We start from the raw sequence: 55,320 nt of genomic DNA, 5'->3' as shown, positions 1-55,320 counted from the left end.
ACCGGAGCATCTCCTTCCTCCTCGGCGACGGGGCGGGCGCCGTCGTGATCGGCCCGAGCGACACCCCCGGCATCTCCGCGACGGTGTGGGGCTCGGACGGATCGAAGGCCGACGCCGTCGGCATGAACCACACCCTCACCGAGTTCCGCGACGGCAAGGCGCCGTGGCCGACGCTCCGCCAGGAGGGTCCGACCGTGTTCCGGTGGGCCGTCTGGGAGATGGCGAAGGTCGCCAAGCAGGCCCTCGAGCAGGCGGGAGTCGAGGCATCCGACCTCGCCGCCTTCATCCCGCACCAGGCGAACATGCGCATCGTCGACGAGTTCGCGAAGCAGCTGAAGCTGCCGGAGACGACCATCATCGCCCGCGACATCGAGACCACCGGCAACACGTCTGCCGCGTCCATCCCGCTCGCCACGCACCGTCTGCTGGCCGAGCACCCCGAGCTGAGCGGCGGCCTGGCCCTGCAGATCGGCTTCGGCGCCGGTCTCGTGTTCGGCGCGCAGGTGGTCGTGCTCCCCTGACCGGGGCCCGCCGACTCCTAGACTGTTCACCGGTTCCGAAACCACCCCATAGAAAGAGGAAATCATGGCTTTCAGCAACGACGAGGTCCTCGCCGGCCTGGCAGAGCTCATCACCGACGAGACCGGCATCGACGCCTCGGAGGTCGCCCTGGAGAAGTCCTTCACGGACGACCTGGACATCGACTCGATCTCGATGATGACGATCGTCGTCAACGCCGAGGAGAAGTTCGGCGTCACGATCCCCGACGACGAGGTGAAGAACCTCAAGACCGTCGGGGACGCCGTGAACTTCATCGTCGCCGGCCAGGAGTGACACCTGCGGATGCCACCCCCGCAGCCGCGGGGCGTGGCATCCTCCGCTTCCCCCTCCCCCGCTCCCCTGAGAAGGATCACGCATGACCAAGCGCATCGTCGTCACCGGCATCGGTGCTACGTCCGCCCTCGGCGGCACCGCCCCGGAGAACTGGGCGAACCTGCTCGCCGGCGTCTCCGGCACGCACACCCTGACCCACGACTGGGTCGCCGAGCACCAGCTCCCGGTGACGTTCGCCGCTGAGGCGTCCGTCCGTCCGGAGGAGGTGCTGCCGCGTCACGAGGCCAAGCGTCTCGACCCGTCGGTGCAGTTCGCCATGATCGCCGCGCGCGAGGCGTGGGAAGACGCGGGAGCACCCGAAGTCGCGCCCGAGCGACTGGGCGTCGACTGGGCCACCGGCATCGGCGGCCTGTGGACGCTGCTCGACGCGTGGGACACGCTGCGCGAGAAGGGCCCGCGCCGGGTGATGCCGCTGACGGTCCCGATGCTGATGCCGAACGCCGGCGCCGGCAACCTCTCGCTCCACTTCGGCGCGAAGGCCTACGCCCGCACCGTGGTGAGCGCGTGCGCCTCGAGCACCGAGTCCATCGCGAACGCCTACGAGCACCTGCAGGACGGGCTCGCCGACGTCGTCATCGCCGGAGGCGCGGAGTCCGCGATCCACCCGATCACGATGGCTGCCTTCGCCTCGGCGCAGGCGCTCTCGCGCCGCAACGACGACCCCGAGCACGCGTCACGGCCCGGGGCGATCGACCGCGACGGCTTCGTGATGGGCGAGGGCGGTGCCGCGCTCGTGCTCGAGACCCTCGAGCACGCCCTGGCTCGCGGTGCCAAGATCTACGCCGAGATCGTCGGCGGCGGTGTCTCCGCCGACGCCTACCACATCACGGCGAACGACCCCAGTGGTGCCGGCGCGACGCGTGCCGTCGAGGCGGCGCTCGCTCAGGCGGGCGCGACCCCCGACGAGGTCACGCACATCAACGCGCACGCGACGTCGACCCCGGTCGGCGACCCGAACGAGTACGAGGCGCTGAAGAGCGTGTTCGGCGACCGGATCGACGAGATCCCCGTGTCGGCCACCAAGGCGTCCACCGGGCACCTGCTCGGCGGCACCGGTGCACTCGAGGCGGTCTTCACGATCCTCGCTCTGCGCGATCGCGTCGCGCCGCCCACGATCAACATGACCGAGCCGGACCCCGCGGTCCCGTTCCGGCTGTCCGTGGAGCCGCAGCCGCTCGGCGACGGTCCGCAGCTCGCGATCAGCAACTCGTTCGGCTTCGGCGGGCACAACGCGGTCGTCGCGATCCGCTCCTACGACGACTGACCCCGCCTCCACGAGCATCGCCCCGGGCGCTTCCCCATCGAAGCGGTCGGGGCGATTCTCGTTCTCTTCGGTTGTGCTGTTCTGTTATCTCCGGTTGCGGATCGGGGATACGCTTTCTCGGTCTCCGGGACACTGCTCTCCGACTCCCGATAATCGCGCCTCCTCCGATCCTCGTCCCTTCGTGTCGCGCTCCGTTCTGTGATGGAGCGCGACACGAGTCCTTCTGCTGTCAGCCGGCCCGCCGGCTCAGCGGCCTATCCCACCTGCCAGCGCAGCGGCCTAACCCACCTTGTGCAGCCACACGACGCGCGCGTCGTCGCTCGCGTGGCGGAACGGCTCCAGCTCCTCGTCCCATGCGGTGCCGAGCGCCACGTCGAGCTCGCGCTGCAGCTCCACCGGGCTGCCCGCGGCGATCTCCATCGCGTAGCGGATCCGATCCTCGCCGACCACGATGTTGCCGGCCGCGTCGGTCTGCGCGTAATGCACACCCAGGTCGGGCGTGTGCAGCCAGCGCCCGCCGTCACTGCGCGGAGTGGGGTCCTCGGTCACCTCGAACCGGAGGTGCTCCCAGCCGCGGATCGCGGTCGCGAGCGCGGCACCGGTGCCGACGGGGCCGTCCCAGTAGAACTCGGCCCGGCGGGCGCCGTCGAGCACGGGCTGCTCCGACCACTCGAAGTTGACGGCGCGCCCTATAGCGCGCCCGACCGCCCATTCGAGGTGCGGACAGAGCGCGCGCGGTGCCGAGTGGATGTACACCACTCCGCGTGCTTGTGCTGTCGCCATGGGTTTCTCCGTTTCATCAGGTGCGTCTTCCCCTACGACCTGATCCGCGAAGCACGGCGGGTATGCGGTTATGCGCCCATTCTCACCGATGCCCGAAGAAATCACAAGCATGTCATTCCACGGAGGTGTCGGCGATCGGCGGACGTCACCAGTGGTAGGTCTGCTCCGGCCCGTCCTGTCCACGCAACCGCCAGTAGTCGCCGGTCACCTGGGCGCCCGGCAGCGACCGCAGTCCGTCCACGAACAGCGGGTCGTCGTTCGGGTCGGTCGTGGTGCGGGTGTTGACGAACAACTGCCGCCCGTAGTGCCGGCTCTCCAGATCGACGACCCCGCCCGGGACGGCCTTGCACGCAGCCCAGATGAACGAGGCGGTGTCGGCCAGAGCCGTGCGATCCGACTCTCCGTCGACCGCGAGGTGGCAGTCCTCACGCGCGACGGTCACCTTCAGTGCCGCCGCGGGTCGCATGGCGGACTCGACGGCCTCGTGCCAGGTGCGCACCATCGTGAGCAGCTGATCCGACGTGACGTCGTGCGTCGTCGTCACCATCGTCTCGACGGAGGGCTGCCGGTCGAAGGACGCGTCCTGGCTGCGCGTCTGCACGGAGGCCACGCCCGGCAGATCGAGCACCACCTCACGCAGCCGCTGCCCCTCGTCGCTCGTCGACGCCGCGCAGCCGGCGAGCAGGACGAGTGCAGTCCCCGCCAGCAGAGCCGTCGCCCGCGCACGCAGGTCTCTTCGCCGCACCATGAGCGCCCCCCGGTCGTCGAGAGCCGTCTCGCTTCGCGTACGGCACGTTCCCGAAGCTAGCACGAGGGCGGGACCGACCCTCAACGAGTCGGGGTGCCCCGACCACGCGAAGGGCCCTCGGCAGCGCCGCTCCCGTCTCCTGTGGAGGGTGCGCGAAGCACGCCGGGAACTGCATTGCCGAGGGCCCCTCGGTGCCCTGGGACGGGCTCAGGGACTGACGAGGCTCAGGCCTCGCTCATCGCGATCTTCTCCTGCTGACCCTTGGCGGCGTAGTACGCGGCGCGAGCGGCGTCACGACGCGCCTGCTCCTCGTAACCCGCGTCGAGGATCGCCTGGTCGACGGGGTAGTTCTCCACGTCCTGCGTGCCGTGGTACTTCTCGATGTAGGCGTCGAGCTCCGGGCCCGAGGTCCACGACGTGATGAGGCAGTAGCGCGGCTCGGTGCCGTTGTGGGTGGCGGCGTGCCAGAGGCGCTGGGTGTCGACGATCAGCTGCGCCCCCGCCGGGAGGGCGATGCGGTACTCGACGCTCGGGTCGGTGCGGTTCTCGCGCAGGACGAAGTAGCTGTCCTTGTCGTCGGTGAGGTTGAAGAAGCCGCGCACGACCCAACCGGTGCCGTCCGGGTTGAGGCGGTTGTTGTCGTCCTGGTGCAGGTTGTACAGGCACTCGCCGTAGGGCGTGGGCTGCAGCTCGATGACGCGGCAGCGGCCGACGTTCGCGCCCGGCTCCTGCGCGCGACGCGTGAGGTTCGGGGCCTTGGCGGTCTGCGACTCGATCCAGACGCCGTCCTTGTCCGTACGCGGGGGCACGTGGTTCCAGAAGCCGTTGCACTCGATCTCGCCCTTGGCGCTGGCGAGCGGCGCGAAGCGGGTGTCACCGGAGGACTTCCAGTCGTTGTACTCGATGTCGAGCCACTCCTTGGGGTCGAGCTCCTGGTTGTAGCTGTCGAGGACGACGAAACCCTTGTCCTCGAGGGCGGCGGACTTGATGTATGCCATGAGCGAGTCATGTCCTTTCATAAGGGGCCAGCACGTTTTAACAGGCCCTTCTTAGGACAGCCTAACAGCGGCCCTCCGACGCGCCCCAGGGCCCGGCCGTGAATATCCGAGCCCGGATCCGCGCCTGAATAGACTGGATGAGCAGTCCGGAACCGAGGAGAAGCGCAGCGAGCATGAGCACGGCCACCAACGTCGAAGCAACCGCAGTGTCAACGATCGAGTGGCTGTCCTCCCCCGAGACCACGATCGTGGTTCCCGTCTACCAGCGCCAGTACCGCTGGGACATCGGCGGCTGCGAGAAGCTTCTCACCGACATCCGCGCCGTCGCCGACGAGGACGATGCGCACCGCCACTTCATCGGCTCGATCCTGTCCGCCGCCGACGACGCGCATCCGCAGGCCGACCTCATCCTGATCGACGGTCAGCAGCGCATCACCACGCTGATGCTCCTCATCGCCGCCCTGCACCACTCCGTGCGCGAGACTGATCGCGCGCTCGCCGAGGAACTCGAGCGCGTCCTGGTGCGCCCCGGCGATCCGGACCGCACCAAGCTGCGTCCGCACGAGGCGTGGGCGGGGCTCTTCGAGTCGGTCGTGCTCGATCGTCGTGCACCGGACCAGCCCGAGTCCCGCTTCGACGACAACTACGCGTTCTTCCGCTCCCAGGTGCATGCCGACGAGGCGCCGCGGATCTGGCGCGGGCTGCAGAAGCTCGAGCACGTCGCGATCACGCTCGGCGCGGCAGCCAGCGCGCAGCAGATCTTCGAGAGCCTGAACTCCACCGGCGAGCCGCTCCGCGACCACGAGCTGATCCACAACTACGTGCTCATGGGCCTCTCCCACGCCGAGCAGCAGCAGGTGGAGGACGAGTTCTGGCTGCCGATCGAGCGCAGCACGGGTGAGGCGATCGGCGCCTTCTGGCGGCACTACCTGATCATGACCACCGGTCGTGAGGTCGCCGTCGCCGGAGAGCACGGCGTGTACAGCGCATTCCGCCACGAGTTCCCCCGGCCGGACCTCGAGACGCTGCGGGCGCAGGCGCTCGTCTGGCGCGAGTATGCCGAGATCTACGGCGTGCTGCTCGATCCCGCGCGGGAGCAGGATCCGGAGATCCGCCGGCAGCTGGCGTACGTGAACACCTTCGGGCGCTCGACCTACCCCCTCGTGATGAGCGCCTACCGCGACCACCGGCACGGGGCGATCACGAAGGACGAGCTCCTCCGCACCCTCGAGCGGGTGCAGTCCCTGCTGCTGCGCCGCGCGGTGGTCGGCGTGCCGACCGACCGCCTCATCGCGCGCCTGTGTCGGGCCAGGACCGAGGGCCCCGAGCAGCTGCTCAAGGCGTTCGCGCGCATCACCCCCTCGGACGAGCGCATCCGGGTGGCGCTGAAGTTCGCCGATCTGCCGCACGCGCTATACGTGCTCGGACGCCTCGAAGGGCTGCAGGATCCGGAGGGCTACGACGTCGAGTACGTGGTGCCTCCGGCCCCGCACAACAACTGGTCCGGCGACGGCGTGCGGCCGTGGAGCGAGTACACCGAGGACGAGCAGAACAGCCACCGCGCCCTCGCCACCACGCTCGGCAACCTGACGCTCATCGAGGAGTCGCTCGCGGAGCGCGTCTTCGGAGACTCCTTCCCCAGCAAGCGCGACGCGTACCGTCGCAGCCGGATCGCGGGGACCGCCGCCCTCGCCGAGCTCGACGCGTGGGGCACCGCTGCGATCTCGCGGCGCACGGCCGACCTCACCGACGCCTTCCTGCGGATCTGGCCGCGCCCCGCGGTCACCGACATCGACGACGACGGCCTGACCCCGATCCTCGACGCCGTGCGCCGCCGCGGCTGGCCCGCGGGCTGGGAGCGCGAGTTCGAGTACGTCGAGTACCGCGGCGAGCGGTGGGACGTCCCCGACGTGAAGTACCTGTTCAACCGCGTCTTCCGTCGCGGCTGGACCGATACCCGTGCGGCGCTCGACGCGTTCAACGCCCGCAACGGAGGACCGATCTACGACGAGAAGGCGTGGAACGGGCCCTGGGACCAGCTCGACGACGACCACTTCCTCTACATGGGCTGGGACTCGAAGTACATGATGAGTGCCGTGCAGGGGCTGCTGGAGGAATCGGGTCTCGCCGAAGAAGTGTTCGTGAAGTACTCCTACATCGGGAATGTGATGTGATGACGATCTCTGCCGCCCCTGTCCTGCGCCGCCGGATGATGGACCTGACGCTCGAGGAGCACACGCTCACCGTGCCCCTGGTGTGGTCCGATCCCGCAGACGCCCGCACGATCGACGTCTTCGCGTCGGTGGTGATCCGTCCGGGCGGAGAGGACCTGCCCTATCTGGTGTTCCTCCAGGGAGGTCCGGGACACGAGGCGCCGCGGGCCCTGCACACGCCCGCCGGCCCGTCCTGGCTCGACCAGGCGCTGGCCCACTATCGCGTGGTGATGATCGACCAGCGCGGCACGGGCCGGTCGACGCCGGTGTCGGACGACATCCTCGCCCTGGGCTCCGAGGCCGTCGCCGAGCACCTCACGCATCTGCGGGCGGACTCGATCGTGCGCGACTGCGAGGCGATGCGCGAGCACCTCGGCGCGGAGCGATGGAACGTGCTCGGGCAGTCCTTCGGCGGCTTCACGACGCTCGCCTACCTCTCCACGAACGCCGCCTCGGTCGACACCGCCTATCTCACCGGCGGTCTGAGCACGGTCACGCGCACCCCGGACGAGGTCTACGCCCTCTGCTACGACAAGATGCGCGACGCCTCCGAGCGGTACTACCGCCGGTTCCCCGAGCACCGCGACCGCATGCGCCGGCTCGTGGATCTTGCGGACGCCGGCGAGATCGTGCTGCCCGACGGAGAGGTTGTCTCGCCGTCCCGGCTGCGGTCGGTCGGCTCCGCGCTGGGCACCGACGACGGGTGGCAGACCGTGTGGAAGCTGCTCGAGCTCGAACCGGGCTCCAACGCGTTCCGGTACGACCTCGCCGCGGCCATGCCGTTCGACGGCCGCAACCCCCTCTACTTCGTGTTCCACGAGTCCAGCTACGCGAACGGGCATGTGACCGACTGGTCGGCGGAGCGCGTCGAACCCGCCGACTTCGCGGCCGACGTGACGCTGTTCACCGGAGAGCACATCCGCCGCGACTGGACGGAGACGGTGCCGGCGTTCCGCCCGTGGCGCGACGTGTCGCTCGCGCTCGCGCAGCACGCGTGGCCCACGATCTACGACGCCGAGGCCATCGCGGGCTCCGGTGCCCGGGGTGCGGCGGCCGTCTACGTCAACGACCCGTACGTGCCGCTGGAGTTCTCGATGGAGACGGCAGCCCTCCTGCCCGACCTGCGCCTGTGGGTGACGAGCGAGCATGAGCACAACGGCCTGCGCTCCGGCCCGGTGCTGGAGCGGCTCATCGCACTCGCGCAGGACCGCCGCGTGCGCTGACGACGTGCGTCAGCCGGCGCGGACCTGCTCGTAAGCGGGGATCAGCTCCTGCCAGCGTGACCGCCACGCTTCGGCGGGCTGCTGCGACGACCAGCCGCCGGGATGGGTAGGCGCGTCGTTCCGCAGCGAGAGCCCGAGGTCTTCGAGGTGCACCTGCCAGCCCGCGGCGTGGAAGTGCAGCACGCCGGATCCGAGCCCGCGCTCCTCGACGATCAATCGCGTGCGCGTGCCCTCCGCCTGGAGCCAGGCCTCGATCACCGTCTCCTCCTCGGTGCCCGGCTGCTGGGTGAGCACGAGGTGACGGGGCGCCTCGCAGACGTCGATCCGCATCCGCCCGGTCCAGGTGCTCGTGAACGTCGCGTCGAGCACACCGCCCGGGCGGAGGTCGCCGTGCACCTTCACGATCCAGCGCTCCAGACGCGCCGGATCCGTGCACGCCTGCCACAGGTCCGCGATGTCGGTGTCGTACACGTCCTCCACGCGGATGCCCCCGTGGGCGTCGTCGATCTCCCACATCGTGCCGGTCACGATCATGTCCCGTCCTTCTTCCCTCGCGCGATCTCGGTGTGCAGGGCGTCGAGTCGCTGGATCCACAGATCGCGATAGTCGTCCAGCCAGGCGTCGATGCCGATGAGCGCCTCCGGCCGCAGGCGATAGATCCGCCGCTGCGCCTCCTGCCGAACGTCGACGAGGCCCGCCTCGCGCAGCACGCGCAGGTGCCGGGAGACCCCGGGGCGGGCGATCGGCAGCGCGTCGGCGAGTTCTCCCGCCGTAGCCTCATGGTCGCGCAGGATCCCGAGCACGACCCGACGGCTCGGGTCGGCGAGGGCTTGCAGTACGGCGTCCATGGGTTGAAATGTACCTGAAGGGTTACGTACCCGCAAGGATAAATACTCGCGCTCTGTAGCGCCCGCCCCGCGGTCCGTCAACCCCGTCGACCGATCCGCACCCGACTGCGAGCCTGTCAGCATCGACCGACTGGAGAGGAGCAGACCCATGAGCGCTGCCGACCACGTGAAGAACACCGCAGAGAAGATGGCGGGGAAGGCGAAGGAGGCGACCGGGAAGGTCACCGACAACGAGAAGCTCGAGAACGAGGGCAAGCTCGACCAGGCCAAGGCCGACCTGAAGGAGGCCGGCGAGCATCTGAAGGACGACGCGAAGAAGGCCGGCGAGCACCTCAAGGACGCCACCGACCGCTGACGCAGAGCGTTCGCGCCGCCTCGTCGGGGTCCGGAGGGAGTACGACGGGGCGGCGCGACGTCATGTCAGGCGCGGATCACGTCGGACAGCACCTCGGCGAGAGCCGCGCCGTGAGTCAGCTGCGGATGGTGCCCGGCGCCGGCCACCGAGATCAGCTCGACGTTCGGACGGGACGCGAGACGCGCGAGCATGTCGGGATCGAGCGGATCCTCGCTCCCCGTGATGATGCGGACCGGTCCGCCGAATCGTCCGAGAGCCTCTCGCAGCTCGGCGCGCCACCGGGGCGAGCCGGCGAGAGCGAGCTGGGCGGCCACGCGTGCTGCACCCGTGCGCCTCAGGTCGCCGACCGTGGACTCGAGGGCCGCCGCGTTCGCCGCCGATCCGGTGAGCCGGATCGACAGGCGCGCCGCGTCGACGTGCCGCAGGTAGCTGCGCACGAACGGTCGCAGGGGCGCCGCGAATCCTGACCGCGGCTGAAGGAAGAACGGCGCGACCAGGGTGAGGGAGGTGACGCGCTCCGGACGGCGCACCGCCGCGAGGACGGCCGCCGCCGCGCCGAGCGAGTGTCCGATCAGCTCGACGGGCTCCTCCCCCTGCACGGCGGGCAGCCAGCGGTCCCAGTCCTGCACGCCGGTGCCGCCGCTCAGGCCCAGACCCGGGAGGTCGACGGCGCGCGCGTCCACGGCCGAGGCGACCTCGGCCCAGGTGTCGGCGTTGACCGGCAGCCCGGGCAGGATCACCCGGCTCGAATCCGATCGCCCGAGCTCGAACGTCCTCAGTCCCCCGCGCTCGACGATCCGCCGGTCCTCAGCGCTCGCACGACCGAAGCGGTGCGCCGCCAGATGGTCCGCCCACCGGTCGAGGGACACCAGGACGTCCGGCGTCCGGAGACCGTGCTTCGCCGCCAGCGCGTTCGCGGGCCCCGTCGGATAGCGGTCGTCCGAGAGGAAGCCGAGGGTCTCGGGATCCGCCTTGGTGATCTGCGGCGGAAGCCGCTTGATGATGCCGACGGGCACGCGCAGCCACGGCACCTTCGCCCCGAGATGCCGACCGACGTGCGACAGCATCTCCGCCAGAGGAGGGGTCGCGTCGTCGAGGATCCAGTACGCCTTGCCGACGGCGGCCGGATCACTCGCGGCCTTCGCCATGAACGCCGCCAGGTAGTCGACCGTGAGAACAGGCAGGAAGGTGCCCCTGCCCGCGGGCAGCGCGGTCGCGGTCCCGTCCCAGATCTGCTCGATCGTGGTGGCCAGCCCGATGTGCTGATCGGACTCCCCCGTCGCACTGTCGCCGATCACGCTCGCCGGATTGACGATCGTCCACGGGATCCCGCGCTCCAAGGCTCTGGCCTGGAAGATGGCATCGGATTCCACCTTCGACGCCTCATAGCCGCCGAGCTCCTTGTAGACCGCGGCACGGTGCTCCTCCGACCAAGGGACGGTCGCCGGATCCTGCCCGCCCACGCGGTAGCCCGAGATATGGACGATGCGCTGCAGCGCAGGGATCCCCTCGGCGAAGTCGAGCAGTTTCTCGACGATGCCGACGTTCGCGCGTCGCGCCTCGTCCGCGGGCATCCCGAACCGATAGGCGCCCGCGCAGTTGTGGATCTCGGTGACGGACGCGAACGCCTCCGCTCCGCCTGCCACGATCTCCGGGGCGTCGAAGTCGACGATCGTCGTCTCGATGGCCCGCGTCAGGCCGTGCTCCCTGAGCCAGCGCTCGACGCGAGCGCCGGAACCGGCGCTGCGGACGGCCGCGGTAACGCGCGCCCCGGCCCCGGCGAGGGCGAGGATGAGGTGACGGCCGACCAGGCCCGAGGCACCGAAGACGAGTGCGTGACGCGGTGCATCGAGCGCGCTCATCGGGCTCCTCCGTCCTGCGGAAGGCGCTGTTCGAGAAGACCGGCGATCACGTCGGCGGCCGCGGACAGCGGCTGCGTGGTCTTCATCGCGCGGGACACGATGACCGCTCCCTCGATCGTCGACACGACGACGGTCGCCAGGCTCCGCGCCTCTTCGGCGCCGATGCCGCCGGATTCGAGGAGCGCAGCCGTCGGGCCGATCCACGAGGAGAACGCCGCGGCGCACGCCTCACGGAGCCGCTCGCTCTCCGCGCCCATCTCGAGGGTGACCACCGAGACCGGGCATCCCAGCCGGAAGTCGCTCCCGCCGACGATCGTCGCGAGCGCATCGATCGCTCGGCGGACCGCGTCGGGGACGCTGTCCGCCGCATCGACGGCCTCGGCGATCAGCGCTCCGAACTGAGCTGCGGCGAGGTCGACGGCCGCGACGCCCAATCCCTCCTTGCCGTCGGGGTAATGGAAATAGATCGAGCCCTTCGGCGCGGCGGCGTGTTCGATCACCGCGTTCAGGCCCGTGCCGCTGTAGCCGCTGCTCTGGATCAGCTCGAGCATGGACTCTGCGAGCCGTGCCTTGGTCAGGTCTCCCTTGGTTGCCATGTCACCAGAATAGACCGGTCTACCTATTTTGCAAATCGACGAATACAGCGCCGCTCACAGCGGCCGCAGGTCTTTCAAGTGGGGCGGGCGGGACTTGAACCCGCGATCGTTGGGTTATGAGCCCACTGCCTTCACCAGCTTGGCCACCGCCCCGGATGCTTCGAGACTACCGGGCGCCGGTGACGCCGCGTGCGCGGCTCTCAGAGCGGGCGCGCCTGACGGTGCAGCGCCGAGTGCTCGCGGTAGACCCGCGCGTTCCGCCGCAGCCCCTCGCGCTCCTCCGCGGTGAGCTCCCGTCGGACCTTGCCCGGGACCCCCGCGACGAGCGCGCCGTCGGGCACCTCCATCCCGCTCAGCACCAGTGCACCGCCGGCGATCAGGCACTCGGAGCCGATCACGGCGCCGTTGAGCACGACGGCGCCCATGCCGATCAGCGACCCGTCGCCGATCGTGCAGCCGTGCACGACGGCGTTGTGACCGATCGAGACGTCGTCGCCGATCGTCACGCCGTGGCCGGGATCGACGTGCACCGAGACGCTGTCCTGCGCGTTGCTGCCCGCACCGATCCTGATCTCGGCGGAGTCCGCGCGCAGCACAGCGTTGTACCAGACGCTGGATCCCTCTCCGATGGTGACGGATCCGATGATCCTGGCACCGGTGGCGAGGAAGGCGGTCGGGTCGATCGCGGGCGTGCGGTCGGGCAAGGACAGGATCGTGGCGTCGTCGCTCATACGCCGACCCTATCCAGCCCGGGCGCGGAGATCAGCCCAACCCCATCGCGGTCTTGAGCGCGGCGGTGTACTGCGGGGCGAGGGAGTTCGCGAAGGTCACGGTGATGTGGTCCTGATCGCGGTAGATGTTCGCGCCGCCGACCACCGCTCGGCAGTCCTGCTCGCCGCAGAACACCTCGGTGAAGTCAAGCAGGGTCACGTCCTTCTGCCCCGCGGCCGCCTCGCGCAGCGGATCCTTCTCCGTGAGCAGGTCCGATCGCGGTCCGTCGCACGCCGCCTGCGCGCGGGTGCGGAGGCACTTGTTCGGGTCGGTCTCCCACACGGGGTTGTCGACCACGGTGATCACCGGCGTGCCCTTCGACGTCTGCGTGGCCCACGCCTCGCGGTAGCCGGCGACGGCCGCCTCATAGGAGGAGGCGTGATCCCCGGCGGCGTACGGCGTGGTCGACAGGGCGGCGGTGAAGACGGCATCGAAGTGCTTGCTCTCGAGCTGCTTCGCCACCGCCGCGCGATACTGCGTGCACGCGTCGCCGAACGCGCCGCCCGTCGACAGCGGCGTGGTGTTCCAGGGGCAGGCGCCCTTGAAGTAGGTGGTCAGGTGCCACCCCTCCTTCTCGGCGATGCCCTGGAAGGTCGTCAGCAGCTGGTAGGCGTGACTGTCGCCGATGAGCGCGATCCGCTTGGCCTTCGGATCCTTCGACCCGAACTCGCAGGCCACCGCCCGCGCATCGTTGAGCTGCACGAAGCACTGCGATTCCTCCGGCCGGTCGACCCCCGCGAAGCCGGGTGCGGGAAGGATCTTGTCGGTCGTCGTGCCCGCACAGGACTCGTCGAGGACCGCAGCGGCGCCGAAGCACGCCGGCGGGTTCGCGCGCAGCTGGGCGATCGCCTGCACGCCCTGCTGGTAGGTGCCCGCGTTCGCCGCCCAGCCCGCACCCGCGGTGCCCGCGACGATGACCATCGCCACCAGGGCCGCCCACAGCGAGAGCCGCGGCTTGCGCGAGGTGAGCGGCTTCCAGGTGCGGGTGGGGTCCTCGACGAACTTCTTGGTGAGCCACGCCAGCACGAAGCAGATCCCGACGAGGGCGACCCGATGGTAGATCGTGAGACCCCAGAACGGCACCGACGGGGCGATGATGATGAGCGGCCAATGCCAGAGGTACAGGCTGTACGAGATGTCGCCGGTGAAACGCATCGGGCGGATCGCCAGGATGCGCGTCGGGTACCACCAGCGCTCGGTGTTCGACGCCGCGATGATCGCGGCGGCCGCCAGGGTCGGGATCGCGGCCATGTATCCCGGGAACGGCGTCTGACCGTCGAAGCGGTAGATCACGACGAGCAGCACGATGATGCCGCCCCAGCCCAGGAGGAAGCTGCCGATCGCGTTGCTGACGCGCAGGCGCGGAACGAGGGCGAGCACGGCGCCTACGCCGAACTGCCACATGCGGCCGAACGTCACGAAGTAGGCGGGGGCGGGATTGGTCGCGGTGAACCAGACGCAGAACGCGAACGAGGCGACCGACACCACGCCGATCGCGATCGCGGCGGCGCGCAGCCGCGATCCGCGGAAGTACTTCACCGCGATCCATGCCGCCAGCAGCATGATCAGCGGCCAGAGCACGTAGAACTGCTCCTCGAGCGACAGCGACCAGTAGTGCTGCACCATCGTCGGGTCGCCGGAGTGCGCGAGATAGTCCGCGGAGTTCAGGGCGAGGAACCAGTTCTCCACGTAGAAGGTGGAGGCGACGATCTCCTGCAGCTCCGCCGGCAGCTGCGACAGCGGAGACAGCACGGGGATCGCGGCGACGATCGCGCAGAACAGCAGCACCAGGAGCGATGCGGGCAGCAGACGACGTGCGCGACGCGCCCAGAACTGCCCGAGGTTCACCCGGCCGGTGGCGTTCAGCTCGCGCGCCAGGTGCGCCGTGATCAGGAAGCCCGAGATCACGAAGAAGATGTCGACGCCGACGTAGCCGCCGCTCAGCCGCCCGGGCCAGAAGTGGTAGAGCACGACGGCGAGCACAGCGATCGCGCGCAGGCCCTGGACGTGCGGGATGAAGTTCGCACCGACCTTCTGCGCGGCGGATGTGCGGGAACGGCGCAGGGCCGCACGGGAGGAGGTACCAGCTGTTGCCACCTGACGAAGGTATCCCGGATCACTGTGCGCTCCCGTCTTCCACGCGGTGCTCGACGGGATCCGCAGGCAAGGCAAGCCTTGCCGAAATGTGCTGTGATCTGCGAGTTAGCGTTGCCTCAGCTTGGTTGCGGAACATTCTGAGCCGAGTAGCGTTGAGGTCACCACATCAGCACGCACGGATCCGAGCGATCACCGAGGAGACATCATGAGCAACGCAGAGACCATCACCGCCACCTCCGTCGACCCGACCGTCGCGGCCGGTGCCGCACAGTTCCTCACCCCTGTCGTGCTGGGTCTTCAGGCCCTGACGCTGAACGGCAAGCAGGCGCACTGGCACGTGCGCGGCGCGAACTTCGTCGGCGTGCACGAGCTGCTCGACGTGATCGTGGACCACGCCGGCGACTTCGCCGACACCGCCGCGGAGCGCATCGTCGCCCTGGGCCTGCCGATCGACGCGCGCGCCTCGGTCGTCGCCGAGAAGGCGGGCGCCACGCAGGTGCCGGCCGGCTTCACGAAGTCCGACGAGCTCGTCCGCGCCGTCATCGCCGACATCGACGCGGTCCTCGTGGACGTCAAGGCCGCCGTGGAGGGACTCGACGAGATCGACCTCACCAGCCAGGACGTGGCGATCGAGATCCAGCGCGGCCTCGAGAAGGACCGCTGGTTCCTCGTGTCGCACATCGCCGCCTGACGCCGCACATCACGCGCACGACCCCCGTTCCGCTCAGGGACGGGGGTCGTGCTGCAGGTAGGCGAGCACGGCGAGCACGCGCCGGTGATCGGTGCCGGAATCCTCGAGCCCGAGCTTGGCGAAGATCGCGGAGATGTTCTTCTCCACGGCTCCCACGCCGATGGTCATCCGGGCGGCGATCGACGCGTTGCTGCGTCCTTCCGCCATCGCCTCCAGCACCTCGCTCTCCCGCGGGGTGAGCGTCGCCAGCGGATCCGGGCCCGTGCGCACGAGCTGCTGCACGACCCGCGGATCCAGCACGGTCCCTCCGCCGCGCACCTGGCGCACGGCGGCGGAGAGCTCGTCGAGGGACGTGACCCGGTCCTTGAGCAGGTAGCCGACGCCGCCGTCGCCCGCGCCCAGCAGCTCCCGGGCGTACACGCCCTCCACGTACTGGCTCAGCACCAGGACGCCGACGCCCGGCAGCGCTGCCCGCACCGCGAGGGCCGCGCGGATCCCCTCATCGCGGAAGCTCGGCGGCATCCGCACGTCGAGCACCGCGACATCCGCACCGGACGTCCGCGTGCGGGTGACTACGTCCTCGACGTCGCCGTACGCTCGGACGGTCTCGAACCCCGCCTCGGCGAACAGGCGCACCAGGCCCTCGCGGAGGAGGATGGAGTCCTCGAAGAGGATCACGCGCAGCGGGGTCTCCGGATCTGTCACGTCCTCAGACTAGGGGCCGGCGACGATCGCGCCGGAACGTGCCGGTCTTATGCGGAGACCGGCACGACGGCCGTCACGACGGTGGGGCCTCCGTGCGGGCTGTCGATCTGCAGCGTGCCGCGAAGCCCCTGCACCCGACGCGCGAGTCCCTCGAGCCCACCGCCCGGACGCGGCTCCGCGCCGCCGCGGCCGTCGTCGGTCACCGTGACGCGCACCTCCGCGCCGCTGCGCACCACGTCGACCGACGCGCTGAGCGCGGCCGCGTGCTTGGCGGCGTTGGTCAGCAGCTCCGCGACCACGAAGTACAGGTTGCGCGCCGCCTCCGGGCTCAGCGACGCCGTCGCCTCGGGGGCGACGGACGCCTCCACGACCAGCGGACTCGCCGCGGCCAGTGCCATGATCGCCTCGGCGATCCCGCGATCCTGCAGCAGCGGCGGCGCGACACCGCCCGCGAGCGCCCGGAGTTCGTCGAGTGCGGCCTGCGCGTGTCCCCGGCTCTCCGCGGCGAGGGCGGCGACCGCTGCGGCGTCGCCCTCGGCCGCGCGACGCTCGAGGGCGGCGAGATCCATCTGCAGCCGCACCAGCCGCTGCTGGGGCCCGTCGTGCAGGTCGCGCTCCAGCCTGCGCAGGCCCTCGTCCTCGGCCTGGACGGCCGCACCGCGCGAGGCGTCGAGGCCGGCCACCTCGGCCGCGAGGTCGTCCGATTCCCAGCGCCCGACCAGCGCGGAGGCCACCGCCCCGTGCATGGCGACCAGGCCGCGGAGCACGAGCGGAAGAGTGCCGAGGAACACGACGCCCACGATCAGATACAGCATCGACGCCCACAGATGCGGATCCGGATCCGGATCGATGCCCCCGAAGAGATGCTGCACCGCCCAGGGCACCCAGATCTCCTCCGCGCTGCCGTTGCGGGTGAACGGCGACCAGTACCAGTAGGTGGGGCCGCCGAGCGCGAGGACGATCCAGATCGTGGCGAACGCGAAGGCGATGATCGCCACGATCGGGCGCACGAGCAGCGCCGACAACAGGGCCATCCAGTAGTGCCCGTTGCGCAGCGGCTGCGTCAGCCGCGCCCACCGGCCGTCGCCGCGTGCCCCGCGTCGCCAGTCCGGCGCGGCGATCGGCGGAAAGTCGGTCATCCGCAGGAGTGCGCGCTCGGCTTCGCCGAACCCGCGGGCTACCTGGAGCGCCCCGGCGAGCACGGGGAGGCCGATCACGAGCACGAGGATGCCGAGGCCGAGTCCGAACACCAGCCAGGTCACCGCCATCGCCACGATCGCGAGCGGCACGGCGAGCAGCACGAGGTAGAGTGCGTTGGCCGGCGCGGCGGCCCAGGCGCGTCCGTATCCGCGGCGGCGAGCGGCCGGTGGGGCGTCGGGGTGGGTGTCGAGCCGTCGGGCGACGGTGGTCATCGTGATCTCCTGGAAGTGTGCGAGGCGGGCGCGGATCTGCGCCCTCCTCTACGATGCCGTCGCCCCGCGCTCTCACCCAGGGTGCGGCCCGCCGGATCCGTCCGGGGGTTATCCCCCGTGCGTGACCCGTCCGCCGACGACGGTCGCGACCACCGGCATCGTGCGCAGCGTCTGCGCATCGGCCGTGTACGGATCTGCACCGAGGAGCACGAGGTCGGCCACCGCCCCCGGCGTCACCGCCGCTCCTCCCCCGGTCCCGTCGTGCGCGCTCGCGGCGAGAGCGGTCTCGACGTCGATGCGCTCCTCCGGATGCCAGGCCGGGCGCTCGTCGTCGGTGCGGAAGACGGCGGCCGAGATCGCATGCCACGGATCCAGGGGCGCGACGGGGGCATCGGATCCGAAGCGCAGGCTCGCCCCGGCACGGTGCAGCGACGCCAGCGGGTACGCGATCGCCGTCTGCGCCGCCCACAGCGCGTCGGCGGTGTCGCGGTCGTCCAGGGCGTGCTGCGGCTGCACGCTCGCGGCGATGCCGAGCCGCGCGAACCGTGCCAGGTCGCCGTGCCGCACGAGCTGCGCGTGCTCGACGGTGCCGTGGGCGCCGGTCGCAGCGAACGCGTCGAGCGCCGCGGTGACGGCGACGTCGCCGATCGCGTGCAGCGCGATGTCGAGACCGGCGCCGGTCGCGCGCAGGAGCAGGGCGTGGAGCTCGGCAGGCGGGACGGTGAGCACGCCGTGATTGTGCGGGTCGTCCGCGTAGCCGTGGCTGCAGGCAGCGGTCCGCGTGCCCAGCGATCCGTCCGAGATGATCTTCAGCGGGCCGACGCGCACCAGCCCGCGGCGGTCGTCCACGAGATGCTCGCCCGTGCGCAGGCCGGCCGCGATCGCGCGGTCGAGATCATGCGGATACACCGCGAACTCGACACGGTGCGTGTCGAAGCCCGCCGCGAGGCGTCGCGTCCACGCGTCGGCGTTCCACGCCATGTCGAAATCGACGAGGCCCACGACGCCGCGCGCGGCGGCCCGTCGTGCCGCCGCGGCGACCGCCTCGTCGGCGACGGCGGGATCCGTGGCGTTCAGGCGCCGCGAGATCTCGAACGCGTCCTCCTCGCGCAGGATCCCGTCCGGCGGCGCGTCGAAGGCCTCGCGCCGGAAGGCCGCGGAGTTCAGCCAGACGCTGTGCACGTCGGCGTTGATGAGGTACGTGGGGATCTCTCCGCTGCCCTCGTCGAGCAGGGCGAGAGTCGGGCGATCCGTCCAGCGCACGTCACGGAACCCGGCGCCCACGCGGCGTCCGTCGGGGAGCACCGGAGCACGGGACATCAGCGCGGCGGCCTCGACGGCGCTCCGCGTCGCGGACAGATCCTCGCGCTGCGCCGCGAGCGCCCACTGCACGGTGTGCACGTGATGATCCCAGAGTCCGGGTGCGATCCACGCGCCGTCCCCGTCCCGCACCTCCCCGTGCAGCCGAAGGGCCCCGGCGGGCGCGATATCGGCGATCCTGCCGTCCTCGAGGAGCACGTCGACGGGGCCGTCGAGGGCGAGCAGATGCCGCCCCGCCCCGGCGACGCGCACGTCGCGGATCGCCGCGATGGTGCCGCCGCTCATCGATCCGCCGCCGTGGCGGCGCGGGCCGCGAGACGCGCGTCGTGGGCGCGCTGCATCTCGGCGGCCAGAGCCGGGTTCGCATACACGCCGTCACCGGTGAGCTCCAGGATCACGTTCTCGATCACGTCGTCGGGCTTGTTCTGGCTGAGCTTGCGCTTGGCCGTCACCCGCGTCGGAGTGAGCCGGAACCCGACCGTGCCCGCCTCGAGCCGGCGCACGAAGGCCTCGTCGTTCGGCGGGGTCCACATCCCGCGCGGATCCGCGAGCCCGCCCTCGAAGTGATCCACGAGGTGACCGAGCACACGCAGGTTCTCCTCGGGGTCGAGCAGCTCCGGCACGCCGGACAGGTGCACGGCGACGTAGTTCCAGGTGGGGACCGCGGCGACGTCTCCGTACCAGCCCGGCGAGATGTATCCGTGCGGCCCCTGGAACACCACCAGCAGCTCCTGCGTGCCGAGGCCCAGCACCAGGTCGTCCGGCCGCCCCACGTGCGCCACGATCGTGAGGTCGTCACGGTCGGGATCCAGCAGCACGGCGTAGTGCGAGGCGGTCATGCCGCTCTCGTCGCGGCCCACGAGCGTCGCCCACGGGTGCGCGGCGATGATCCGCCGCAGCTCGGCGACGTCGGTCATGGCGAAGCTCGGGTTCTGGCGCATGAGTTCAGCCTAGGGTCGCGCCCGACACGCGGGACTCAGGTCGCGCGATCCGTCACGCCTGGCAGCGCGGGCACCAGTAGAGCTTTCGGGCGCCGATCTCCTCGAGCACGATCGCGGTGCCGCACACCCGGCAGGGCAGGCCCGTGCGGTGATAGACCCAGTGCCGGTCGTCCCGGTGGGCCATCGCCGCACGGTACTGCTCGGGCGACAGATCGTCCATGGTCATCATCTGCCCGGTCTCGACGCCGATCGCGAGCAGGCGCACCCAGTCGCGCCAGAGCGCGCGCACCGTCTCCTCGGGGACATCCCTTCCCGGCGTGTGCGGGTTCAGCTGCGCGCGGAACAGCAGCTCGGCGCGGTACACGTTGCCGATCCCGCTGACCACCGCCTGATCCATGAGCAGCAGCGCGATCGGCACCGCCCGGCGCCGCACAGCGGCCACGAACCGCTCCTCGCCCTCGTCCACGTCGCCCACGAGCGGATCCGGCCCGAGCTTGGCGACCGTGGCGAGCATCTCGTCCGGGGTCTGCAGCACGCAGGCGGTCGGGCCGCGCAGGTCGGCGCAGGTCGCCTCCGTCATCAGGCGCAGACGCACCTGCCCGACCACGGGCGGCGGCCACTCGACGCCCTCATCGGCGAGGCCCTTCGTGGCCTCCGACATGCGCACGTGCACGCGCGTCTTGCGGGGCGCACCGATCGAGGCGAGGGAGTTCTCCCCCGCGTCGTCGAGGATCGGAGCCTCCAGATCGGTGCCGCGCTGGTTCGTCTGGCCCATCCGCCCGTTCGCCGAGGCGATCGTCGGATCCACGAGGATCTCGCCCGAGAAGTCCCAGGCGCCGTAGAGCCCGAGATGCACGCGCAGCCACAGGTCCCCCTCGGTCTCGAGGAACATCTGCTTGCCGACGGCCTGCACGCTCTCGACGACCCGGCCGTCGAGCAGCGCCGCTCCCTCCGCGAAGCGCCCCTGGGGGCTCGACGCGGCGACGGGCCTGCCGACGAAGTTGCGGGCGAACTGCCGCGCGATCCGGTGGACGGAATGGCCCTCGGGCATCAGACGCGCGGGTCCGGCAGCAGGGATCCGTCGCGCTCGAAGTCGGCGATCTGCGCGATCCGGCGCACGTGCCGCTCCTCGTTCGAGAACGGCGTGGCGATGAAGCGGTCGATGAAGCCCGCAACCTCGTCGAAGGTGTGCTGGCGCGCACCGATGGCGATCACGTTCGCGTCGTTGTGCTCCCGGGCGAGCTCGGCGGTCGCGATGCTCCACACGAGCGCGGCGCGGATTCCCTCGACCTTGTTCGCCGCGATCTGCTCGCCGTTGCCGGAGCCGCCGAAGACGACGCCCAGCGCGTCCACGCCGGCGCGCTGATCGGCGACGGTCGCCTGCGCCGCGCGGATGCAGAACGCCGGGTAGTCGTCCAGGGCGTCGTACTCGACCGGCCCGTGGTCGACGACCTCATGCCCCGCCTCGGCGAGGTGATGCTGCAGCTGCGTGGAGAACTCGAGACCGGCGTGGTCCGTGGCGATGTGGATGCGCATGCTCCAATCCTACGGAGCGCCGGGCGCGCCTCGGACGGGGTGACGAGCACCCCGTCGGGCGTCAGGGGGCGATGCCGGCCGCGGCGGGCTTGAATCCCGCGCGGATGTTCTCGCAGCAGCCCGGGCGGCACACGTCGAAGGCCGGCCCGAGCGAGGTCACGTGCCGGCGGTCGGCCGCGGGGCGTCCTTCCAGCCGCTCCTCGATGAGGTCGACGATCCCGGCGACGAACGACGCGGACACGCCCGGCGTCGGCGTGCGCACGAAGGCGAGCCCCGCGTCGGCCGCGGCCTCCTTGGCCTCCGTGTCCAGGTCCCAGAGCACCTCCATGTGGTCGCTCACGAAGCCCAGCGGGACGACGGCCACCGCGGTGCGGCCGCGACCGGGCAGCTCCTCGATCACGTCGCAGATGTCGGGCTCGAGCCACGGCTGCGACGCGGGTCCGGACCGCGACTGGTAGACGAGCTCCCACGGCACCTCGGCGGCGACGGGCAGCAGCTCGGCCACCCGGCTCATCACCCACGCGGCGACCGCCTCGTGCTGCGCCGCGTACGCGCCGCCCGTGCCCCAGTCGACGTCGCGCGGCCCCGAGCGCAGCGCATCGTCGGTCGGCACGCTGTGCGTCGTGAACAGCACCTGGATCGCCGACGGGGCCGCACCGTCCGCCGTGAACGTCTCGACCGCGGCGCGCACGCCCTCGACGAAGGACTCCACGAAGCCCGGGTGGTCGTAGAACGGACGGATCTTGTCGATCGTCACCGACCGGTCCAGCCCCGTCTCCTCGAGCACGCGCGCGAAGTCCTCCCGGTACTGCCGGCAGCTGGAGAAGGAGCTGTAGGCGCTGGTCGCGAAGGCGAGGAGCGTCGTGTCGCCCTCATCGGCGGCCTCGGTGACCGCGTCGGCGAGATACGGCGTCCAGTTGCGGTTGCCCCAGTAGACGGGCAGCGCGATGCCGCGGCGGGCCAGCTCGGCCTCGAGGGCGGCCTTGAGCGCACGGTTCTGCGCGTTGATGGGGCTCACGCCGCCGAAGTGCCGGTAGTGGTGGGCGACCTCCTCCAGACGCTCGTCGGGGATGCCACGGCCGCGCGTGACGTTGCGCAGGAAGGGGATCACATCGTCCTGCCCCTCGGGGCCGCCGAACCCGGCGAGCAGGATCCCGTCGTAGGCGACGGGCGTCTCGACGTACTCGGGGCCGCTCGCCGCAGCCGCGGAAGCGAAGGGGACGGTAGCTTCGGTCACATCTCGCGCACTCACCCTTCCATCTTCCCCTGAGTTTCCTTTGCCGTCGCCGAGCGCCGCTGCGACGCGGCCCGCCGAGCGGCTGCAGTCCTCCGAATCGCGCGACACGCGCACTGGCGTAGGCTGGGACGGTTGCCGCCGGCGCCAGCAGCGCGGATCTTGCGGTCGAAACCCCTCACCCCTGGGAGTCTGAGCAGTGCCTGGAGAGAACCTCACCCGCATCGAGGCGCAGGAGCGCCGCGCGATCGTCGACACCGAGTCGTACGAGATCGCGCTCGACCTGACCAAGGGCGCGGAGGTGTTCGGATCCCGCAGCGTGGTGCGCTTCACCGCGACCGAGGGATCGTCGACGTTCATCGACCTGATCGCCCGCGAGGTGCGCGAGATCACCCTGAACGGCGAGCAGATCGACCCGATCAGCGCCTACGCCGACTCGCGCATCGCCCTCGACGGGCTCGCCGCCGACAATGTGCTCGTCGTCGACGCGGATTGCGAGTACACCAACACGGGTGAGGGCCTGCACCGCTTCGTCGACCCCGTCGACGGCGAGGTCTACCTCTACTCCCAGTTCGAGGTCCCGGACTCCCGTCGTGTGTTCGCGGTCTTCGAACAGCCCGATCTCAAGGCCACGTTCCAGTTCACGATCACGGCCCCGGCGGCGTGGAAGGTCGTCTCCAACTCCCCCACCCCCGAGCCGATCGTGCACGACCCGTCCACCGAGTCGGGCACCGGATCCTCGGCCACGTGGGGCTTCGAGCCCACCCCGCGCATCTCGTCGTACATCACCGCGATCATCGCCGGCCCCTACGAGGAGACGTTCTCCGAGCTCACCAGCGCATCCGGCCGGGTGATCCCCCTCGGCGTCTACGGCCGCAAGAGCCTGTGGGAGCACCTCGACGCCGACTACATCTTCGACAAGACGCGCGAGGGCTTCGCGTACTACGAGGAGAAGTTCGGGGTCCCCTACCCGTTCGCCAAGTACGACCAGCTCTTCGTGCCGGAGTTCAACGCCGGCGCGATGGAGAACGCGGGCGCGGTGACGTTCACCGAGACCTACGTCTTCCGCAGCAAGGTGACGGACGCCGTCAAGGAGCGCCGCGTCGTCACGATCCTGCACGAGCTCGCGCACATGTGGTTCGGCGACCTGGTGACCATGAAGTGGTGGAACGACCTCTGGCTGAACGAGTCGTTCGCCGAGTGGGCGTCGACCATCGCGACCGCCGAGGCCACCGAGTGGACCGAGGCGTGGACGACCTTCAACGCGATGGAGAAGACCTGGGCGTACCGCCAGGACCAGCTCCCCTCCACCCACCCCGTCGTCGCCGAGATCAACGACCTCGACGACGTCCAGGTCAACTTCGACGGCATCACCTACGCCAAGGGCGGATCCGTCCTCAAGCAGCTCGCCGCCTGGGTCGGCATCGAGGCGTTCTTCGCCGGCGTCTCGGAGTACTTCCGCAAGCACTCCTGGCAGAACACCGAGCTCAGCGACCTGCTCGTCGAACTCGAGCGCACGAGCGGCCGCGACCTGAGCTCGTGGTCGAAGAAGTGGCTCGAGACGGCCGGTGTCAACACGCTCGCCCCCGTCATCGCCGAGGCCGCCGACGGTACGATCTCGCGTTTCGCGGTCACCCAGACCGCCCCCGCGGACTACCCGACCATCCGCCCGCACCGCCTGGGCATCGGCTTCTACAACCTCGACGCCGCGGGCGCCCTCGTGCGCACGCACCACGTCGAGGTCGACGTGGACGGCGACCGCACCGAGATCCCCGAGCTGCAGGGCCTGAAGCGCCCGGATCTGGTGCTGCTGAACGACGAGGACCTCGCCTACGCGAAGATCCGCCTCGACGAGCGTTCGCTCGCGACGGCCGTGGCGCACCTCGCCGACATCAGCGACCCGCTCGCCCGCTCGCTCGTCTGGGGCGCGGCCTGGGACCAGACCCGCGACGCCGAGAGCGCCGCGAGCGACTACATCGACCTGGTGCTCGGCAACATCGGCCGTGAGACCGAATCGACCACCGTGCGCACGACGCTGAGCCAGCTGCAGACCGCGGCCGCGCTCTACGTCACCCCGGAGCACCGCTCCGAGGCGCGCACCCGGGTGGCCGACGGCCTGTGGGCCCTCGCTCAGGGCGCCGCGGCCGGATCCGACAGCCAGCTGCAGTTCGTGACCGCGTTCGCGAACTCGCTCACCACGCCGGAGCACGCCGACGTGGTCCGCCGCCTGCGCGACGGCGAGCTCGTGCTGGACGGTCTCGAGATCGACACCGATCTCGGCTGGCAGCTGCTGGTGGGTCTCGCGACGGTCGGCGCCGTGGACGGCGCGGCCATCGACGCCGCGCTGGCGAGCGACAACACCGCGAAGGGCGGCGAGTTCGCCGCCCAGGCGCGTGCGGCCCTGCCGACCGCCGAGGACAAGGAGGCCGCCTGGGCCTCCCTCGTCGAGCGGGACGACCTGTCCAACACGATCGTGCGCTCGGCCGCGCTCGGCTTCACGCACCCGGCCGGCGCCGCGCTGCTCGAGCCGTTCGTGCCGAAGTACTTCGACAGCCTCCTGTCGATCTGGGAGGGCCGCACGTTCCAGGTGGCCAATTACCTGATCGTCGGGCTCTACCCGAAGACGCTCGCGAACACCGCGCTCCGCGATGCGACGCGCGCCTGGCTCTCCGCCCACCAGGATGCGGCCCCCGCGCTGCGTCGCCTGGTGTTCGAGAACCTCGCCGACGTCGAGCGCGCACTGGCCGCCCAGGCGCGTGACGAGGAGAGCGTCGAGGAGACCGCCCAGGCCTGATCGACTGCGCTCGAGGGGCCGGAGGGAGTTCGCTCTCCCCGGCCCTTCGTCGCGTCAGGATCGTGCGCAGCCCGGCTTGCCCGGGGAAGCGCCGTCGCCGTTCAGAACCCGCCAAGGGCCCCGGACATAGGATCGGGAGCGATGAACATCGTCCCCATGGATCTGGCCACCGACATCACGAAATGGTGGGAGGGGCTGCCCAGCGCGCTCCTCGCCATCGGCGGCAAGGCGCTGCAGGCGGCCCTGGTCATCGTGATCTGCGCAGCCCTCGCCTACGGTCTGCGGTTCGCGATCCGTCGCGTCGTGCGACGCATCGTCGCGGGCGCCAAGTCCAAGGCCGAGGTCACGGACACGAGGGCGCTGGAGCGCTCCCCGCTCGCGGACATGCGGCTCGTGCAGCGCACTCGGACGCTCGGCACGATCCTGCAGAACATCGTCAACGTCATCCTCGTGGTGGTGGCGATCGTGCTGATCGTGAACATCATCGACAACTCCCTGCTGGGATCCCTCACCCTGCTCACGGCCGCGGTCGGCGCGGGGCTCGGCTTCGGCGCCCAGAACATCGTCAAGGACGTGCTGAACGGCATGTTCCTCGTCGCCGAGGACCAGGTCGGCATCGGAGACGTCGTGGATCTGGGCCTCGCCTCGGGCGTCGTCGAGTACGTGAGCGTGCGCATCACCCAGGTGCGCGACGCGAACGGCACGCTCTGGTACGTGCGCAACGGCGAGATCACCCGGATCGGCAACATGTCCCAGGGCTGGGCACGCGCGATCATCGACCTCGGGGTACCGGCCGATGCGGACGTCGCGGCCGTCGAGGAGGCGCTCCTCACCACCGCGCAGGGACTCGCGAAGGATCCGAAGTGGCGCACCCGTATCATCGAGAAGCCCGAGATCTGGGGGCTCGAGTCGATCGACGGCGACGCTCTCGTCATCAGGATCGTCATGAAGACGCGAACGAACGCGATGGACGACGTCGCCCAGGAGCTGCGGATGCGGCTGCGAGACACCGTGCTCGGAATGGACCTGACCGTGCCGAGCATGGCCACGGTCCAGCTCGCCGGTCCCGAGGGCGCGCGCCGCGTCCACGGTGCGAATCCGCCGCGCACCCGCCCGAACCCGGTGGCCGCGCCGTCGGTGCCCGAGCGCGGCTTCTGGCGTAAGAAGAAGACCGGCGGCGAGAAGCCGGCCACCGTCACCCCGCCGCCGCGCACCAAGCCCGCGCCGGCCGACTCATCCGGGCCGAAGAGGACCGAGAAGCCGAAGACCCCGCCTTCCGCGCCGCAGAGCCTTCCTCTGCCTCCCCTCGCCGATCCGCAGAGTCCGCAGGATCCGCAGAACCCGGGAGACGAGCGATGAGCGAGCCGATGTCCTTCTACGACGAGGTCGGCGGCCACGCGACCTTCCAGCGCCTCGTTGACGTGTTCTACCGCGAGGTCGCGCTCGACCCCGTCCTGAAGCCCATGTATCCCGAGGAGGACCTCGGTCCCGCTGCGGACCGGCTCCGCATGTTCCTGGAGCAGTACTGGGGCGGTCCCACCGCCTACGGCGAGCAGCGCGGCCACCCCCGCCTGCGCATGCGGCACATGCCGTTCCACGTCGATCCCGACGCCCGCGACCGCTGGCTGCGCTGCATGCGGACGGCCGTCGACGACGCCGCCCTCTCCCCCATCCATGAGGCGACGCTGTGGGACTATCTCGAGCGCGCCGCGCACGCGATGGTCAACACGTTCGAGCCGAGCCGCGCCGGTGCCGACGGCGCTCCACCCCTGGGCGGGCGCCCGCTCCTGTAGGCGTTCCTCCTGCCCGCACATCGAGAGTTCGACGGAGATCTCATGACGACGAAGACCAGCACCCATTCCACCGACGTCCTGGTGATCGGCTGGGGCCTGTCCGGCCTGGTCGCCGCCGCCGAGGCCGCCGCGGCGGGACGACGCGTGATCGTCGTCGACCAGGAACCTCGCACGAACCTCGGCGGTCAGGCCTGGTGGTCGTTCGGCGGCCTCTTCCTCGTCGACTCTCCGGAGCAGCGGCGCATGGGCGTATCCGACTCCTACGAGCTCGCGCGGCAGGACTGGTTCGGCAACGCCGGCTTCGACCGCGACGAGGACGCCTGGCCTCGGCGCTGGGCGGAGGCGTACCTCCAGTTCGCCTCCGGCGAGAAGCGCGCCTGGCTGCGGGAACGCGGCGTCGGCTTCTTCCCCGTCGTGGGCTGGGCCGAGCGCGGAGGATACGGCGCCCTCGGGCCCGGTAACTCGGTTCCGCGCTTCCACATCACCTGGGGCACCGGACCAGGGATCGTCGCGCCGTTCCAGGCGGCCCTCGAAGAGGCCGAACGCAGCGGGCGTCTCGTGGTGCTCCCCCGCCACCGCGTGACGGGGCTCGCCGCGCAGGATGGCGTCGTGACCGGCGCGCACGGCGAGATCCTGGCGTCCTCGCCGGCAGCCCGCGGAGTGCAGAGCAGCCGGGAGACGATCGGCGCGTTCGAGATCACGGCAGGCGCGACCGTCGTGACCTCGGGCGGCATCGGCGGCAACCACGACCTCGTGCGCGCGGCCTGGCCCAGCCGGCTCGGAACCCCGCCCGCGGACATGCTGACGGGCGTGCCGGCCTACGTCGACGGCTCGATGCAGGCCGTGTCCGCGGCGGCGGGAGCGCACCTCATCAACGGCGACCGCATGTGGCACTACGTCGAGGGCATCCGCAACTGGGATCCGGTGTGGCCGGGTCACGGCATCCGCATCCTGCCCGGTCCCTCGTCGCTCTGGCTGGATGCGACAGGCCGGCGTCTCCCCGTCCCGCTGTATCCCGGGTTCGACACGCTCGGCACACTGGCGCACCTGCGCACGACGGGGCACGACCACTCGTGGTTCGTCACCACGCGCCAGATCGTCGAGAAGGAGTTCGCCCTCTCGGGGAGCGAGCAGAACCCCGACCTCACCGGCAAGGACGTGCCGCTGCTGCTGCGCTCGCGTCTCGCCAAGGGGCCCACGGATCCCGTCCAGGCCTTCCTCGACCGCGGCGAGGACTTCGTCGTGGAGTCCGACCTCGGCCGGCTCATCGCGCGGATGCAGGAGCTGCCCGGCGGCGACGTGCTGGATCCGGATCGGGTGCGGGACGAGGTCGTCGCGCGAGACCGGGAGATCGACAACGACTTCACCAAGGACGCACAGATCGCGATGCTGCGCTCGGCCCGCGCGTATCGCGGCGATCGCCTGATCCGCACCGCGACCCCGCACCGCCTGCAAGACGCCTCCGCGGGCCCAATGGTCGCCGTCCGCCTGCGCGTGATCACGCGCAAGTCGCTCGGCGGCATCGAGACGGATCTCGACGGCCGGGCGCTCGGCGCGGACGGCGGGGCCATCCCCGGACTGTTTGCCGCGGGCGAGGCGAGCGGCTTCGGCGGCGGCGGTGTGCACGGGTATCGAGCCCTGGAGGGGACCTTCCTGGGCGGCTGCCTCTTCTCCGGGCGCCAGGCGGGACGTGCCGCCGCACAGGCGACCTGACCCGCTTCCCGATACAGAGAGTTGTACTGAAAGTACAAGTTCCTTTGCTGACTGATCAGCGTGGTCCCGGTCGACTGGAAGCGTGCCCCCTACGCCGCCCGAGCCTGATCTGGATCAGCTCCGCGTGGCGTTCAACCGGGCGCGGCACGCGTCCACCCTCACGTTCGACCAGCTCGCCGAACGCTCGGGGGTGAGCCGGCAGACGCTGATCAACCTCTCGCAGGGCCGGCACTACGGCGACCTGAAGACGTGGCTGAAGCTCTCCGCCGCCTTCGGCGTGAGTCTCGACGATCTCGTCCGCCCGGTCTGGGACGACGGCTCCTCGCCGGAGCACGAGTACACGGCCGAGCTCCGCCGGGCCCGCGGTTGAGGACTCCCCGGGCGACCGGATTCAGCCTGCCGTGCCCGTCGACCTCACCGCGGTCAGGCCGACCGCGGCGGGGCCGCGGCTGAGCACGTGCCCGCGCGCGAAGGCGAGGCGGGTCCAGCGTCCCGAGGTCGTGACCGGCACCAGCTCCGCCCCGGAGATGAAGCCGAACGCGTGTGCGGCGAAGGCGATGCCGCGGGGCAGGCCCAGAAGGTCCTCGTCCGGCTCGCCCCAGATCGCTGCCCGGAGGGAGCGCACCGCATCCTCCCCCGCCCCCGCCGGCGATCCGTGGGCGACTGCCGAGATCCCCCACTGCGCGCGCTGCGCGATCACGTCGGCGCCGAGAGTGCCGGACGGCGCCCATCCGCCGCGCGGCGGCGCGACGCCGGCCCACGCCGGGCTGCGTCCCGTATCGGGCAGCGCGAGGGCCCGGGCGTCGTCGGTGGCCGTGAGCTCGTCGATCACGATGTCGCAGCGCAGCTCGGGATCAGCCCGCACGATCCGCATCGCGAGGATCGTCGGAGTCGCATCGAACAGGCTCTGCGGCGCAAGGGCCGCCGCCGTCATCGCCAGGATGCCGCCGTCGGCCTGCAGGCGCACCCCCTCGTCACCGGCTCGCGCTGCGCGGGCGACGAAGGTGAGCGCGTCGCGCGCGGTCTCGGGGTCGGCGAGGATCAGGGGCGTGGTCACGCCCTCTAAACTATCAATCGGCCCGCGGCAGCCCCGCCCCGTGACCGCGGCGGAGAGGACCCCATGGCTTCGGATGAGGACGCCCGGCGCTCGGTCGACATGCTGCTCGGGATCCTCGATCTCGGCTCCACCGACGCCCGCACCACCGAGGACATCTTCACCGGCGCCTCGCATCCGATGCCCACCGGGCGGATCTACGGCGGCCAGGTGCTCGGCCAGTCGATCATCGCCGCCGAGCGGACCATGCCCGAGGGGCGAGTCCCGCACTCGATGCACGGCTACTTCCTGCGCGCGGGCGACGCCTCGCAGGGCCTGACCTTCGCGGTGGACCGGATCCACGACGGTCGCTCCTTCTCCACGCGGCGCTCGCAGGCGTACCAGAACGGCGTGCCCATCTTCTCGATGATCGCCTCCTTCCAGGACGAGAACCCGGGGATCGAGCACGCCGAGCCGATGCCCGCCGACATCCCGGACCCCGAGACCCTGCGCACGGACGAAGAGCTCTCCGCCGGCATCCACCCGCTGTCCAGGCGCATGCTGACCGAGCGTCCCGTGGACATGCGCCATGTCGAGGGGCCGCTCTTCCTCGACGCCGGCCCGGAGCGGATCGCGCAGCAGGCGGTGTGGATGCGCCTGCGTGCACCTTTCCCGGACGATCCTGCGCTGCACCGCGCGGCACTGGCGTACCTCAGCGACATGTCGATCCAGGAGTCCATCCTCCGTGCGCACGGGCTGAGCTGGTCCACCCCCGGGCTGAAGGTCGCGAGCCTGGACCATGCCATGTGGTGGCACCGCCCCGGCCGTGTCGACGAGTGGCTGCTGTACGTGCAGGACTCGCCGAACGCGCGCGGAGGACGCGGGCTCGCTCGCGGACGGATCTATACCCGCGAGGGCGCGCTGGTGGCCAGCGTCGCGCAGGAGATCACCATCCGCGTGCCGGAGGCGTGAGGCTCCCGCGGACCGCTCAGCGGTGCGTGTAGGTGAGAGGCGCGCCGACGTACGGTGCCCACGCGTCCCGCATCTCCTGGCTGATCCTCGTCGGCCGCCCGCTCGCGGCGTCGACGAGCACGATCACCGCGGTCGAGCGCGCGTAGAGCACCCGCTCCTCGAAAGACGGGTCGTTGAAGACCTCGTAGCAGACCTCGACGCTGGATCCGCCGATCTTGCCGAACCACATCTGCACCTCGAGCGGGTGCCTCTGATAGGGCACGGGGGCGAAGTACTCGATCTCCTGCCGTGCGACGAGCGTCAGCGCGCCGGCGTCGATGCCGGAGTCCAGCACCGCGGTGCTGGGTCCGTGCTCGCCCTCGCCGGGACGCCAGAACGCGCGCACGCGCGCCTCCTCGAGCAGCTTGAGCATCGAGGTGTTGTTGACGTGGTTGAACGCGTCGAGGTCGCCCCAGCGCAGCTGGATCGGGATGTGCAGGCGCTCCCCCGCGGCGGCCCCCTCCGGAGCCGCCGCGTCGGCAGAGCGGGCGGACGCCGCGGCGCCCGTGGCGTCGTCAGTCACGCGTGAGCCTGCGGTGCGTGGAGCGATGCGGGTTGGCCGCATCCGGTCCGAGACGCTCGATCTTGTTCTTCTCGTAGGCCTCGAAGTTGCCCTCGAACCAGTACCACTGGTCGGGGTTCTCGTCGGTGCCCTCGTAGGCCAGGATGTGGGTCGCGATCCGGTCCAGGAACCACCGGTCGTGCGTGATGACCACGGCGCACCCGGGGAACTCGAGCAGCGCGTTCTCCAGCGAGCTCAGGGTCTCGACGTCGAGGTCGTTGGTGGGCTCGTCGAGGAGCAGCAGGTTGCCGCCCTCCTTGAGGGTCAGTGCGAGGTTCAGGCGGTTGCGCTCACCACCGGACAGCACGCCGGCCTTCTTCTGCTGGTCCGGGCCCTTGAACCCGAACTTCGAGACGTAGGCGCGGGACGGGATCTCGGTCTTGCCGACCATCATGATGTCCAGGCCGTCGGAGACGACCTCCCACAGGGTCTTGTCCGGGTCGATGTTGGCGCGGGACTGGTCGACGTAGCTGATCTTGACCGTCTCGCCGACCTTCAGGTCGCCACCGTCGAGCGGCTCGAGCCCCACGATCGTCTTGAACAGCGTGGTCTTTCCGACGCCGTTCGGGCCGATCACGCCGACGATGCCGTTCGGCGGCAGGCTGAAGCTGAGGCCGTCGATGAGCGAACGCCCCTCGAAGCCCTTCTTCAGGTTCTTCGCCTCGATCACGACGCTGCCCAAGCGCGGACCCGCGGGGATCGTGATCTCCTCGAAGTCGAGCTTCCGCGTCCGCTCCGCCTCCGCCGCCATCTCCTCGTAGCGGGCGAGGCGCGCCTTCGACTTGGTCTGACGGCCCTTGGCGCTCGAACGCACCCACTCGAGCTCGTCCTTGAGACGCTTGGCGAGCTTCGCGTCCTTCTTCCCCTGGATGTCGAGACGCTCGGCCTTCTTCTCCAGATAGGTGGAGTAGTTGCCCTCGTAGCCGATGAGGCGGCCGCGGTCGACCTCGGCGATCCACTCGGCCATGTTGTCGAGGAAGTACCGGTCGTGGGTGATCGCGATCACCGCGCCCTTGTAGGCCTGCAGGTGCTTCTCGAGCCACAGCACGCTCTCGGCATCGAGGTGGTTGGTGGGCTCGTCGAGCAGGAGCAGATCGGGCTTCTGCAGCAGCAGCTTCGCGAGCGCGACGCGGCGCTTCTCACCACCGGAGAGGTTCGTCACCGAGGCGTCGGCGGGCGGCGTGCGCAGCGCGTCCATGGCCTGCTCGAGCTGGGAGTCGAGGTCCCAGCCGTCGGCGGCGTCGATCTCCTCCTGCAGCACGCCCATCTCGGCGAGCAGCGCGTCGAAGTCCGCGTCCGGGTCGGCCATCTGCGCCGAGATCTCGTTGAAGCGGTCGACCTTGGCCTTGATCGCCACGCCCTCCTGGATGTTCTCCAGAACGGTCTTGGTCTCGTCGAGCTCGGGCTCCTGCATGAGGATTCCCACGGAGAAGCCCGGCGTCAGCTTGGCCTCTCCGTTCGAAGGCGTGTCGAGGCCGGCCATGATCTTGAGGATCGTGGACTTGCCCGCGCCGTTCGGACCGACCATGCCGATCTTGGCACCGGGGAGGAACGCCATCGTGACGTCGTCGAGGATGAGCTTGTCGCCCACCGCCTTCCGGGCGCGGACCATGGAGTAGATGTATTCGGCCACGAGGGCGCTCCTTCTGTCGTGATGACGACGATCGTGGTGACCAGGCGGACGACTGCGGGCCAGGAGGCTCGCAGCCTCGGGATCGACACTCCAGCCTACCCGGGGCGACTAGGGTCCGACGGGCGCGGTCTTTCCGATGAGGCATGCGCCCGCGTCGAGCTGCGGGAGCACGGCCGTGACCGGATCCCCCGTGGAGGGCCCGACCTGGCCGACGAGGCATTCCGCATCGCCCCAGCGCACGGAGAACTGGAAGCTCTCCGCCGGGTTGCCGACCGTCGAGTGATCCTCCGTCAACTGCATGGCGCTGCGATCGAAGCCCGCCGCGACCAGCGCGTCGATGTACGCCCGGCCCGAGGCGCGCTGATCCGAGCTCCAGACCTGCGCGGTCACCGCCCGGAACAGCGGGAGGTTGTCGTCCGCGGTTCCGCCGGGCAGCAGCGTCGGCGCCGGCGAGGCCGTCGCCGGGCCCTGCGTCGAGCCGGTCGTCGCGGGGGGACCCGTCGTGCTCGTCGGCGCCTGCCCGATCGGGGCGCACCCCGCGAGCGGGATCGCCAGGGTCAGGGCGAGGACGACGACGGTCGTCCTCAGCGCGGCGATCGACGGACGTCTGGGCACGCCCCGAGTCTATGGTGGCGACCTGTGACTTGCGGATCACAGAATTCTGGCGAATCTTCACCTCTGGAATGTTCGAAGGACCCACGACTCCTTAGGCATGGTGGAACCAACCACCGCACAGCCGCTCCCGTCGGCCCACCATCACACGGAGGAATCACCATGACCGCGTTCCAGAACGACGTCGAGGCCGTCGAGGCCCTCAAGAAGCAGCACGGCTCCAGCTGGGATGCGATCAACCCCGAGTACGTCGCCCGGATGCGTGCGCAGAACCGCTTCACGACCGGTCTCGAGATCGCCCGCTACACCGCCGACATCATGCGTCGCGACATGGACGAGTACGACGCGGACTCATCCGTCTACACGCAGTCCCTCGGCGTCTGGCACGGCTTCATCGGTCAGCAGAAGCTCATCTCGATCAAGAAGCACCTCAAGAGCACCAACAAGCGGTACCTGTACCTCTCGGGCTGGATGGTCGCGGCGCTCCGCTCGGAGTTCGGACCTCTCCCGGACCAGTCGATGCACGAGAAGACCTCGGTCCCCGCGCTCATCGAGGAGCTCTACACGTTCCTGCGCCAGGCCGACGCCCGTGAGCTCGATCTGCTGTTCACGAAGCTCGACGCCGCACGCGCCGCCGGCGACGAGACCGCGGTCGAGTTCATCCAGACCCAGATCGACGACTACGAGACCCATGTCGTGCCGATCATCGCCGACATCGACGCCGGCTTCGGCAACCCCGAGGCTACGTACCTGCTCGCGAAGAAGATGATCGAGGCGGGCGCGTGCGCGATCCAGATCGAGAATCAGGTCTCGGATGAGAAGCAGTGCGGCCACCAGGACGGCAAGGTCACGGTGCCGCATGACGACTTCCTCGCGAAGATCAACGCCGTCCGCTACGCCTTCCTCGAGCTCGGTGTCGACAACGGCGTCATCGTCGCGCGCACCGACTCTCTCGGCGCGGGGCTGACGCAGAAGCTCGCCGTCTCGTCGGAGCCGGGTGACCTGGGCGACCAGTACAACGCGTTCCTCGATGTCGAGGAGATCGGTGAGGCGGACCTGAGCGACGGCGACGTGGTCATCCGCCGCGAGGGCCGCCTGCTGCGCCCGAAGCGCCTCGCCAGCAACCTCTACCAGTTCCGTCCCGGCACCGGTGAGGACCGCTGCGTGCTGGACTGCATCACGTCGCTGCGGCACGGCGCCGACCTGCTCTGGATCGAGACCGAGAAGCCGCACGTCGAGCAGATCGCCGGCATGGTCGACCGCATCCGCGAGGTGGTGCCGAACGCCAAGCTCGTCTACAACAACAGCCCGTCGTTCAACTGGACGCTCAACTTCCGCCAGCAGGTCTTCGACCAGCTCGCCGAGCAGGGCGCCGACGTGACGGCGTACGACCGCGGTAACCTGATGAGCGTCGAATACGACGGCACGGAGCTCGCGCGCCTCGCCGACGAGAAGATCCGAACCTTCCAGCGCGACGGCTCAGCACGCGCCGGGATCTTCCATCACCTCATCACCCTGCCGACGTACCACACCGCGGCGCTGTCCACCGACAGCCTGGCGAGGGGCTACTTCGGCGACGAGGGGATGCTCACCTACGTCCGCGAAGTGCAGCGCCGGGAGATCCGCGAGGGCATCGCGACGGTCAAGCACCAGAACATGGCGGGCAGCGACATCGGCGACAACCACAAGGAGTACTTCGCCGGCGCAGCCGCCCTGAAGGCGGGCGGCAAGGACAACACCATGAACCAGTTCAGCTGATCCGGCTCGGCTGATCCGTCGTCACCACGGAATCGGGTCCCGGCCTCGCCGGGGCCCGGTTCTGCGCGCAGACACCATGACCGACGACGTCGACCGGGAATGTCAGAACGGAGTCGGGTCCTCGCCGGGCGTCGCCCATCCGTCGCCGGGCGTCTCCGCGTCCGGCGCCGCCGCAGGCTGGGGCGGACCCGCATCCGCCGGGGCGCCGGGCGCCGCCGCGATCGTGCGATGGAAGACCCCGCGCCCTCGGCGCAGATCCGGGCCGATGCTGTCCGCCTCGATCTCCACGCTCATGCCGCGTCTGCCCTCCTTGCCCTCCCATTCGCGCAGCCGCAGCCGGCCGACGACGATGACGGCGTCGCCCTTGGTCAGCGACACGGCCGCGTTCTCGGCGAGAGCCCGGTAGGCCCTGATCTCGAACCAGTTCGTACTGGCGTCCACCCATCCCCCGTTGCCGTCAGGACGCCGGTGGTTGGTCGCCATCCGAAAGCTCAGCGCGGGGATGCCGGTCGCCGTGCTGCGACGCTCCGGCACCGTGGCGATGTTCCCCACGACAGTGATGGTGTCGGCCATGATCGTTCTCCTCTGCTCGCGCGGAGCCCGCGCCGGCTCCGGTCCTGCAGAGATCGTGACGCGGGCGGGGAGCCCACGATGACGTCATCGCGCAATCGGTGCGCGACGGGCGGCATCGCCCGGTTGTGGAGGGCGAGGGCGACGCCGCCGCGGAACGCCGCTTCAGTGCACGAACAGCAGCAGTGCCGCGACCGCGATGAACAGAGCGCCGAAGACGGTGTTGAGCGTGCGCTGACCGGTGCGGCTCGATGTGAGCCGCCGGAAGGTCTGAGCGGTCGCGGCGAAGACGAACCACATCACGACGACGTCGATCACCACAGTCGTGCCGATGAGGATCAGGTACTGGGGCCAGGGGTCGCGATCGAGGCGGATGAACTGCGGCACGAACGCGAGGAAGAACACGATCGCCTTCGGGTTGAGCAGGTTCACCCAGAAGCCGCGCCGAAGCATCGGCCAGCGGCCTTCGGGAGACCGCTCCAGACCGGGTTCCTCGACCGTGTCCGGGACGCGGGCCACGATCAGCCGGATCCCCAGATAGACCAGGTATGCGGCACCGAGATAGCGGATCGTCTCGAACAGCCAGGGGACGCGCGCGACCAGCAGGCCGACTCCCGCGGCCACGATCGCGACATGCACGACGAGGGCCAGCTGCTGCCCCACGATGCCCCAGATGGAACGACGCCATCCCTCGTTCAGGGAGTTGGTCATCGTGTTGATGGCGCCCGCACCCGGAGTGAGGCTGATCACCAGGCACGCGACGACCAGCGAAAGCCACACGGTCACAGTCACCAGCACAGTGTAGGGACTCCTGGGCGCACGCATTCGCACGCCGAGCGCCTTCCGCGGCCGAATGTCGGTGGCCGTCCGTATGTTCGAAGGTGAAGGAGGCACCATGACCACGAACACGACCCCTGCACCCACCATCCGCTGGGCGACGCCCGTCCTCGCACGCGCCGTCGAGACCCTGCAGCCCGCCGGCGAGCGGCTCTGGCGAGTGGTCGACTCCCGCGGCACGATCCGGGGCCATCTGCGGATCGTCCCGCACGACCTGGGTGTGCGCTATCGCGCCGAGCGGCTCCACCTGCCCTCGGGGCTGTTCCGCATCGTCGGCGATTTCTGGAGCGCCGACGACGCCGTGGCGGCCCTGCGGTTCTAGCCGGCGGCCGGTTCTTGGCCAATCCTTAGACAACGCATCGGAACATAGGTCCGGGCGCACGCGCACAGGCGCGACGCCCGCCTCCGATGCCGCCATCGCGAGGACCGCGATGAGGGAGTACCAATGACCGAGCTTCGACGCACGCGCACCCGCCCGCTCACCGGGATCGAGCGCCCGACCTCACGCCCGATCCCGCTCGTGGTGACCGCGATCGTCGGCGCCATCGCTGTCATCGCCCTCGGGTTCGTCATGAAGGCGACCCAGGCGGACCAGGGCGTGGTCGTCGCTCTGAACCAGACGCACACCGGCTGGTGGGGCGCCGTGAGCAATGCGGTCTACCGCGGGATCGAACCGGTTCCCGCCGTAGCGATCACCCTCGTCATCGCCGCTCTCGTCTGGGCGGTATCCCGCTCGCTGCGCACAGCGATCCTCTTCGGACTCACCGTCGCGTTCGCCTGGCTGCCGGTCGCCGCGATCAAGATCCTCGTCGACCGGCCTCGGCCGGACGCCGCCCTGCTGGCCCACCCGTTCTCCCCGCTGCAGACCGACGGGTCCTTCCCCAGCGGGCACACCGCCTACGTCGTCGCCCTCGCGATCGCCTTCTGGTTCCTGCTGCGCGGAACCCGCTTCGCGTGGCTGCCCGTGGCGCTCGGCGTGGTCGCCGGCGTGATCGTCGGGCTCGCCGTCGTCAGCGACGGCCTGCACTTCCCGACGGACGTGCTCGGCTCCGCGATCTGGGCCCTCGCGACGGCGGGCGCCGTCCGCTGGCTGATCGTCGACGTGATCGCCGCGCGCATCGGACGTCGCTCCGCGCGGGGCTGACCTCTCCCCCGGCGAACGTCGGACCTCCTCGCTAGCGTGGCGGTCGATGACGGAGGGGGCCGCTCATGCCCAGCAAGGGTGCGAAACAGTACGAGATGCAGGCGCAGCACCGTGCCCGCAACTTCGAGCTCATGATCCAGTATCTTCTCGCTCACCCCTGCGTCGACTGCGGCATCAATGATCCCGTCGTGCTCGAGTTCGACCATCTGCCGGAGTTCGCAAAGCGGTTCGAGATCGCCCGGGCGATCACTGCATCCACGCGTTCCTGGGCGACGATCGCCGCGGAGATGGCCAAGTGCGAGGTCGTCTGCGCGAACTGCCATCGGCGGCGCACGGCGAAGCGCGCCAGGACCCGGAAGTACCTGATCTCGGAGACCCTGAGAGAGCCCCGATCCATGGGTCCGGATATGCTGAACGACGACCCCCAGTAGCTCAGCGGAAGAGCATCGACCTTCTAAGTCGCCGGTCGCACGTTCGAATCGTGCCTGGGGGACCACGCCGAGGGAGCCATTGCCGACGTCAGTAGGATGGCGGCATGGTTTCTTCGTCCGAGAACGATCGGCTGGTCTGGATCGACTGCGAGATGACGGGGCTCGATCTCGCGATCGACGAGCTCGTCGAGATCGCCGTCGTGATCACCGACTTCGAGCTTCGCCTGGTCGATCCGGGGTTCCAGGTGGTCATCCGCGCCAGTGACGCGGCTCTGGACCAGATGGGCGAGTTCGTCACGAACATGCATCGCACCTCGGGGCTCTACGAGGAGATCCCCCAGGGGGTCACCCTCGCCGAGGCGCAGGCCCAGACTCTGGCGTACATCCAGCGGTTCGTGCCGCAGGAGCGCAAGGCGCCGCTCGCGGGCAACACGATCGGCACCGATCGGATGTTCCTCGCGAAGTACATGCCCGACGTGGACCAGTACCTGCACTACCGGAACGTCGACGTCTCCAGCATCAAGGAGCTCTCCCGCCGGTGGTACCCGCGGGTGTTCTTCCACGCCCCGACGAAGGACGGCGGACACCGCGCTCTCGCCGACATCCTCGAGTCGATCCGCGAGCTCGAGTACTACCGTCGCGCGGTGTTCGTGGACCAGCCCGGCCCGTCCAGCGAGGAGGCGCAGAGCGCCTCGGACGCCGTCGTGTCAGAGTTCGCTCCGAACCTGTAATACACTGGTCAGGTTGCCCGCTCCGGCAGGCACATGGTGGCTATAGCTCAGTTGGTAGAGCACCGCGTTGTGGTCGCGGGGGTCGCGGGTTCAAGCCCCGTTAGCCACCCAGAGGAAGAGGCCCGGATCCCCATGGATCCGGGCCTCTTCGTCGTCTGCGGATAGGATCCGTGGCAGATGACCGGCTCCGATTTCCTCCGCCTCCAGCCCTCGACCGCGCCGGCGCGCGGCCGGACGGCCTGGCTCACCGCGCAGCTGCGCACGGCGATCTCCGACGGCACGCTCGGCGCAGGGACGCGTGTGCCTCCGAGCCGCGAACTCGCCGAAGAGCTGGCCTTCTCCCGCGGCGTGGTGGTCGAGGCGTACCGCCGGCTCACCGAGGAGGGCCTGCTCGTCACGAACCGGGGCGCCGGCACGAGGATCGCCGAGGTCGTGACGCGGCCGGTCCCCTCTCCAAGGGCGAGCGACACGCCCGACCCCACCCTGGTGCTGCATCTCTCCGAAGGCGTTCCCGACCTGAGCGCCTTCCCCCGCTCGGCTTGGCTGCAGGCCGAGCGGCGCGTGCTCGCGACCGCGACCTCCCGCGAACTCGGATACGCCGACCCGCAGGGGGCGCCGGAACTGCGGAAGCAGCTGTCCGGATGGCTCGCCCGCAGCCGAGGAGTCTCCGTCGCCCCCGAGCGCATCATCGTCACCGCAGGCGTCACCGGCGCGCTCAGCCTCATCGCCCAGGTGATGCGCGCACACGGCGTCTCGACGTGCGCGATCGAGGATCCGGGCGCCGACGGGAACCGGCGGATCCTCGACTACTGGCTGGACCGCCTGGAGCCGGTGCCGGTCGACGGCGAGGGCATCGACGTCGCCGCGCTCGCCGCGACGGACGCCCGCGCCGTGCTCACGACGCCGGCGCATCAGTTCCCGACCGGCGCGGTGCTCGCGGCGGCGCGCCGCCGCGACCTCGTCGCCTGGGCGGAGCAGAGAGACGGCATCATCGTCGAGGACGACTACGACTCCGAGTACCGCTACGACCGGACGCCGGTCGCCGCTCTGCACTCGGCGGCCCCGGATCGGATCCTGCACGTGTCGAGCCTCTCCAAAGTGCTCGCGCCGGCACTGCGGATCGGATGGCTGGTCGCCCCGGAAGCGTGGCACGCGGACCTCGTGCGCAGACGCTGGGCCACGGATCTCGGATCACCAGCGCTGCCCCAGCTGGCCCTCGCCGACCTCATCCGCTCGGGTGCCCTGGAACGCCAGATCCGGCGCCTCCGACGGCGGCACAGGGAGCGTCGCGACGCGGCGGTCGCCGCCGTCAGGGAGCACCTGCCCCGTGCACGGATCGAAGGGATCGCCGCCGGCCTGCATCTGCTGGTCCTGCTGCCCGATCGCGTCGACGACGCGGCTCTCGCGGAACGGGCCGCCGCCGCGGGGATCCACATCACGCCGCTGTCGGCCTACCGGTCGACCCCCGGCGCCCCGGGGCTCGTGATCGGCTACGGTCCGCATTCGGAGGCGCGTCTCGCTTCCGCCATCGCCACGATCGGACGCCTGCTCTGATGGGAGGCGCGCCTCCTTGCCGCAGTGCGGGCGATTCCCGTCAATGCGGGGCGATCGCGAGGAGTGCCGCGAGCACGACGAACGTCACAGCGAACCCGCGACCGAGAAGACGATTGATCCTCGGACGCGCCGTGACGAAACGCCCGAGCCGCGCCGCAGCGACCCCGTACACGCCGAAGATGACGAGCGTGATCATCATGAACGCCGCCCCCAGGCCGGCCAGCTGCAGCGTGGCCGCAGGCGCGGAGCCCCCGACGAACATCGGCAGGAAGACGAAGAAGAAGATCGTGAGCTTGGGATTGAGCAGGTTGAGGAGCACTGCCTCGCGGATCACCCGCGTCGCGCGGGGCGGGTCGGATCCCTCCCCGGCGGCGAAGCCCCGCTCGTCCCGCCACATCGCCCAGGCCAGATAGAGCATGTAGCCGACGCCCAGCCACCGAAGTGCCTCGAACAGCGCCCGATTGGTCGAGACGACCACCGCGACGCCGGTCAGCGCCAGGACGAGGTGCGGCACGATGCCGAGCGTGCAGCCGATCGCCGCGAGCATTCCGGCGCGGGCACCGCGCGAGATCCCCGCGGCGATCGTGAACAGGGCCCCCGCCCCGGGTGTCGCGGTGATCGCGATCGACGTCATCAGGAAGCTCAGGTCCATCCCCTCAGCGTGGGGCGCGTGCGGACCTGCGAGAAGATCCAAGACCGATGCCCTTCTCAGGACCAAGTGCGCACGCGCGCGGCGCCCGGGCGCTCTCCTGATCGCGCCGGCGACCGGGCTCCGGCGGCTAGCATCGAGACATGGCCTCCTTCGTGCGCACCGCGACCGACGCCGACCTCGCTGAGCTCGCCCGGATCGAGGACGAGGCCGACGTCGTGTTCGCCGAGCGCTTCGGCTCCGCCCTCGGCCAGGACGCCCCCTCCGGACACGACCGGGCCGCCGAGCCCGGCTTCGTCCTCGTGGTCGCCGAGCACGAGGGCGGCCCCGCGATCGGCTTCGTGCACGTGCTCGAGCACGACGGCATCGCGCACCTGGAGCAGCTCTCCGTGCTGCCCGCCCACGGACGTCGCGGACACGGACGAGAGCTCGTCGAAGCGGCCCTGGACGAGGCCTCCGAGCGCGGCCACGACACCGTGACGCTGCGCACCTTCGCCGACATCCCCTGGAACGCGCCGTTCTACGCCTCCCTGGGCTTCATCGAGAGCGACTCCCCCGACCTCGCTTTCTACCGCGGGCTGATCGACACCGAGCGCCGTCTCGGTCTCGACGAACTGGGCCGACGCGTGCACATGACGATCGATGTGCGCGGCGGCATGACGATGGATCCGGAGCAGTTCGAGGGACTCGTGGCGGATGAGCTCGACCGTCTTCCCGACGACATGGTCGACGGCCTGGAGAACCTCGTGTTCGTGGTCGAGGATCGCCCCGACGACGGATCGCTCGATCTGCTCGGACTGTACGACGGCCTCGCGGTCACCGAGCGCGGCAACTACGGGATGGGCGAGCTGCCGGATCGGATCATCGTGTACCGCGAGCCGCATCTCGCGCAGTGCGCCGACGAGGACGAGCTCCGCACCGAGGTGCACACCACCCTCGTGCACGAGATCGCGCACTACTACGGCATCGACGACGAGCAGCTGCACGAGCTGGGGTGGGCATGAGCTCGCCGCTGAGCACGCCCGCGGTCGGCGAGCGGCTCGATCTGCAGGCCGCTCCCGCCGTGCCCTGGGAGCTGGTGGTGTGGGACGATCCGGTCAACCTGATGAGCTACGTGGTGCGGGTGTTCCGCACCTACTTCGGATACCCCAGGGACCGCGCCACGCGCCTCATGCTGGCGGTGCACAACGAGGGGCACGCCGTCGTCGCCACCGGCCCGCGCGAGACCATGGAGGTGCATGCCCAGGCGATGCACGACTACGGACTGTGGGCGACCGTGCGCAGGGCCGGGGAGTGAGCGACATGGCGGGATCCGGGATCCGCGTGCCGATGCAGGCGATCGAGGCGCAGCAGCTCGCCGAGCTCGTGGACCAGTTCCTCGAGCTGCTCCGCGACACCGAGATCGGCCAGGACTCCGCGCTGGATCGCCTGACGCCGTCCGTCTACCCGCAGGACCCCGAAGCGTCCGCGGAGTTCGCCGAGGCGACCAGCGCCGACCTGCTGGACCGCCGTGCCGCGGATGCGCGCGTCGTGCGCGACGGTCTCGAGGCGGCCTCGGACGATCACGCGCCGATGCCGGAGGAGCTCGTCATCCGCGACGCCGATGTCGATGCCTGGTTGCGGACGCTCGCCGCGCTGCGGCTCGTCATCGCGTCCCGGCTCGGCATCGAGAACCAGCTCGCACCGGATCCCGAGGACCCGCGTCTCGGCGTCTACGAGTGGCTGGGCTATCGCCTGGACGTGCTCGTCGAGGCTGCGGACGCGCTCGACGACGCGTCCGACGGCTGAGCAGCCCGGCTACGGGATCGAGACCACCAGCGTCGCGTGGCCGATCGGATCGTCCCGGCGCTGGTGCACGGTCTCCTGCAGCGCCCAGCGGTCCCAGTGCGGACGGAAGACGTCGCCGTCCCGGTCCAGCGCACGGCGCTTACGACTGCCCTCGGGTGACTCCACCCACACGCGGACGTCGGCGACCCGTGCGGTCCGCGGGGTCAGCGCGCCGCAGCCCTCGAGGATCACGCCGCGCGCGGGGTCGACGGCATGGCTCTCCGCGTACTCCCCCGCCTCCCAGTCGTAACGCTGCCACGTGCCGACGATCCCACGACCGTGCGGGTGCAGGATCTGGTCGTAGGCGCGCTCGACGCCGGCGTCCAGTCCGTCCCATCCGGGGTAGATCGAGTCCAGCGCGATCAGCTGCGGCTCGGTGCGCAGCGGCCACTGCACGGCCACGAGTCGCGCCAGCGTCGACTTGCCGGCACCGCTGCGTCCGTCGATGAGCACGACCGGGTTCGACGCCTGCACGGCGCGCACGGCATCGGCGATCCGGGCGACCGCCTGCGTCAGCGCCCGCGCGACCGGGTCGTCACTTCTTGAGGGCACGGATGATGCGGGAGATCGCTCGACCGGCGACCCAGACGAAAGGCACGGCCACCGCGATCAGCGAGACGAGGTTCGGCTCGAACCGCAGGCCCTCTTCGCGCCGCACGTACACGCCGAGCGGGATCGCGAGCCCGCCCCCGCCGCCGCCTTCACCCTCGCCGGCGCCCTCGGCACCGCCTTCGCCCCCTCCGAAGCCGGAGACGGTGAGCGCCACCGGGGTGAACTGCGCGCCGTCCACCTCCTGGGTCTCGCCATAGGCGCTCTTGACGCCGAAGGACGCGGAGTTCTTGCCAAGCTCGAGTGCGATGTGCGGCATGGGTCCACGCTAGCCCACCCTGACGACGGCGACCACCGGGCCTCCGGCCGAGCGGATCGTCAGTCCAGGCCGTGCGCACGCGGATGCGGGGCGGATCCGCGTCCGGGGCGGGCACCGAGGTGCCTGGCGCGCGTGACGGTGCCGGTGCCGAACCGCGCCTGGGCGCTGTCGAGCGCATCCTCGACCCGTCGCCACTCCGCATCGTCGTCCCACAGCCCGAGCGCGCCTCCGGCGTCCGAGAGGCGCTCGGCCCGCACGCCGACGAGCCGCACCGGGTCACGACGATCGATCGCGTCGAAGAGCGTGCGCGCGACCTCGCCGATCCGCTGCCCCACAGACGTCGCCTCGGGCAGCGTCTGGGAACGGCTGATCGTGGTGAAGTCGGAGAACCGGACCTTGATCGCCACCGTGCCCGCCTCCCAGCCGGCGCGCCGCAGGCGAGCGGCGACGCGGTCAGCGAGCCGCAGCAGCTCCGAGCGCAGGGCTTCGCGGTCGACGACGTCGACGTCGAAGGTCTCCTCGTGGCCGACGCTCTTCTCCACCCGGCTGGTCTCGACACCGCGCGGGTCGCGTCCGGCGGCGAGCTCGCGCAGACGCTGGGCGAGGGCGGGACCGACGGCGCGCTCGAGCGCGGAGGGCGGGGTCGCGAGGATGTCGCGGATCAGCCGGATGCCGCGCGACTCGAGGGTCTCGGCCGTCTTCGGACCGACGCCCCACATGGCGCGCACCGGTTTGGCGGCCAGGAAGTCGAGGGTGTCGGCCTCCGCGACCACCAGCAGGCCGTCGGGCTTGGCCATGGTCGACGCCATCTTCGCCACGTGCTTCGTCGCCGCGACGCCCACGCTGCATGTGATGCCGACCTCCTCGTGCACCCGGCGGCGGATCATCGCGCCGATGGTCCCCGGACTGCCCCAGAGACGGCGCACGCCGCGCACGTCGAGGAACGCCTCGTCGATGGAGAGCGGCTCGACCAGCGGGGTGACCTCTTCGAAGATGGTCATCACCTTCTGCGAGGCGTCGCGGTACTTCGTGAAGTCGGGCGGGACGATCCTCGCGGTCGGGCACAGGCGGATCGCCTGCGACACGGGCATCGCCGAGCGCACGCCGTAGCGTCGCGCCTCGTACGAGGCGCTGGAGACCACCGAACGCCCGTCCGGAGCCCCGATGATCAGGGGAAGCCCACGCAGCGACGGATCGTGCAGGACCTCGACCGCGGCATAGAACGCGTCCATGTCGACGTGCAGGATCCCGGTGCCGCTGTCGTCGGCGTCCGGAGCGGAGACGATCCGCCCGGATCCGTCGCCTCTTCCCATGTCACCATTCTCGCCGAGGCCGCCGACATCGCGTCGGCGGCCTCGGCTCTCAGAGAATCTCGGGGACCTACTGCGCAGCGCGCTCGAGGATGAGCTCGCGCACGCGGGCGGCGTCCGCCTGACCCTTCATCGCCTTCATCACCGCGCCGATCACGGCACCGGCCGCCTGCACCTTGCCGTCCTGGATCTTGGCGAGCACATCGGGCTGCGCGGCGAGAGCCTCGTCGATCGCGGCGATGAGCGCGCCGTCGTCGGAGACCACGGCGAGTCCGCGCGCGTCCACGACCTCCTGCGGAGCGCCCTCGCCCGCGATGACGCCCTCCAGCACCTGGCGGGCCAGCTTGTCGGTCAGCGTTCCGGCATCGACGAGCTTCTGCAGCGCGGCCACGTTCTCCGGGCTGATCAGCGATGCCGCGTCCCGCTCCGCCGCGTTCGCGATGCGGCTGATCTCGCCGGTCCACCACTTGCGCGCCGCATCCGGCGAGGTTCCCGCGGCGATGGTCGCCTCGACCTCATCGAGCAGCCCGGCGTTCACGACGCCCTGGAACTCGATGTCGCCGAAGCCCCAGTCCGCCTTCAGGCGGCGCCGCCGCGCGACCGGCTGCTCCGGCAGCTCCGCGCGCAGCGCCTCGACCAGCTCGCGGGCCGGCTGGACCGGAAGCAGGTCGGGCTCCGGGAAGTACCGGTAGTCGTCCGCATCCGACTTCGGACGTCCCGGTGACGTGGTGCCGGTGTCCTCGTGCCAGTGCCGCGTCTCCTGCGTGATGCTGCCGCCGTCGGCGAGGATCGCCGCCTGCCGCTGGATCTCGTAGCGCACCGCGCGCTCCACGGAGCGCATCGAGTTCACGTTCTTGGTCTCGGTGCGGGTGCCGAGCTTCTCCTGGCCGCGGGGGCGGAGCGAGACGTTCGCGTCGCAGCGCAGGTTTCCGCGCTCGAGCCGCGCCTCGGAGATCCCCAGTCCGCGCACGATGTCGCGGATCGTCGCGACGTACGCCTTCGCGATCTCGGGGGCGCGGTGCTCGGCCCCGAAGATCGGCTTGGTGACGATCTCGACGAGCGGCACCCCGGCGCGGTTGTAGTCGACGAGCGAGTACTCCGCGCCCTGGATCCGGCCGGTCGCGCCGCCGAGGTGGGTGAGCTTGCCCGCGTCCTCCTCCATGTGCGCGCGCTCGATGGGGATCGTCACGAGCGTTCCGTCCTCGAGCTCGACCTCGACCGAGCCCTCGAACGCGATCGGCTCGTCGTACTGCGAGATCTGGTAGTTCTTGCCCAGGTCCGGGTAGAAGTAGTTCTTCCGCGCGAACCGGCACGACTCCGCGATCGAGCAGCCGAGCGCGAGCCCCAGGCTGATCGAGGAGCGCACGGCCGTCTCGTTCACGACCGGCAGGGATCCCGGGAGGCCCAGATCCACCGGCGCGATGAGCGTGTTCGGCTCGGCGTCGTGGTTGCGCTCGTTCGCCGGGTTCGGGGCGTCCGAGAACATCTTGGTCTCGGTGTTGAGCTCGACGTGCACCTCGAAGCCGAGCACGGGCTCGAAGAGCTCGAGCGCCTTGTCGTAGTCCATGAGCTTCACGGCGGACATCAGCGGGTTCCTCCCAGCAGGGGTGCGCGGTCGAGCAGCGGCCCGCCCCACGCGTCGACGAGCAGAGTCTCGAGGGCCGCGCCGACGCGGTACAGACGGGCATCCTCGCGGGCGGGGGCCAGGAACTGGATGCCGACCGGCAGCCCGTCCTCCTCGGCCAGGCCCGACGGGATCGAGATCCCCGGCACGCCGGCGAGGTTGGCCGGGATCGTGGTCAGGTCGTTCAGGTACATCTGCAGCGGATCGCCGATCTTCTCGCCGAGCTTGAACGCGGTGGTCGGGGCGGACGGCGTGGCGATGACGTCGACCTGCGCGAACGCCGCGTCGAAGTCCTGCTGGATGAGGGTGCGCACCTTCTGCGCGCTGCCGTAGTACGCGTCGTAGTACCCGGCCGAGAGGGCGTAGGTGCCGAGGATGATGCGGCGCTTGACCTCGGGCCCGAAGCCGACCTCGCGGGTGAGCGACATGACGTCCTCGACCGTGCCGCCGCCGTCGGGCGTGACGCGCAGGCCGAACCGGACAGAGTCGAACTTCGCCAGGTTGCTCGAGGCCTCGGCCGGGAGGATCAGATAGTAGGCGGCGACGCCGTACTCGAAGTGCGGGGCGGAGATCTCCACGATCTCGGCGCCCTGCGCCTCCATGAGCTTCAGCGCGGCGTGGAAGGATGCGGCGACTCCCGCCTGGAAGCCCGAGTCCGGCAGCTCCTTCACGACGCCGACCTTCAGCCCCTTGAGCACCTGCCCGGTCGCGCCCTCGCGCGCGGCCGCCGCGAACGACGGCCAGGCGTCGGGAAGCGACGTCGAGTCCTTGGGGTCGTGCCCTCCGATGACGTCGTGGAGCAGACCGGCGTCGAGGACGGTGCGCGACACCGGCCCGACCTGGTCGAGGCTGGACGCGAGGGCGATCGCGCCGTAGCGGCTCACACCGCCGTAGGTGGGCTTGATGCCCACGGTGCCGGTGACGTGCGCCGGCTGACGGATCGAGCCGCCGGTGTCCGAGCCGAGGGCGATCGGCGCCTCGAACGCGGCCACCGCAGCGGCCGAGCCGCCGCCCGAGCCGCCCGGGATCCGGTCGAGGTCCCACGGGTTGTGGGTGGCGCCGTAGGCGGAGAACTCCGTGGAGGATCCCATCGCGAACTCGTCCATGTTGGTCTTGCCGATGCCGACCAGGCCCGCCGCCCGGGCGCGGGCGACCACCGTGGCATCGAACGGCGACCGATACCCCTCGAGGATCCGGGATCCGCTCGTGGAGGGCTGGTCGGTGGTGACGAGCACGTCCTTGATGGCCAGCGGGACGCCCGCGAGTTCGCCGAGCTGCTCGCCCCCGGCGCGGCGGCGATCCACCTCCGCGGCGGCGTCGAGCGCGTGCTCGTTGACGTGGAGGAAGGCGTGCACGTCGCCGTCGACGGCGGCGATGCGGTCGAGGTGCGCCTGGGTCGCCTCGACGCTCGACACCTCTCCGGCCGCGAGCTTGGCGCCGAGCTCGGCGGCGGTCCAGCGGATGATCTCGCTCACTGCTCCTCCCCCAGGATCGCGGTGACGCGGAAGCGGTCGCCGTCCGCGTCGGGCGCGTTCTGCAGCGCCTGCGCGGTCGTGAGGGTCTGGCCCACGACGTCCTCGCGGAAGACATTGTGCATCGCGATCGGGTGGCTCGTGGCGACGACGTCGGGGGTCGCGACCTCGGACACCTTGGCGATGTTGTCGACGATGGCGTCGAGCTGACCGGTCAGCTTCGTCACCTCGTCATCGGAAAGCTGGATGCGCGCGAGCACGCCGAGGTGGCGCACGAGATCAGGGGTGATTTCAGACACCTGGACAGTCTAGCCAGCGGGTGGCGAGCCCCCTGCCGGCCGGCGGCCGCGACGATCAGTCCTGCAGCACGAGCACGAGCGTCGTACCGCCGCACGGCACCGCCCTGGTGCCGCCGGCGACGGCGCCGACCGCACCATCGGCGCGCAGCGCGTCGAGCGCCTGCCGGACCTCGTCGCCGCGCAATAGCGTGCCGGTCACCCGGTGCGAATCGCTCGATGCGACCACGCGTCCTGAGGCGTTCACGACCGTGCCGGTCCCGGTGACGTCGCGCAGGATCGGCAGGATCGCGCGCTCCAGCCGGGATACGTGCACGTCGATGCCGACGACCCCGACCATCCTCCCCGCCTGCTCGACCGGCGCCGTCACCGTGACCGTGTAGTCGTCCGTGCAGAGGTAGTCGACGTAGGGCCCTGTCACGTGCCGCTCGCCGGTGCGCTCCGGCACCCGCCACCACTCCAGCTGCCGGTAGTCGCGGAACTGGTCGGAGTCGGGATCGTCGACCGTGTCCAGGCGGCGCACGCTGCCGCGATCGCCTCTGTCGAGGCCGTGGATCTCGCGCAGCCACCAGGCCAGGTGCCACGGCGCGTCGGCGAGCACGCCCGGCGTCGCGACGAAACCGGCTCCGGTCACGAGTCCGGCCGGAACGGTCAGCGCGGGACGCGCCAAGGCGTCCATGAACGGATCCAGCGTCGCGGCGGCGGGGGCGACGCCCAGGGCCGCGAAGGAGCGGAACTCCTCCTCGACCCCGCGGCGCCACGTGTCCACGAGCGCGAACAGCGGCGCGAACGTGCTCTCGATCCGCGCGGCGATGCGCTCATCATGCTCGGCGACGGTGCCGGTCATCTCCCGCTCCTTCTGTGTGTCGGGTTCCGTGGGTCGGGTCGGGTGTGTAGGGGCGCGTCAGCGCGGCGACGGCGCGGACTGCTCCGCGGACTCCGCCGCCACCTCCAGCCGTGACTTCTCGTCCAGGAGCCACTCGACGCCTGCGGCGATCCGCCGCACCGCGACGGCACGGGCGGCCTCGGTGTCGGCGGCGCCGATCGCGTCCAGCTGGGCGACCCGGGCGGCACGGCTGTGCGCGCGGTTGTCGGGCTCGCGCAGACCCAGCCAGATCAGGGATCCGATCTCGGACTGCAGGCGCAGCTCCTCCCGCACCAGCCGCGGCGACTGGCTGAGCGCGGCCACCTCGAGCTGGAACCGGGCGACGGCGCGCCGCGCCCCGCCCTCGCTGGACAGGTCCTCCTGCTCGACGAGCTCGCGGAGACCGCGCACGTCCTCCTCGCCCGCCCGGTCGGCGGCGAGCTCGGCCGCCATGCCCGCGATCGCCGAGTAGTGCGTCGAGGCGTCGCGCAGCTCGACCCGGCTCAGCGCGCGGATCCGCTCGTCCGTGAAGCGACGCGCCGTCTCGGGATCGAAGGTGACGAAGCTGCCGCCGTCGCGTCCGCGGCGGGTCTGGATGAGGCCGGCGTCGCGCAGCGCCTCGAGCGCCTCGCGTGCGGTCACGACGGCGACGCCGAGGCGGCGGCCGAGCTGCGACTCACTGGGCAGCCGCTCGCCGTCGTGCAGCACGCCGGACGTGATCGCGTCCTGCAGTCGCCGCTCGACGAGCTCGGCGCGGCCGACGTCGGACAGGGGCGCGAAGACGGCGGACCGCGCGGGGTCCACGCCTGCCGACACCTGTGCCACGCCGCTCTCCTCTCGAGGCCGTGACACGACGGTAACACGCGTGTTGACAAAATCCTCTGTTCCCATATGATTCCAAACATCTAGTAACAGAGGATTAGTCCTCGCATCGAAGGGGATGTGATGACCGACAAGCCCGTCGCGATCAGACTCAGCGGACTCACCCGCGCCTTCGGATCCGTCACCGCCGTCGACGGCGTGGATCTGGAGATCGCAGAGGGAGAGTTCTTCTCCATGCTCGGGCCGTCCGGCTCCGGCAAGACCACGGTGCTGCGCCTCATCGCCGGCTTCGAGCAGCCGACCGCCGGCACGGTGGAGTTGTTCGGGGAGGACGTCACGCGCACGCCGCCGTTCGACCGCGACGTGAACACGGTCTTCCAGGACTATGCGCTGTTCCCGCACATGACGGTGCTCGACAACGTGGCCTACGGGCTGCGTGTGCGCGGGGTCGGCAAGAGGGAACGCCGCGAGCGCGCGCGCAGGGCGCTCGCGAGCGTCCGGCTCGAGCATGTCGCGGACCGCAAGCCGAGTCAGCTTTCCGGCGGGCAGCGTCAGCGCGTCGCGCTGGCCCGCGCCACGGTGGTCGAGCCCAAGGTGCTGCTGCTGGACGAGCCGCTGGGCGCGCTGGATCTGAAGCTGCGCGAGCAGATGCAGGTCGAGCTGAAGCAGATCCAGCGCGATCTGGGCATCACGTTCATCTTCGTCACGCACGATCAGGAGGAGGCGCTGACCCTGTCCGACCGCATCGCGGTGTTCAGCGCCGGCCGCATCGAGCAGCTGGGCACGCCGTTCGAGCTCTACGAGCGCCCGGTGTCCCGCTTCGTGGCCGACTTCGTGGGCACCTCGAACCTGTTCGACGACGCGACCAGCGCACGCGTGCTCGGCCGCCAGGGCAACCACTCGCTGCGTCCGGAGAAGCTCCTGGTCGCCGCGGCCCCCTCCGACGAGGCCGGCCGCCGATCGGCCGCAGGTGTGGTCGCCGAGGCGATCTACCTGGGCTCGGGGGTGCGGCTGGTCGTCGACCTCGATGAGGGACCGCGCGTCACGGTGCTCCAGCAGAACATCGGCGGGCACGCGCACGGCGACCACGGGGACCGCGTGTTCGTCTCGTGGCGCGACGCCGACGTCGTCCCGCTGGGCGACGCGCCCCTGGCCGAGCAGAACGACACCCCCTCCCGCACCATCCGTACGGCCGGCATCCGCTGACCGCCCCTCGCACCCGCGAACGCAGAAGAACGAAGGAGTATCCCATGCGCAAGAACGCCCTCCCGGCCCTCGCGGCCCTCGGCCTGACCACGGTCGTGCTCGCCGCCCTCACCGGCTGCGGCACCGCCGGCTCGTCCGGCGGTGGCGGCACCGGTCCCGTCGACAAACTGGGCAAGAACGAGGGCGCGGTCAAGATCCTCGCCTGGCCCGGCTACGTCGAGGACGGCTCGAACGACCCGAAGGTCGACTGGGTCTCGGAGTTCACGAAGAGCACCGGGTGCAAGGTCGAGGCGAAGACCTTCGGGACATCCGACGAGGCGCTCAACCTCATGAAGACCGGCGACTACGACGTGGTGTCGGCATCGGGCGACGCCTCGCTCCGCCTCATCGCCTCGGGCGACGTGGTCGAGGTGAACACGAAGCTCCTGAAGAACTACGACGGCATCTTCCCGTTCCTCAAGGACCGCGCCTGGAACACCGTCGACGGCAAGCACTACGGCGTGCCGCACGGGTACGGCGCCAACCTGCTGATGTACAACACCGAGGCGTTCCCCACCGCGCCGACCTCCTGGGACGTCGTGTTCGACAAGGCCTCGGACCACAGGGGCAAGATCACCGCCTACGACTCCCCTATCTACATCGCCGATGCGGCGGTCTATCTCATGGCGCACAAGCCCGAGCTGAAGATCACGAACCCCTATGCGCTCGATCAGAAGCAGTTCGACGCCGCCGTGTCGCTGCTCAAGGAGCAGCGCCCGAACATCAGCGAGTACTGGGGCGACTACCTCAAGGAGGTGCAGTCGTTCCAGTCCGGTGACAGCGTCGCAGGCACCACGTGGCAGGTGATCCAGAACACGCTCGAGGGCGAAGGCGGCAAGACGGCCGTGGTGCTGCCCGACGAGGGCGCGACCGGCTGGAGCGACACCTGGATGATCTCGTCCAAGGCGAAGAACCCGAACTGCGCCTACGCGTGGCTGGACTACATCTCCAGCCCGAAGGCCAATGCCCAGGCCACCGCGTTCTTCGGCGAGGCCCCCTCCAGCGAGAAGGCCTGCGACTTCCGCGATGACTGCGCCTCATACCACGCGGGCGACGCCGAGTACGCGAAGAAGATCTGGTACTGGACGACGCCGATCGCGAAGTGCCTGGACGGTCGCACGGATGTGAAGTGCATCGATTACGCCGGGTGGACGACGGCCTGGCAGCAGATCCGCAACTGATCCGATCCGGTCGTCCGGGGCCCGCGCTCCGGACGACCGGGCCCGGTCCCCGAAAGGACTCCTCATGAGCGCCATCGCACCGGCGAAGACGCCGCGGCCGGCCGTCCCGTCCCCGCGCCGCACGCCATCGCGCCGCGGATCCGCCTACCTGTCCACGCATCCGCGCGCCCGCCTCGCCCTCCTGCTGTCCGCCCCGCTGTTCTGGCTCGCCGCGGTCTACGTCGTGGCCCTCGCGCTGCTGCTGGTCACGGCGTTCTGGACGACGGACACGTACACGGGCCAGATCCGCACCGAGTTCACGGCAGACAACATCGTGACGGTCGTGACCGACGCGTTCTACCAGGGCATCACTCTGCGCACGGTCGGGATCGCCCTGGCCGTCACCGTGATCGACGTGGCGCTCGCCCTGCCGATCGCCTACTTCATGGCGATGGTGGCCTCCCCCGCCCTGCAGCGCGTGCTGGTCGTGCTGGTGCTGACGCCGCTGTGGGCCTCCTACCTCGTCAAGGCGTTCGCCTGGCGGTCGGTGCTGTCCAGCGACGGCATCCTCGAGTGGCTGCTGCGCCCGCTCGGCGGTCACACCCCCGGATACGGGATCGCCGCGACGATCATCACGCTGTCCTATCTGTGGCTGCCCTACGTCATCCTGCCGATCTACGCGGGACTGGAGCGCGTGCCCAGCTCGCTGCTCGAAGCCTCCGGCGACCTCGGCGGGCGCAGCTGGGCCACCCTGCGCCTGGTGGTGTGGCCGATGGCGCTCCCCGCCATCATCGCCGGCACCATCTTCAGCTTCTCGCTCTCCCTCGGCGACTACATCACGATCGGCATCGTCGGCGGCGGCGCCCAGATGCTCGGAACGCTCGTCTACCAGGACATCGGTGCGGCGAACAACCTCCCGCTCGCCGCGGCGATCGCGCTGATCCCCATCGTCATCATCTTCGGCTACCTGTTCCTCGTGCGCCGCACCGGCGCCCTGGACAACCTGTAGGAGGCCTCGTGCGCATCTCCCTCGGCACCAGGGTCACCCTGGGCATCATCACCGCGGTCATCCTCGCGGTCGTCTACGTGCCGCTCCTGGTGGTCCTCGTCAACTCGTTCTCGACCTCGGCGTCGCTCACCTGGCCCCCGCCCGGGTTCACCCTGGAGTGGTGGGGCAGGGCGTTCCGCAGCGACGGCGCGCTCGAGGCGGTCGGCACGAGCGCGCTGGTCGCGCTGATCTCCTCGCTTCTCGCTCTGGCGCTGGGGACCATGCTCTCGTTCGCGCTGCAGCGGTTCGCGTTCTTCGGGCGGAACACCGTCAACCTGCTCGTCATCCTGCCGATCGCGCTTCCCGGCATCATCACCGGCATCGCGCTGAACAACCTGTTCCGCACGATCCTCGGCGTCCCGCTCTCGATCTGGACGGTCATCATCGCGCACACGACGTTCTGCATCGTCACGGTGTTCAACAACGCCGTGGCACGCCTGCGGCGCATGGGCACCTCCCTCGAGGAGGCGTCGAGCGACCTCGGCGCCGGGATCTGGACGACGTTCCGCCTGGTCACGTTCCCGCAGCTCCGCTCGGCGCTGCTCACCGGCGGGCTGCTCGCCTTCGCCCTGTCCTTCGACGAGATCGTCGTGACGACCTTCACCGCCGGATCCGGGGTGCGCACCCTGCCGATGTTCATCATCGACAACGTCGCGCGGCCGAACCAGGCGCCCATCGTCTCGGTGATCGCCGTCGTGCTGGTCGTCGTCTCGATCGTCCCGATCGCGCTCGCGCAAAAGCTGTCCGGAAGCGAGCAGCAACGGCGATGACGGCATCCCCGGGCGGCGCAGTGGGGGCAACCCTCGGGGGCGTGCCCGTGCGATCGGCGACGCGGCATAGGCTGAGCACGTGACGACGTTCGTTCCTCCCCGTCCCTGGACCGCCAGCTACGCCGAGGGGGTGCCGGAGGACCTCGCGGAGGTCTCCGGATCCCTCGTCGACATCGTCGAGGCGTCGGCACACGACTACCCGGACGCGGCGGCCCTGCAGTTCTTCGGCCGCACGACGTCGTACCGCGACCTGCAGCAGGCGATCGATCGCGCGGCCGCCGGCCTTGCGGCGCTCGGGGTCAAGGCGGGGGATCCGGTCGCCATCGTGCTGCCGAACTGCCCCCAGCACATCGTCGCGTTCTACGCCGTGCTCCGGCTCGGCGCCGTCGTCGTCGAGCACAACCCGCTGTACACCGCCCGCGAGCTGCGCAAGCAGTTCGAGGACCACGGCGCGAAGCACGCGATCGTGTGGAACAAGGTGGTCGCCACGGTGCAGGAGTTCCCCTCCGACCTCGCCGTCACGAACCTCGTGTCCGTCGACGTGACGCGCGCGATGCCCGCGCTCACCCGCTTCGCCCTGCGCCTGCCGGTGGCGAAGGCCCGCGAGTCCCGGGACGCGCTCACCACCAGGGTGCGCGGCACCGTGCCCTGGGAGTCCGTGGTCGGCCATGCCCCGCTGCGCGCCTCCCACCCCCGC

58 protein-coding genes, 3 tRNA genes and 1 pseudogene (1 of these 62 only partly in view) are annotated in these 55,320 nt (G+C 70.4%); 30 read left to right on the top strand and 32 right to left on the bottom strand.

Features of this window, described 5'->3' with window-relative positions; all coding sequences use genetic code 11:
• The 3 genes from RL72_RS06940 to RL72_RS06930 all read left to right on the top strand — a co-directional run.
• Positions 1-521, top strand: partial view of a beta-ketoacyl-ACP synthase III gene (locus RL72_RS06940; RefSeq protein WP_045250085.1) — the 3' portion only. Its footprint begins 478 nt before the window's first position; only the last 521 of its 999 coding nucleotides appear in the window; the start codon falls outside the window, past its left edge; the stop codon is at positions 519-521.
• Positions 522-585: 64 nt separating this feature from the next.
• A complete protein-coding gene (locus RL72_RS06935; protein WP_045250084.1) occupies positions 586-834 on the top strand; it encodes an acyl carrier protein in 249 nt (82 codons plus the stop codon).
• Positions 835-916: 82 nt separating this feature from the next.
• Positions 917-2,158 (top strand): beta-ketoacyl-[acyl-carrier-protein] synthase family protein, encoded by a 1,242-nt coding sequence (locus RL72_RS06930; protein WP_045250083.1) that lies wholly within the window; start codon positions 917-919, stop codon positions 2,156-2,158.
• 279 nt (positions 2,159-2,437) lie between these two features.
• Here the strand turns inward: RL72_RS06930 and RL72_RS06925 are convergent, their stop codons facing one another.
• The 3 genes from RL72_RS06925 to RL72_RS06915 form a co-directional block, all read right to left on the bottom strand.
• Positions 2,438-2,941, bottom strand: a complete 504-nt coding sequence (locus tag RL72_RS06925; RefSeq protein ID WP_045250082.1) for a DUF3145 domain-containing protein — start codon at positions 2,939-2,941, stop codon at positions 2,438-2,440.
• 145 nt (positions 2,942-3,086) lie between these two features.
• Positions 3,087-3,689, bottom strand: coding sequence for a hypothetical protein (locus RL72_RS06920; protein ID WP_045250081.1), 603 nt, complete (start codon positions 3,687-3,689; stop codon positions 3,087-3,089).
• Between the two features lie 224 nt (positions 3,690-3,913).
• Positions 3,914-4,687, bottom strand: coding sequence for a hypothetical protein (locus tag RL72_RS06915; protein WP_045250080.1), 774 nt, complete (start codon positions 4,685-4,687; stop codon positions 3,914-3,916).
• Between the two features lie 173 nt (positions 4,688-4,860).
• Between RL72_RS06915 and RL72_RS06910 the strand changes: the two genes are divergently transcribed.
• Both RL72_RS06910 and RL72_RS06905 read left to right on the top strand, forming a co-directional pair.
• Positions 4,861-6,861 carry a DUF262 domain-containing protein gene (locus RL72_RS06910; protein WP_045250079.1) on the top strand — a complete coding sequence of 667 codons (2,001 nt, stop codon included), beginning with the start codon at positions 4,861-4,863 and terminating at the stop codon, positions 6,859-6,861.
• Positions 6,861-8,123, top strand: coding sequence for an alpha/beta fold hydrolase (locus tag RL72_RS06905; RefSeq protein WP_045250078.1), 1,263 nt, complete (start codon positions 6,861-6,863; stop codon positions 8,121-8,123). The genes RL72_RS06910 and RL72_RS06905 overlap by 1 nt, the downstream gene beginning before the upstream one ends.
• Before the next feature lie 9 nt (positions 8,124-8,132).
• Here the strand turns inward: RL72_RS06905 and RL72_RS06900 are convergent, their stop codons facing one another.
• The gene (locus RL72_RS06900) at positions 8,133-8,657 is read right to left on the bottom strand and encodes an SRPBCC domain-containing protein (protein ID WP_045250077.1); all 525 of its coding nucleotides are present in this window, start codon (positions 8,655-8,657) and stop codon (positions 8,133-8,135) included.
• Positions 8,654-8,971: an ArsR/SmtB family transcription factor gene (locus RL72_RS06895; RefSeq protein ID WP_045250076.1), complete on the bottom strand. Its 318-nt coding sequence runs from the start codon at positions 8,969-8,971 to the stop codon at positions 8,654-8,656. Before RL72_RS06895 ends, RL72_RS06900 begins: the two co-directional genes overlap by 4 nt.
• Positions 8,972-9,119: 148 nt before the next feature.
• On the opposite strand from RL72_RS06895, the gene RL72_RS06890 reads away from it, so the two are divergent.
• Positions 9,120-9,326: a CsbD family protein gene (locus RL72_RS06890; protein WP_045250075.1), complete on the top strand. Its 207-nt coding sequence runs from the start codon at positions 9,120-9,122 to the stop codon at positions 9,324-9,326.
• 65 nt (positions 9,327-9,391) lie between these two features.
• Here the strand turns inward: RL72_RS06890 and RL72_RS06885 are convergent, their stop codons facing one another.
• From RL72_RS06885 to RL72_RS06865, 5 genes are all read right to left on the bottom strand, one after another.
• Complete coding sequence (locus tag RL72_RS06885) at positions 9,392-11,188, bottom strand: alpha/beta fold hydrolase (RefSeq protein ID WP_045250074.1); 1,797 nt, start codon at positions 11,186-11,188, stop codon at positions 9,392-9,394.
• The gene (locus RL72_RS06880; RefSeq protein ID WP_045250073.1) at positions 11,185-11,784 is read right to left on the bottom strand and encodes a TetR/AcrR family transcriptional regulator; all 600 of its coding nucleotides are present in this window, start codon (positions 11,782-11,784) and stop codon (positions 11,185-11,187) included. The genes RL72_RS06885 and RL72_RS06880 overlap by 4 nt, the downstream gene beginning before the upstream one ends.
• A 79-nt stretch (positions 11,785-11,863) precedes the next feature.
• Positions 11,864-11,937, bottom strand: a tRNA-Ile gene (locus RL72_RS06875).
• 47 nt (positions 11,938-11,984) lie between these two features.
• Positions 11,985-12,515, bottom strand: coding sequence for a gamma carbonic anhydrase family protein (locus tag RL72_RS06870; RefSeq protein ID WP_045250072.1), 531 nt, complete (start codon positions 12,513-12,515; stop codon positions 11,985-11,987).
• A 31-nt stretch (positions 12,516-12,546) separates the two neighbouring features.
• On the bottom strand, positions 12,547-14,652 hold the full coding sequence (locus RL72_RS06865) for an acyltransferase family protein (protein ID WP_082072213.1): 2,106 nt from the start codon (positions 14,650-14,652) through the stop codon (positions 12,547-12,549).
• Positions 14,653-14,857: 205 nt separating this feature from the next.
• Between RL72_RS06865 and RL72_RS06860 the strand changes: the two genes are divergently transcribed.
• Complete coding sequence (locus RL72_RS06860; RefSeq protein ID WP_045250071.1) at positions 14,858-15,343, top strand: Dps family protein; 486 nt, start codon at positions 14,858-14,860, stop codon at positions 15,341-15,343.
• 33 nt (positions 15,344-15,376) lie between these two features.
• Here RL72_RS06860 and RL72_RS06855 read toward each other — a convergent pair whose 3' ends face one another.
• The 7 genes from RL72_RS06855 to RL72_RS06825 all read right to left on the bottom strand — a co-directional run bounded on the left by RL72_RS06855 (position 15,377) and on the right by RL72_RS06825 (position 22,509).
• On the bottom strand, positions 15,377-16,048 hold the full coding sequence (locus tag RL72_RS06855; RefSeq protein WP_045250070.1) for a response regulator transcription factor: 672 nt from the start codon (positions 16,046-16,048) through the stop codon (positions 15,377-15,379).
• Between the two features lie 47 nt (positions 16,049-16,095).
• Positions 16,096-17,460: a sensor histidine kinase gene (locus tag RL72_RS06850; RefSeq protein ID WP_045250069.1), complete on the bottom strand. Its 1,365-nt coding sequence runs from the start codon at positions 17,458-17,460 to the stop codon at positions 16,096-16,098.
• A 108-nt stretch (positions 17,461-17,568) separates the two neighbouring features.
• Positions 17,569-19,065, bottom strand: coding sequence for an amidohydrolase (locus tag RL72_RS06845; RefSeq protein ID WP_045250068.1), 1,497 nt, complete (start codon positions 19,063-19,065; stop codon positions 17,569-17,571).
• On the bottom strand, positions 19,062-19,721 hold the full coding sequence (locus RL72_RS06840; RefSeq protein WP_045250067.1) for an FMN-binding negative transcriptional regulator: 660 nt from the start codon (positions 19,719-19,721) through the stop codon (positions 19,062-19,064). Before RL72_RS06840 ends, RL72_RS06845 begins: the two co-directional genes overlap by 4 nt.
• 52 nt (positions 19,722-19,773) lie before the next feature.
• Positions 19,774-20,772 (bottom strand): Fpg/Nei family DNA glycosylase, encoded by a 999-nt coding sequence (locus tag RL72_RS06835; RefSeq protein ID WP_045250066.1) that lies wholly within the window; start codon positions 20,770-20,772, stop codon positions 19,774-19,776.
• Entirely contained in the window at positions 20,772-21,257 is a 486-nt protein-coding gene (locus RL72_RS06830; protein ID WP_045250065.1) for a ribose-5-phosphate isomerase, read from the bottom strand. The genes RL72_RS06835 and RL72_RS06830 overlap by 1 nt, the downstream gene beginning before the upstream one ends.
• 61 nt (positions 21,258-21,318) lie before the next feature.
• Entirely contained in the window at positions 21,319-22,509 is a 1,191-nt protein-coding gene (locus tag RL72_RS06825; RefSeq protein ID WP_248700404.1) for a ferrochelatase, read from the bottom strand.
• A 181-nt stretch (positions 22,510-22,690) separates the two neighbouring features.
• Between RL72_RS06825 and pepN the strand changes: the two genes are divergently transcribed.
• The 5 genes from pepN (at position 22,691) to RL72_RS06800 (ending at position 29,161) form a co-directional block, all read left to right on the top strand.
• Positions 22,691-25,285: an aminopeptidase N gene (gene pepN, locus RL72_RS06820; RefSeq protein WP_045250063.1), complete on the top strand. Its 2,595-nt coding sequence runs from the start codon at positions 22,691-22,693 to the stop codon at positions 25,283-25,285.
• Positions 25,286-25,426: 141 nt separating this feature from the next.
• Positions 25,427-26,644, top strand: a complete 1,218-nt coding sequence (locus tag RL72_RS06815; RefSeq protein ID WP_082072211.1) for a mechanosensitive ion channel family protein — start codon at positions 25,427-25,429, stop codon at positions 26,642-26,644.
• A complete protein-coding gene (locus RL72_RS06810) occupies positions 26,641-27,078 on the top strand; it encodes a globin (RefSeq protein ID WP_045250062.1) in 438 nt (145 codons plus the stop codon). The genes RL72_RS06815 and RL72_RS06810 overlap by 4 nt, the downstream gene beginning before the upstream one ends.
• 42 nt (positions 27,079-27,120) lie before the next feature.
• A complete protein-coding gene (locus tag RL72_RS06805; protein WP_045250061.1) occupies positions 27,121-28,791 on the top strand; it encodes an FAD-binding dehydrogenase in 1,671 nt (556 codons plus the stop codon).
• Between the two features lie 82 nt (positions 28,792-28,873).
• Positions 28,874-29,161 carry a helix-turn-helix transcriptional regulator gene (locus tag RL72_RS06800; protein ID WP_045250060.1) on the top strand — a complete coding sequence of 96 codons (288 nt, stop codon included), beginning with the start codon at positions 28,874-28,876 and terminating at the stop codon, positions 29,159-29,161.
• A gap of 21 nt (positions 29,162-29,182) precedes the next feature.
• Here RL72_RS06800 and RL72_RS06795 read toward each other — a convergent pair whose 3' ends face one another.
• The gene (locus RL72_RS06795) at positions 29,183-29,848 is read right to left on the bottom strand and encodes a DUF8185 domain-containing protein (protein WP_045250059.1); all 666 of its coding nucleotides are present in this window, start codon (positions 29,846-29,848) and stop codon (positions 29,183-29,185) included.
• Positions 29,849-29,911: 63 nt separating this feature from the next.
• Between RL72_RS06795 and RL72_RS06790 the strand changes: the two genes are divergently transcribed.
• Entirely contained in the window at positions 29,912-30,796 is an 885-nt protein-coding gene (locus tag RL72_RS06790) for an acyl-CoA thioesterase (RefSeq protein ID WP_082072207.1), read from the top strand.
• A 16-nt stretch (positions 30,797-30,812) separates the two neighbouring features.
• Here RL72_RS06790 and RL72_RS06785 read toward each other — a convergent pair whose 3' ends face one another.
• The 3 genes from RL72_RS06785 to RL72_RS20430 all read right to left on the bottom strand — a co-directional run bounded on the left by RL72_RS06785 (position 30,813) and on the right by RL72_RS20430 (position 33,645).
• On the bottom strand, positions 30,813-31,274 hold the full coding sequence (locus RL72_RS06785; protein WP_045250117.1) for an acyl-CoA thioesterase: 462 nt from the start codon (positions 31,272-31,274) through the stop codon (positions 30,813-30,815).
• Between the two features lie 76 nt (positions 31,275-31,350).
• Positions 31,351-33,030, bottom strand: coding sequence for an energy-dependent translational throttle protein EttA (gene ettA, locus RL72_RS06780; RefSeq protein WP_045250058.1), 1,680 nt, complete (start codon positions 33,028-33,030; stop codon positions 31,351-31,353).
• A gap of 108 nt (positions 33,031-33,138) precedes the next feature.
• On the bottom strand, positions 33,139-33,645 hold the full coding sequence (locus RL72_RS20430) for a DUF6993 domain-containing protein (RefSeq protein WP_248700403.1): 507 nt from the start codon (positions 33,643-33,645) through the stop codon (positions 33,139-33,141).
• Positions 33,646-33,804: 159 nt separating this feature from the next.
• Between RL72_RS20430 and RL72_RS06770 the strand changes: the two genes are divergently transcribed.
• The gene (locus RL72_RS06770) at positions 33,805-35,400 is read left to right on the top strand and encodes an isocitrate lyase (RefSeq protein ID WP_045250057.1); all 1,596 of its coding nucleotides are present in this window, start codon (positions 33,805-33,807) and stop codon (positions 35,398-35,400) included.
• A gap of 102 nt (positions 35,401-35,502) precedes the next feature.
• On the opposite strand, the gene RL72_RS06765 is transcribed toward RL72_RS06770, so the two are convergent.
• Positions 35,503-35,973, bottom strand: coding sequence for a single-stranded DNA-binding protein (locus RL72_RS06765; protein ID WP_045250056.1), 471 nt, complete (start codon positions 35,971-35,973; stop codon positions 35,503-35,505).
• 162 nt (positions 35,974-36,135) lie between these two features.
• Positions 36,136-36,762, bottom strand: a complete 627-nt coding sequence (locus RL72_RS06760; RefSeq protein ID WP_045250115.1) for a LysE family transporter — start codon at positions 36,760-36,762, stop codon at positions 36,136-36,138.
• A 103-nt stretch (positions 36,763-36,865) separates the two neighbouring features.
• Between RL72_RS06760 and RL72_RS06755 the strand changes: the two genes are divergently transcribed.
• The 7 genes from RL72_RS06755 to pdxR all read left to right on the top strand — a co-directional run bounded on the left by RL72_RS06755 (position 36,866) and on the right by pdxR (position 40,667).
• Positions 36,866-37,129 carry a hypothetical protein gene (locus RL72_RS06755; protein WP_052674237.1) on the top strand — a complete coding sequence of 88 codons (264 nt, stop codon included), beginning with the start codon at positions 36,866-36,868 and terminating at the stop codon, positions 37,127-37,129.
• Between the two features lie 123 nt (positions 37,130-37,252).
• Positions 37,253-37,951 carry a phosphatase PAP2 family protein gene (locus RL72_RS06750; protein ID WP_052674236.1) on the top strand — a complete coding sequence of 233 codons (699 nt, stop codon included), beginning with the start codon at positions 37,253-37,255 and terminating at the stop codon, positions 37,949-37,951.
• 65 nt (positions 37,952-38,016) lie between these two features.
• Positions 38,017-38,382, top strand: a complete 366-nt coding sequence (locus tag RL72_RS19465; protein ID WP_082072205.1) for a hypothetical protein — start codon at positions 38,017-38,019, stop codon at positions 38,380-38,382.
• Positions 38,373-38,447 (top strand) — tRNA-Arg (locus RL72_RS06740). The genes RL72_RS19465 and RL72_RS06740 overlap by 10 nt, the downstream gene beginning before the upstream one ends.
• Positions 38,448-38,486: 39 nt before the next feature.
• A complete protein-coding gene (gene orn / locus RL72_RS06735) occupies positions 38,487-39,113 on the top strand; it encodes an oligoribonuclease (protein ID WP_045250055.1) in 627 nt (208 codons plus the stop codon).
• Between the two features lie 36 nt (positions 39,114-39,149).
• A tRNA-His gene (locus tag RL72_RS06730) sits at positions 39,150-39,222 on the top strand.
• A 68-nt stretch (positions 39,223-39,290) separates the two neighbouring features.
• The gene (gene pdxR, locus RL72_RS06725) at positions 39,291-40,667 is read left to right on the top strand and encodes a MocR-like pyridoxine biosynthesis transcription factor PdxR (protein ID WP_045250054.1); all 1,377 of its coding nucleotides are present in this window, start codon (positions 39,291-39,293) and stop codon (positions 40,665-40,667) included.
• Positions 40,668-40,707: 40 nt separating this feature from the next.
• Here the strand turns inward: pdxR and RL72_RS06720 are convergent, their stop codons facing one another.
• Positions 40,708-41,319 carry a LysE family translocator gene (locus RL72_RS06720; protein ID WP_045250053.1) on the bottom strand — a complete coding sequence of 204 codons (612 nt, stop codon included), beginning with the start codon at positions 41,317-41,319 and terminating at the stop codon, positions 40,708-40,710.
• Positions 41,320-41,459: 140 nt separating this feature from the next.
• On the opposite strand from RL72_RS06720, the pseudogene RL72_RS20425 reads away from it, so the two are divergent.
• The 4 genes and pseudogenes from RL72_RS20425 to RL72_RS06705 form a co-directional block, all read left to right on the top strand.
• Positions 41,460-41,861 (top strand): annotated as a pseudogene (locus tag RL72_RS20425) (GNAT family N-acetyltransferase); the annotation flags it as partial.
• 111 nt (positions 41,862-41,972) lie between these two features.
• Positions 41,973-42,320, top strand: a complete 348-nt coding sequence (locus RL72_RS20420; protein WP_045250111.1) for a metallopeptidase family protein — start codon at positions 41,973-41,975, stop codon at positions 42,318-42,320.
• Positions 42,317-42,613: an ATP-dependent Clp protease adapter ClpS gene (gene clpS, locus RL72_RS06710; protein ID WP_082072222.1), complete on the top strand. Its 297-nt coding sequence runs from the start codon at positions 42,317-42,319 to the stop codon at positions 42,611-42,613. Before RL72_RS20420 ends, clpS begins: the two co-directional genes overlap by 4 nt.
• Before the next feature lie 5 nt (positions 42,614-42,618).
• Positions 42,619-43,104: a DUF2017 family protein gene (locus tag RL72_RS06705; protein ID WP_045250110.1), complete on the top strand. Its 486-nt coding sequence runs from the start codon at positions 42,619-42,621 to the stop codon at positions 43,102-43,104.
• A 9-nt stretch (positions 43,105-43,113) separates the two neighbouring features.
• On the opposite strand, the gene RL72_RS06700 is transcribed toward RL72_RS06705, so the two are convergent.
• The 8 genes from RL72_RS06700 to RL72_RS06665 form a co-directional block, all read right to left on the bottom strand.
• Positions 43,114-43,695 (bottom strand): nucleoside/nucleotide kinase family protein, encoded by a 582-nt coding sequence (locus RL72_RS06700; protein WP_052674234.1) that lies wholly within the window; start codon positions 43,693-43,695, stop codon positions 43,114-43,116.
• The gene (locus RL72_RS06695) at positions 43,679-44,011 is read right to left on the bottom strand and encodes a hypothetical protein (RefSeq protein ID WP_045250051.1); all 333 of its coding nucleotides are present in this window, start codon (positions 44,009-44,011) and stop codon (positions 43,679-43,681) included. The genes RL72_RS06700 and RL72_RS06695 overlap by 17 nt, the downstream gene beginning before the upstream one ends.
• 59 nt (positions 44,012-44,070) lie before the next feature.
• Positions 44,071-45,324: a DNA polymerase IV gene (dinB, locus tag RL72_RS06690; RefSeq protein ID WP_045250050.1), complete on the bottom strand. Its 1,254-nt coding sequence runs from the start codon at positions 45,322-45,324 to the stop codon at positions 44,071-44,073.
• 67 nt (positions 45,325-45,391) lie between these two features.
• Complete coding sequence (gene gatB / locus RL72_RS06685) at positions 45,392-46,906, bottom strand: Asp-tRNA(Asn)/Glu-tRNA(Gln) amidotransferase subunit GatB (protein WP_045250049.1); 1,515 nt, start codon at positions 46,904-46,906, stop codon at positions 45,392-45,394.
• Positions 46,906-48,420, bottom strand: a complete 1,515-nt coding sequence (gene gatA / locus RL72_RS06680; protein ID WP_045250048.1) for an Asp-tRNA(Asn)/Glu-tRNA(Gln) amidotransferase subunit GatA — start codon at positions 48,418-48,420, stop codon at positions 46,906-46,908. Before gatA ends, gatB begins: the two co-directional genes overlap by 1 nt.
• A complete protein-coding gene (gene gatC, locus RL72_RS06675; protein WP_045250047.1) occupies positions 48,417-48,716 on the bottom strand; it encodes an Asp-tRNA(Asn)/Glu-tRNA(Gln) amidotransferase subunit GatC in 300 nt (99 codons plus the stop codon). Before gatC ends, gatA begins: the two co-directional genes overlap by 4 nt.
• Before the next feature lie 55 nt (positions 48,717-48,771).
• Entirely contained in the window at positions 48,772-49,560 is a 789-nt protein-coding gene (locus tag RL72_RS06670; protein WP_052674233.1) for a cache domain-containing protein, read from the bottom strand.
• Between the two features lie 57 nt (positions 49,561-49,617).
• A complete protein-coding gene (locus tag RL72_RS06665; RefSeq protein WP_045250046.1) occupies positions 49,618-50,403 on the bottom strand; it encodes a FadR/GntR family transcriptional regulator in 786 nt (261 codons plus the stop codon).
• Between the two features lie 120 nt (positions 50,404-50,523).
• On the opposite strand from RL72_RS06665, the gene RL72_RS06660 reads away from it, so the two are divergent.
• The 5 genes from RL72_RS06660 to RL72_RS06640 form a co-directional block, all read left to right on the top strand.
• Positions 50,524-51,606 (top strand): ABC transporter ATP-binding protein, encoded by a 1,083-nt coding sequence (locus RL72_RS06660; protein WP_052674232.1) that lies wholly within the window; start codon positions 50,524-50,526, stop codon positions 51,604-51,606.
• Between the two features lie 44 nt (positions 51,607-51,650).
• Positions 51,651-52,826, top strand: a complete 1,176-nt coding sequence (locus RL72_RS06655; protein ID WP_045250044.1) for an ABC transporter substrate-binding protein — start codon at positions 51,651-51,653, stop codon at positions 52,824-52,826.
• A 64-nt stretch (positions 52,827-52,890) separates the two neighbouring features.
• Positions 52,891-53,814, top strand: coding sequence for an ABC transporter permease (locus tag RL72_RS06650; RefSeq protein WP_082072193.1), 924 nt, complete (start codon positions 52,891-52,893; stop codon positions 53,812-53,814).
• 8 nt (positions 53,815-53,822) lie between these two features.
• Positions 53,823-54,623 (top strand): ABC transporter permease, encoded by an 801-nt coding sequence (locus RL72_RS06645; RefSeq protein ID WP_045250043.1) that lies wholly within the window; start codon positions 53,823-53,825, stop codon positions 54,621-54,623.
• A gap of 79 nt (positions 54,624-54,702) precedes the next feature.
• On the top strand, positions 54,703-55,320 hold a 618-nt coding region (locus RL72_RS06640), incomplete at its 3' end, for an AMP-binding protein (RefSeq protein WP_045250042.1).

Origin of the sequence: Microbacterium azadirachtae (assembly GCF_000956545.1) — a bacterium.
GTDB lineage: Bacteria > Actinomycetota > Actinomycetes > Actinomycetales > Microbacteriaceae > Microbacterium > Microbacterium azadirachtae.
The sequence above is the reverse complement of the archived record's forward strand: the minus strand, read 5'-3'. Positions and strand labels throughout refer to the sequence as shown.

What these genes read in the sequence shown, in the direction of transcription:
- RL72_RS06935 (WP_045250084.1), top strand. Translation starts at nt 586, where the DNA reads ATGGCTTTCAGCAACGACGAGGTCCTCGCCGGCCTGGCAGAGCTCATC.
- RL72_RS06930 (WP_045250083.1), top strand. Translation starts at nt 917, where the DNA reads ATGACCAAGCGCATCGTCGTCACCGGCATCGGTGCTACGTCCGCCCTC.
- RL72_RS06925 (WP_045250082.1), bottom strand. Translation starts at nt 2,941, where the DNA reads ATGGCGACAGCACAAGCACGCGGAGTGGTGTACATCCACTCGGCACCG.
- RL72_RS06920 (WP_045250081.1), bottom strand. Translation starts at nt 3,689, where the DNA reads ATGGTGCGGCGAAGAGACCTGCGTGCGCGGGCGACGGCTCTGCTGGCG.
- RL72_RS06915 (WP_045250080.1), bottom strand. Translation starts at nt 4,687, where the DNA reads ATGGCATACATCAAGTCCGCCGCCCTCGAGGACAAGGGTTTCGTCGTC.
- RL72_RS06910 (WP_045250079.1), top strand. Translation starts at nt 4,861, where the DNA reads ATGAGCACGGCCACCAACGTCGAAGCAACCGCAGTGTCAACGATCGAG.
- RL72_RS06905 (WP_045250078.1), top strand. Translation starts at nt 6,861, where the DNA reads ATGACGATCTCTGCCGCCCCTGTCCTGCGCCGCCGGATGATGGACCTG.
- RL72_RS06900 (WP_045250077.1), bottom strand. Translation starts at nt 8,657, where the DNA reads ATGATCGTGACCGGCACGATGTGGGAGATCGACGACGCCCACGGGGGC.
- RL72_RS06895 (WP_045250076.1), bottom strand. Translation starts at nt 8,971, where the DNA reads ATGGACGCCGTACTGCAAGCCCTCGCCGACCCGAGCCGTCGGGTCGTG.
- RL72_RS06890 (WP_045250075.1), top strand. Translation starts at nt 9,120, where the DNA reads ATGAGCGCTGCCGACCACGTGAAGAACACCGCAGAGAAGATGGCGGGG.
- RL72_RS06885 (WP_045250074.1), bottom strand. Translation starts at nt 11,188, where the DNA reads ATGAGCGCGCTCGATGCACCGCGTCACGCACTCGTCTTCGGTGCCTCG.
- RL72_RS06880 (WP_045250073.1), bottom strand. Translation starts at nt 11,784, where the DNA reads ATGGCAACCAAGGGAGACCTGACCAAGGCACGGCTCGCAGAGTCCATG.
- RL72_RS06870 (WP_045250072.1), bottom strand. Translation starts at nt 12,515, where the DNA reads ATGAGCGACGACGCCACGATCCTGTCCTTGCCCGACCGCACGCCCGCG.
- RL72_RS06860 (WP_045250071.1), top strand. Translation starts at nt 14,858, where the DNA reads ATGAGCAACGCAGAGACCATCACCGCCACCTCCGTCGACCCGACCGTC.
- RL72_RS06850 (WP_045250069.1), bottom strand. Translation starts at nt 17,460, where the DNA reads ATGACCACCGTCGCCCGACGGCTCGACACCCACCCCGACGCCCCACCG.
- RL72_RS06845 (WP_045250068.1), bottom strand. Translation starts at nt 19,065, where the DNA reads ATGAGCGGCGGCACCATCGCGGCGATCCGCGACGTGCGCGTCGCCGGG.
- RL72_RS06840 (WP_045250067.1), bottom strand. Translation starts at nt 19,721, where the DNA reads ATGCGCCAGAACCCGAGCTTCGCCATGACCGACGTCGCCGAGCTGCGG.
- RL72_RS06835 (WP_045250066.1), bottom strand. Translation starts at nt 20,772, where the DNA reads ATGCCCGAGGGCCATTCCGTCCACCGGATCGCGCGGCAGTTCGCCCGC.
- RL72_RS06830 (WP_045250065.1), bottom strand. Translation starts at nt 21,257, where the DNA reads ATGCGCATCCACATCGCCACGGACCACGCCGGTCTCGAGTTCTCCACG.
- RL72_RS06815 (WP_082072211.1), top strand. Translation starts at nt 25,427, where the DNA reads ATGAACATCGTCCCCATGGATCTGGCCACCGACATCACGAAATGGTGG.
- RL72_RS06810 (WP_045250062.1), top strand. Translation starts at nt 26,641, where the DNA reads ATGAGCGAGCCGATGTCCTTCTACGACGAGGTCGGCGGCCACGCGACC.
- RL72_RS06805 (WP_045250061.1), top strand. Translation starts at nt 27,121, where the DNA reads ATGACGACGAAGACCAGCACCCATTCCACCGACGTCCTGGTGATCGGC.
- RL72_RS06790 (WP_082072207.1), top strand. Translation starts at nt 29,912, where the DNA reads ATGGCTTCGGATGAGGACGCCCGGCGCTCGGTCGACATGCTGCTCGGG.
- RL72_RS06770 (WP_045250057.1), top strand. Translation starts at nt 33,805, where the DNA reads ATGACCGCGTTCCAGAACGACGTCGAGGCCGTCGAGGCCCTCAAGAAG.
- RL72_RS06765 (WP_045250056.1), bottom strand. Translation starts at nt 35,973, where the DNA reads ATGGCCGACACCATCACTGTCGTGGGGAACATCGCCACGGTGCCGGAG.
- RL72_RS06755 (WP_052674237.1), top strand. Translation starts at nt 36,866, where the DNA reads ATGACCACGAACACGACCCCTGCACCCACCATCCGCTGGGCGACGCCC.
- RL72_RS06750 (WP_052674236.1), top strand. Translation starts at nt 37,253, where the DNA reads ATGACCGAGCTTCGACGCACGCGCACCCGCCCGCTCACCGGGATCGAG.
- RL72_RS19465 (WP_082072205.1), top strand. Translation starts at nt 38,017, where the DNA reads ATGCCCAGCAAGGGTGCGAAACAGTACGAGATGCAGGCGCAGCACCGT.
- orn (WP_045250055.1), top strand. Translation starts at nt 38,487, where the DNA reads ATGGTTTCTTCGTCCGAGAACGATCGGCTGGTCTGGATCGACTGCGAG.
- pdxR (WP_045250054.1), top strand. Translation starts at nt 39,291, where the DNA reads ATGACCGGCTCCGATTTCCTCCGCCTCCAGCCCTCGACCGCGCCGGCG.
- RL72_RS06720 (WP_045250053.1), bottom strand. Translation starts at nt 41,319, where the DNA reads ATGGACCTGAGCTTCCTGATGACGTCGATCGCGATCACCGCGACACCC.
- RL72_RS20420 (WP_045250111.1), top strand. Translation starts at nt 41,973, where the DNA reads ATGACGATGGATCCGGAGCAGTTCGAGGGACTCGTGGCGGATGAGCTC.
- clpS (WP_082072222.1), top strand. Translation starts at nt 42,317, where the DNA reads ATGAGCTCGCCGCTGAGCACGCCCGCGGTCGGCGAGCGGCTCGATCTG.
- RL72_RS06705 (WP_045250110.1), top strand. Translation starts at nt 42,619, where the DNA reads ATGGCGGGATCCGGGATCCGCGTGCCGATGCAGGCGATCGAGGCGCAG.
- RL72_RS06695 (WP_045250051.1), bottom strand. Translation starts at nt 44,011, where the DNA reads ATGCCGCACATCGCACTCGAGCTTGGCAAGAACTCCGCGTCCTTCGGC.
- dinB (WP_045250050.1), bottom strand. Translation starts at nt 45,324, where the DNA reads ATGGGAAGAGGCGACGGATCCGGGCGGATCGTCTCCGCTCCGGACGCC.
- gatB (WP_045250049.1), bottom strand. Translation starts at nt 46,906, where the DNA reads ATGTCCGCCGTGAAGCTCATGGACTACGACAAGGCGCTCGAGCTCTTC.
- RL72_RS06670 (WP_052674233.1), bottom strand. Translation starts at nt 49,560, where the DNA reads ATGACCGGCACCGTCGCCGAGCATGATGAGCGCATCGCCGCGCGGATC.
- RL72_RS06660 (WP_052674232.1), top strand. Translation starts at nt 50,524, where the DNA reads ATGACCGACAAGCCCGTCGCGATCAGACTCAGCGGACTCACCCGCGCC.
- RL72_RS06655 (WP_045250044.1), top strand. Translation starts at nt 51,651, where the DNA reads ATGCGCAAGAACGCCCTCCCGGCCCTCGCGGCCCTCGGCCTGACCACG.
- RL72_RS06650 (WP_082072193.1), top strand. Translation starts at nt 52,891, where the DNA reads ATGAGCGCCATCGCACCGGCGAAGACGCCGCGGCCGGCCGTCCCGTCC.